The sequence below is a fragment of the Herpetosiphonaceae bacterium genome (assembly GCA_036374795.1).
GTDB lineage: Bacteria > Chloroflexota > Chloroflexia > Chloroflexales > Kallotenuaceae > LB3-1.
Genome location: DASUTC010000024.1, coordinates 1 through 55,782, shown reverse-complemented (window position 1 = coordinate 55,782; position 55,782 = coordinate 1). Strand labels below are relative to the sequence as shown.

The 55,782-nt window shown below is 64.1% G+C and carries 54 protein-coding genes and 1 riboswitch (1 of these 55 only partly in view); of the genes, 35 read left to right on the top strand and 19 right to left on the bottom strand.

From position 1 onward, the window contains the following. Positions 1-281, bottom strand: partial view of a nucleotidyltransferase gene (locus tag VFZ66_01320; protein ID HEX6287795.1) — the 5' end (the start) only. 526 nt of this gene lie to the left of the window's left edge; 281 of the gene's 807 nt are visible here — the first part of the coding sequence; the start codon lies at positions 279-281; its stop codon lies beyond the left edge, outside the window. A 214-nt stretch (positions 282-495) separates the two neighbouring features. Between VFZ66_01320 and VFZ66_01315 the strand changes: the two genes are divergently transcribed. Continuing rightward, a complete protein-coding gene (locus tag VFZ66_01315) occupies positions 496-1,263 on the top strand; it encodes a metallophosphoesterase (GenBank protein ID HEX6287794.1) in 768 nt (255 codons plus the stop codon). A gap of 134 nt (positions 1,264-1,397) precedes the next feature. After that, on the top strand, positions 1,398-1,823 hold the full coding sequence (locus VFZ66_01310; protein ID HEX6287793.1) for a hypothetical protein: 426 nt from the start codon (positions 1,398-1,400) through the stop codon (positions 1,821-1,823). Between the two features lie 124 nt (positions 1,824-1,947). Here VFZ66_01310 and VFZ66_01305 read toward each other — a convergent pair whose 3' ends face one another. Further along, complete coding sequence (locus VFZ66_01305) at positions 1,948-2,448, bottom strand: SRPBCC family protein (protein ID HEX6287792.1); 501 nt, start codon at positions 2,446-2,448, stop codon at positions 1,948-1,950. Between the two features lie 200 nt (positions 2,449-2,648). On the opposite strand from VFZ66_01305, the gene fni reads away from it, so the two are divergent. Both fni and recF read left to right on the top strand, forming a co-directional pair. Then, positions 2,649-3,683: a type 2 isopentenyl-diphosphate Delta-isomerase gene (gene fni, locus VFZ66_01300; protein HEX6287791.1), complete on the top strand. Its 1,035-nt coding sequence runs from the start codon at positions 2,649-2,651 to the stop codon at positions 3,681-3,683. Positions 3,684-3,688: 5 nt separating this feature from the next. Then, positions 3,689-4,879 (top strand): DNA replication/repair protein RecF, encoded by a 1,191-nt coding sequence (recF, locus tag VFZ66_01295; protein HEX6287790.1) that lies wholly within the window; start codon positions 3,689-3,691, stop codon positions 4,877-4,879. Between the two features lie 252 nt (positions 4,880-5,131). On the opposite strand, the gene VFZ66_01290 is transcribed toward recF, so the two are convergent. Then, positions 5,132-5,782, bottom strand: coding sequence for a 50S ribosomal protein L25 (locus VFZ66_01290; GenBank protein HEX6287789.1), 651 nt, complete (start codon positions 5,780-5,782; stop codon positions 5,132-5,134). Positions 5,783-5,927: 145 nt separating this feature from the next. Here VFZ66_01290 and VFZ66_01285 point away from each other — a divergent pair, with 145 nt between their 5' ends. The 3 genes from VFZ66_01285 to VFZ66_01275 all read left to right on the top strand — a co-directional run bounded on the left by VFZ66_01285 (position 5,928) and on the right by VFZ66_01275 (position 10,755). Then, on the top strand, positions 5,928-6,869 hold the full coding sequence (locus VFZ66_01285; GenBank protein HEX6287788.1) for a GNAT family N-acetyltransferase: 942 nt from the start codon (positions 5,928-5,930) through the stop codon (positions 6,867-6,869). Positions 6,870-7,328: 459 nt separating this feature from the next. Continuing rightward, complete coding sequence (locus tag VFZ66_01280) at positions 7,329-10,295, top strand: response regulator (GenBank protein HEX6287787.1); 2,967 nt, start codon at positions 7,329-7,331, stop codon at positions 10,293-10,295. A gap of 55 nt (positions 10,296-10,350) precedes the next feature. Next, the gene (locus VFZ66_01275; protein ID HEX6287786.1) at positions 10,351-10,755 is read left to right on the top strand and encodes a response regulator; all 405 of its coding nucleotides are present in this window, start codon (positions 10,351-10,353) and stop codon (positions 10,753-10,755) included. Positions 10,756-10,878: 123 nt separating this feature from the next. Here the strand turns inward: VFZ66_01275 and VFZ66_01270 are convergent, their stop codons facing one another. Then, entirely contained in the window at positions 10,879-11,697 is an 819-nt protein-coding gene (locus tag VFZ66_01270; protein ID HEX6287785.1) for an STAS domain-containing protein, read from the bottom strand. A gap of 287 nt (positions 11,698-11,984) precedes the next feature. Here VFZ66_01270 and VFZ66_01265 point away from each other — a divergent pair, with 287 nt between their 5' ends. The 5 genes from VFZ66_01265 to VFZ66_01245 all read left to right on the top strand — a co-directional run bounded on the left by VFZ66_01265 (position 11,985) and on the right by VFZ66_01245 (position 16,154). Then, a complete protein-coding gene (locus VFZ66_01265) occupies positions 11,985-12,794 on the top strand; it encodes a GNAT family N-acetyltransferase (GenBank protein ID HEX6287784.1) in 810 nt (269 codons plus the stop codon). Beyond that, the gene (locus VFZ66_01260; GenBank protein ID HEX6287783.1) at positions 12,791-13,393 is read left to right on the top strand and encodes an arsinothricin resistance N-acetyltransferase ArsN1 family B; all 603 of its coding nucleotides are present in this window, start codon (positions 12,791-12,793) and stop codon (positions 13,391-13,393) included. The genes VFZ66_01265 and VFZ66_01260 overlap by 4 nt, the downstream gene beginning before the upstream one ends. A 264-nt stretch (positions 13,394-13,657) precedes the next feature. Further along, complete coding sequence (locus VFZ66_01255; GenBank protein HEX6287782.1) at positions 13,658-14,665, top strand: SDR family oxidoreductase; 1,008 nt, start codon at positions 13,658-13,660, stop codon at positions 14,663-14,665. Next, positions 14,658-14,876 (top strand): SPW repeat protein, encoded by a 219-nt coding sequence (locus tag VFZ66_01250; GenBank protein HEX6287781.1) that lies wholly within the window; start codon positions 14,658-14,660, stop codon positions 14,874-14,876. Before VFZ66_01255 ends, VFZ66_01250 begins: the two co-directional genes overlap by 8 nt. Positions 14,877-15,005: 129 nt before the next feature. Then, the gene (locus VFZ66_01245) at positions 15,006-16,154 is read left to right on the top strand and encodes an AI-2E family transporter (protein ID HEX6287780.1); all 1,149 of its coding nucleotides are present in this window, start codon (positions 15,006-15,008) and stop codon (positions 16,152-16,154) included. Between the two features lie 211 nt (positions 16,155-16,365). Here VFZ66_01245 and VFZ66_01240 read toward each other — a convergent pair whose 3' ends face one another. The 3 genes from VFZ66_01240 to VFZ66_01230 all read right to left on the bottom strand — a co-directional run bounded on the left by VFZ66_01240 (position 16,366) and on the right by VFZ66_01230 (position 19,836). After that, entirely contained in the window at positions 16,366-17,895 is a 1,530-nt protein-coding gene (locus VFZ66_01240; protein HEX6287779.1) for a DUF790 family protein, read from the bottom strand. A gap of 80 nt (positions 17,896-17,975) precedes the next feature. After that, complete coding sequence (locus VFZ66_01235; protein ID HEX6287778.1) at positions 17,976-19,319, bottom strand: DEAD/DEAH box helicase; 1,344 nt, start codon at positions 19,317-19,319, stop codon at positions 17,976-17,978. Then, positions 19,294-19,836 carry a helix-hairpin-helix domain-containing protein gene (locus VFZ66_01230; protein HEX6287777.1) on the bottom strand — a complete coding sequence of 181 codons (543 nt, stop codon included), beginning with the start codon at positions 19,834-19,836 and terminating at the stop codon, positions 19,294-19,296. Before VFZ66_01230 ends, VFZ66_01235 begins: the two co-directional genes overlap by 26 nt. 240 nt (positions 19,837-20,076) lie before the next feature. Between VFZ66_01230 and VFZ66_01225 the strand changes: the two genes are divergently transcribed. From VFZ66_01225 to VFZ66_01205, 5 genes are all read left to right on the top strand, one after another. Beyond that, positions 20,077-20,322 carry a hypothetical protein gene (locus VFZ66_01225; GenBank protein ID HEX6287776.1) on the top strand — a complete coding sequence of 82 codons (246 nt, stop codon included), beginning with the start codon at positions 20,077-20,079 and terminating at the stop codon, positions 20,320-20,322. A gap of 55 nt (positions 20,323-20,377) precedes the next feature. After that, positions 20,378-20,821 carry a CBS domain-containing protein gene (locus VFZ66_01220; GenBank protein ID HEX6287775.1) on the top strand — a complete coding sequence of 148 codons (444 nt, stop codon included), beginning with the start codon at positions 20,378-20,380 and terminating at the stop codon, positions 20,819-20,821. A 93-nt stretch (positions 20,822-20,914) separates the two neighbouring features. Next, complete coding sequence (locus VFZ66_01215) at positions 20,915-21,466, top strand: inorganic diphosphatase (GenBank protein ID HEX6287774.1); 552 nt, start codon at positions 20,915-20,917, stop codon at positions 21,464-21,466. Between the two features lies 1 nt (position 21,467). Next, positions 21,468-21,923, top strand: a complete 456-nt coding sequence (locus VFZ66_01210) for an NUDIX hydrolase (GenBank protein HEX6287773.1) — start codon at positions 21,468-21,470, stop codon at positions 21,921-21,923. A 152-nt stretch (positions 21,924-22,075) separates the two neighbouring features. Next, complete coding sequence (locus VFZ66_01205; protein ID HEX6287772.1) at positions 22,076-22,573, top strand: DUF2243 domain-containing protein; 498 nt, start codon at positions 22,076-22,078, stop codon at positions 22,571-22,573. A gap of 70 nt (positions 22,574-22,643) precedes the next feature. On the opposite strand, the gene VFZ66_01200 is transcribed toward VFZ66_01205, so the two are convergent. Further along, the gene (locus VFZ66_01200) at positions 22,644-22,979 is read right to left on the bottom strand and encodes a hypothetical protein (protein ID HEX6287771.1); all 336 of its coding nucleotides are present in this window, start codon (positions 22,977-22,979) and stop codon (positions 22,644-22,646) included. 475 nt (positions 22,980-23,454) lie between these two features. Between VFZ66_01200 and VFZ66_01195 the strand changes: the two genes are divergently transcribed. Beyond that, positions 23,455-24,348, top strand: a complete 894-nt coding sequence (locus VFZ66_01195; GenBank protein ID HEX6287770.1) for a hypothetical protein — start codon at positions 23,455-23,457, stop codon at positions 24,346-24,348. Positions 24,349-24,385: 37 nt separating this feature from the next. On the opposite strand, the gene VFZ66_01190 is transcribed toward VFZ66_01195, so the two are convergent. Then, entirely contained in the window at positions 24,386-25,363 is a 978-nt protein-coding gene (locus VFZ66_01190; protein HEX6287769.1) for an intradiol ring-cleavage dioxygenase, read from the bottom strand. A 467-nt stretch (positions 25,364-25,830) separates the two neighbouring features. Here VFZ66_01190 and ruvB point away from each other — a divergent pair, with 467 nt between their 5' ends. Continuing rightward, the gene (gene ruvB / locus VFZ66_01185) at positions 25,831-26,868 is read left to right on the top strand and encodes a Holliday junction branch migration DNA helicase RuvB (GenBank protein ID HEX6287768.1); all 1,038 of its coding nucleotides are present in this window, start codon (positions 25,831-25,833) and stop codon (positions 26,866-26,868) included. A 38-nt stretch (positions 26,869-26,906) separates the two neighbouring features. Here the strand turns inward: ruvB and VFZ66_01180 are convergent, their stop codons facing one another. Then, positions 26,907-27,143, bottom strand: coding sequence for a hypothetical protein (locus VFZ66_01180; protein HEX6287767.1), 237 nt, complete (start codon positions 27,141-27,143; stop codon positions 26,907-26,909). 106 nt (positions 27,144-27,249) lie between these two features. Between VFZ66_01180 and thrC the strand changes: the two genes are divergently transcribed. Continuing rightward, the gene (gene thrC / locus VFZ66_01175; protein HEX6287766.1) at positions 27,250-28,293 is read left to right on the top strand and encodes a threonine synthase; all 1,044 of its coding nucleotides are present in this window, start codon (positions 27,250-27,252) and stop codon (positions 28,291-28,293) included. A 7-nt stretch (positions 28,294-28,300) separates the two neighbouring features. On the opposite strand, the gene VFZ66_01170 is transcribed toward thrC, so the two are convergent. Then, complete coding sequence (locus VFZ66_01170; protein ID HEX6287765.1) at positions 28,301-29,527, bottom strand: citrate synthase family protein; 1,227 nt, start codon at positions 29,525-29,527, stop codon at positions 28,301-28,303. Positions 29,528-29,676: 149 nt separating this feature from the next. Between VFZ66_01170 and VFZ66_01165 the strand changes: the two genes are divergently transcribed. Continuing rightward, positions 29,677-30,822, top strand: coding sequence for a citrate synthase/methylcitrate synthase (locus VFZ66_01165; protein ID HEX6287764.1), 1,146 nt, complete (start codon positions 29,677-29,679; stop codon positions 30,820-30,822). Positions 30,823-30,925: 103 nt separating this feature from the next. Here VFZ66_01165 and VFZ66_01160 read toward each other — a convergent pair whose 3' ends face one another. Continuing rightward, positions 30,926-31,252, bottom strand: coding sequence for an FKBP-type peptidyl-prolyl cis-trans isomerase (locus VFZ66_01160; protein HEX6287763.1), 327 nt, complete (start codon positions 31,250-31,252; stop codon positions 30,926-30,928). A gap of 148 nt (positions 31,253-31,400) precedes the next feature. Further along, a riboswitch (SAM riboswitch) is annotated at positions 31,401-31,508 on the top strand. A gap of 141 nt (positions 31,509-31,649) precedes the next feature. Here VFZ66_01160 and VFZ66_01155 point away from each other — a divergent pair. The 4 genes from VFZ66_01155 (at position 31,650) to asd (ending at position 36,873) form a co-directional block, all read left to right on the top strand. Further along, positions 31,650-32,933: an O-acetylhomoserine aminocarboxypropyltransferase/cysteine synthase gene (locus VFZ66_01155; GenBank protein ID HEX6287762.1), complete on the top strand. Its 1,284-nt coding sequence runs from the start codon at positions 31,650-31,652 to the stop codon at positions 32,931-32,933. 92 nt (positions 32,934-33,025) lie between these two features. Then, positions 33,026-34,171, top strand: coding sequence for a homoserine O-acetyltransferase (locus VFZ66_01150; GenBank protein HEX6287761.1), 1,146 nt, complete (start codon positions 33,026-33,028; stop codon positions 34,169-34,171). Positions 34,172-34,302: 131 nt separating this feature from the next. After that, complete coding sequence (locus VFZ66_01145; GenBank protein ID HEX6287760.1) at positions 34,303-35,730, top strand: aspartate kinase; 1,428 nt, start codon at positions 34,303-34,305, stop codon at positions 35,728-35,730. A 78-nt stretch (positions 35,731-35,808) separates the two neighbouring features. Beyond that, positions 35,809-36,873 carry an aspartate-semialdehyde dehydrogenase gene (gene asd, locus VFZ66_01140; protein HEX6287759.1) on the top strand — a complete coding sequence of 355 codons (1,065 nt, stop codon included), beginning with the start codon at positions 35,809-35,811 and terminating at the stop codon, positions 36,871-36,873. A 222-nt stretch (positions 36,874-37,095) separates the two neighbouring features. Here the strand turns inward: asd and VFZ66_01135 are convergent, their stop codons facing one another. After that, complete coding sequence (locus VFZ66_01135) at positions 37,096-37,698, bottom strand: zinc ribbon domain-containing protein (GenBank protein ID HEX6287758.1); 603 nt, start codon at positions 37,696-37,698, stop codon at positions 37,096-37,098. Between the two features lie 195 nt (positions 37,699-37,893). On the opposite strand from VFZ66_01135, the gene VFZ66_01130 reads away from it, so the two are divergent. The 6 genes from VFZ66_01130 (at position 37,894) to VFZ66_01105 (ending at position 43,302) form a co-directional block, all read left to right on the top strand. Continuing rightward, entirely contained in the window at positions 37,894-38,568 is a 675-nt protein-coding gene (locus VFZ66_01130) for a metal-dependent transcriptional regulator (GenBank protein ID HEX6287757.1), read from the top strand. 81 nt (positions 38,569-38,649) lie between these two features. Further along, complete coding sequence (locus VFZ66_01125) at positions 38,650-39,624, top strand: zinc ABC transporter substrate-binding protein (protein HEX6287756.1); 975 nt, start codon at positions 38,650-38,652, stop codon at positions 39,622-39,624. An 11-nt stretch (positions 39,625-39,635) separates the two neighbouring features. Then, positions 39,636-40,448 carry a metal ABC transporter ATP-binding protein gene (locus VFZ66_01120; GenBank protein HEX6287755.1) on the top strand — a complete coding sequence of 271 codons (813 nt, stop codon included), beginning with the start codon at positions 39,636-39,638 and terminating at the stop codon, positions 40,446-40,448. Continuing rightward, a complete protein-coding gene (locus tag VFZ66_01115; GenBank protein ID HEX6287754.1) occupies positions 40,445-41,383 on the top strand; it encodes an iron chelate uptake ABC transporter family permease subunit in 939 nt (312 codons plus the stop codon). The genes VFZ66_01120 and VFZ66_01115 overlap by 4 nt, the downstream gene beginning before the upstream one ends. Next, entirely contained in the window at positions 41,380-42,486 is a 1,107-nt protein-coding gene (locus VFZ66_01110; GenBank protein ID HEX6287753.1) for a metal ABC transporter permease, read from the top strand. Before VFZ66_01115 ends, VFZ66_01110 begins: the two co-directional genes overlap by 4 nt. 222 nt (positions 42,487-42,708) lie before the next feature. Next, positions 42,709-43,302 carry an isoprenylcysteine carboxylmethyltransferase family protein gene (locus VFZ66_01105; protein ID HEX6287752.1) on the top strand — a complete coding sequence of 198 codons (594 nt, stop codon included), beginning with the start codon at positions 42,709-42,711 and terminating at the stop codon, positions 43,300-43,302. An 18-nt stretch (positions 43,303-43,320) separates the two neighbouring features. Here VFZ66_01105 and VFZ66_01100 read toward each other — a convergent pair whose 3' ends face one another. Continuing rightward, positions 43,321-44,460, bottom strand: a complete 1,140-nt coding sequence (locus VFZ66_01100) for a pyridoxal phosphate-dependent aminotransferase (GenBank protein HEX6287751.1) — start codon at positions 44,458-44,460, stop codon at positions 43,321-43,323. A 463-nt stretch (positions 44,461-44,923) separates the two neighbouring features. Here VFZ66_01100 and VFZ66_01095 point away from each other — a divergent pair, with 463 nt between their 5' ends. The 3 genes from VFZ66_01095 (at position 44,924) to VFZ66_01085 (ending at position 48,189) form a co-directional block, all read left to right on the top strand. Beyond that, positions 44,924-46,246, top strand: coding sequence for a glycosyl hydrolase family 18 protein (locus tag VFZ66_01095; protein ID HEX6287750.1), 1,323 nt, complete (start codon positions 44,924-44,926; stop codon positions 46,244-46,246). A gap of 121 nt (positions 46,247-46,367) precedes the next feature. After that, entirely contained in the window at positions 46,368-47,351 is a 984-nt protein-coding gene (locus VFZ66_01090) for a hypothetical protein (protein HEX6287749.1), read from the top strand. Between the two features lie 136 nt (positions 47,352-47,487). Beyond that, positions 47,488-48,189, top strand: a complete 702-nt coding sequence (locus VFZ66_01085; GenBank protein ID HEX6287748.1) for an adenylate kinase — start codon at positions 47,488-47,490, stop codon at positions 48,187-48,189. Between the two features lie 65 nt (positions 48,190-48,254). On the opposite strand, the gene VFZ66_01080 is transcribed toward VFZ66_01085, so the two are convergent. Continuing rightward, complete coding sequence (locus VFZ66_01080; protein HEX6287747.1) at positions 48,255-48,398, bottom strand: hypothetical protein; 144 nt, start codon at positions 48,396-48,398, stop codon at positions 48,255-48,257. A 295-nt stretch (positions 48,399-48,693) separates the two neighbouring features. On the opposite strand from VFZ66_01080, the gene VFZ66_01075 reads away from it, so the two are divergent. Then, positions 48,694-49,458 (top strand): hypothetical protein, encoded by a 765-nt coding sequence (locus tag VFZ66_01075; protein ID HEX6287746.1) that lies wholly within the window; start codon positions 48,694-48,696, stop codon positions 49,456-49,458. 34 nt (positions 49,459-49,492) lie between these two features. Here VFZ66_01075 and VFZ66_01070 read toward each other — a convergent pair whose 3' ends face one another. The 4 genes from VFZ66_01070 to VFZ66_01055 form a co-directional block, all read right to left on the bottom strand. Then, positions 49,493-52,054: a UvrD-helicase domain-containing protein gene (locus tag VFZ66_01070; GenBank protein HEX6287745.1), complete on the bottom strand. Its 2,562-nt coding sequence runs from the start codon at positions 52,052-52,054 to the stop codon at positions 49,493-49,495. Between the two features lie 260 nt (positions 52,055-52,314). Next, the gene (locus tag VFZ66_01065; GenBank protein HEX6287744.1) at positions 52,315-53,157 is read right to left on the bottom strand and encodes an STAS domain-containing protein; all 843 of its coding nucleotides are present in this window, start codon (positions 53,155-53,157) and stop codon (positions 52,315-52,317) included. 330 nt (positions 53,158-53,487) lie between these two features. After that, positions 53,488-54,426, bottom strand: coding sequence for an ABC transporter permease (locus VFZ66_01060; GenBank protein HEX6287743.1), 939 nt, complete (start codon positions 54,424-54,426; stop codon positions 53,488-53,490). Continuing rightward, positions 54,423-55,355: an ABC transporter permease subunit gene (locus VFZ66_01055; GenBank protein ID HEX6287742.1), complete on the bottom strand. Its 933-nt coding sequence runs from the start codon at positions 55,353-55,355 to the stop codon at positions 54,423-54,425. The genes VFZ66_01060 and VFZ66_01055 overlap by 4 nt, the downstream gene beginning before the upstream one ends. Positions 55,356-55,782: the final 427 nt, after the last annotated feature.

Sequence of the window (55,782 nt, the reverse complement as noted above, 5' to 3'; positions counted from 1 at the left end):
ACAAAATCGTCGCCGCAGTAGGCTTTGGCAAGCCAGTGCGGAAACGTTAATTCGGTCTGGTAGCCCGCTGCGGCAAGCACCGCCAACACCTGCTCGCAATCCTGCTCGCGCACGAACAGATCCAGATCTTTGGTGTGACGCGCAATGCCCGTGTAGCGCTCAAAGGCATACGCACCGCCGACGATGAACGGGATCTGCGAATCGCGCAAAATGTTCAGGGTATGCTCGTAAAACTTCCGGGTTTCCGGGTCGAGCTGGCGGGCAATCAAGTTAGGCTGCATAACGTACTCCCTGGACGCTTCCGACCTCACGCATGTCCTCGGCGACATGACCGGTCCGAAGGCATCATCGCCTTGTTCATCGACGCTCTGCGGAAACCTGCGGCCCGCAGGGGCACCGTACAACGGCAAAAGCCGTGCCATCGGGGTATGCAACTTGCTCACCGCCTGAGCTAGAGCGCTGAGCCGGAAGGCTCGATTGAGACAGGAGGAATTGATGGCGAAGGCCAGAGAAGTGGTGCGGCTGGCGGCAGTGGGCGATATGCATTGTAGTAAAACGTCGCAGGGCACCCTGCATCCGCTCTTCGCGCAGGTTGCCGAGCACGCCGACATCCTGATTCTGTGCGGCGATCTCACCGACTATGGCCTGCCCGAAGAGGCGCATATCCTGGTACAGGAGCTAAAGGCCGTCAAGCTGCCGATCGTCGCTGTGCTGGGCAACCATGACTATGAATCGGACAAGCACGAAGAGGTGCGCGAGATCCTCTGTGATGCCGGAGTGACGATGCTCGACGGCGATACCTGTGAGATCCACGGCGTCGGGTTCGCGGGCGTCAAGGGCTTTGCGGGCGGATTTGGACGCGGCACGCTGGGCCACTGGGGCGAGCAGGCGATCAAGAGCTTTGTGCAGGAGGCGCTCGACGAGACGCTGAAGCTTGAGTCGGCGCTGGCGCGGCTGCGGACGGAGCAGCGCATCGGCGTGCTGCACTACGCGCCGATCCAGGCCACCGTCGAGGGCGAGCCGCCTGAAATCTTCCCGTTCCTGGGCACCAGCCGCCTTGAAGAGCCGTTCATGCGCTATCCCGTGCAGGCGATCTTCCACGGCCACGCGCACAACGGCTACCCTGAGGGCAAGACTTCGGGCGGCATTCCGGTGTACAACGTATCGCTGTCGCTGCTCAAAAAGCACTATCCAAAAAAGCCCGCCTTCCGCGTCTTCGAGGTTCCGGTCGGGCAGCCGATCGAGCAGCAGGTCGAGGTGTAGCGGCGACCCAAGCCGATCGGGTCGAGGTATATATCCTGCTCGGTACTCAAGCAGGGATCGCGGTCGGCGTGGCATAGCATCCAGGCCCGCGATCGGACACCTGGAGCGTAGCAGCAAAACGGGAGGAAGAAGCTATGACCGAGAAAGGCTTTCATGCTGGCGAGCAGCATCCAGAAGAGTGGCGACAAGATCTCAGCCCAGAGGCAAACGCAGGTCTGAACTATGGTCAGGCCGGGCCGCACGCCGAGCGCGGCGCGCCCACGGCGTACGATATTCCAGAGCTGCACCGCGCGCTGGACGGCTTCAGCGACGACGAGCTGAAGCGCGTTCCGGTCTTGCCGCAGGGCGCGCGCCTTGAGCAGGGCGCGGTCTATATCGACCTGCAAAAGCCGGATCGAGAGGAGTTCAAGGCGCTGGGCAATATGGAGGCCGGGCCTGGCAACTGGTTCGTGCCCAAGAGCGCCGTAGATTATGTCGTCTGGAACAAGCTGATCGGTGTGACGAATCCTGAGCGGCTGAATCAGGCCGACGAAGACGGGCCGGAAATTCCCCGACAGTGACTCCCGGCGCAAGAATCGAGCGGAGCGAGCATGCAGCATGCTCGCTCCGCTTGTGTAGCATGAGAAAGGGAAGGCTTGGGGTGTCCCAAAAACCCCGGCCTATCGGCAGCCAGAGCCGTGCCGCTCAAAGACTCGCCTGGTTCTCCGGCAGATCCGCAGCCACGGCGGCGCGACGCTTGCTTGCAACATACGCCGCGAGCTGGCCCAGCTCCGTACGATAGATCCGCCGCATCACCAGCGGCGTCACCAGCTTCTCGATCGCGCCGCCAATGCCCGGAGCCGACTCCCAATCGGTGGCGATCTGCACACGCGCATAGTCGGCGTCGCCCACCGGAGTAACGGTGAAGGTCGTCGTCAGATCCGTCTCAATGTCGGTTTCGACCAATACATGCCCCGGATCGGGCTCGCTGACGACCATGCGGTAGCCACGCTCGACGCCCAGCGCGCGGGTCTGGACGCGGAAGACGGTTCCAGCGCCCTGGCCGCCCTGCTCCACCGTCAGCGCTGGAAAATATTGCTTCGGCAAAATCTGCGGATGCCCATGATGATAGTCGGATAAGATCGCGTAGATCTCGGCTGGTCGCGCCGCGATCACCGTTGCGTATTCTGCGTGTAGACGTGCCATATGATCCTCCTGTGCGCCGCTGCCCGGCACACTGTGCTTATCGGGGTATGCCGCTCAGTATGGCAGAGAGTCGCCGTTCGCGCATCGGACCTTCGGCGGTTCGCGCGGCGATGCCGACGGCCACAACGCGCACGGCCTCAACTATGTTATGATTAATAGCGTTCTGATCGACAGAATGTTGCAACCGGGTGGAATAACCGTTGAGCGAAGATACCACAGAAGCGCGGAAGCTTGACCATCTCCGCATCGTGCTGGGCGAAGATGTGAACGCCAAAGGCATCACGTCGGGCTGGGCGCGCTACCGCTTTAGGCACTGCGCCTTACCGGAGCTGGACCTGCGCGAGATCGACACGAGCGTTGTTTTTCTGGGCAAGCGCCTGCAAGCGCCGCTGCTGATCTCCTCCATGACCGGCGGCGCGCGCGAGGCCGAGCGGATCAATCTGCTGCTGGCGGAGGCGGCGGAGGCGCTGGGCGTGGCGCTGGGCGTCGGATCGCAGCGCGCGGCGGTAGATAATCCCACGCTGGCGCGCACCTATCAGGTGCGCAAGGTCGCGCCGACGACCGTGCTCCTGGCAAACCTGGGCGCGGTCCAGCTCAACTACGGCTACGGCATCGTGGAGTGTCGCCGGGCGGTCGAGATGATCGAGGCCGACGCGCTGATTCTGCATCTCAACGCGCTGCAAGAGGCGGTCCAGCCGGAGGGCAATACCAACTTCAAGGGGCTGCTGCACAAGATCGAGCGCGTGTGCCGCGAGCTTGACGTGCCGGTGATCGTCAAAGAGGTCGGCAACGGCATCGGCGCGGAGGTTGCCCGCAGGCTGGTCGATGTCGGCGTGGCGGCGATCGACGTGGCGGGCGCTGGCGGCACCTCGTGGAGCGAAGTCGAGCGCTTCCGTCATACCCAGGAGCGTGGCCGCGACGTGGCCGCGCTCTTTGCGGGCTGGGGCATTCCAACCACCGAGGCGCTCAAAGAAGTGCGCGCGGCGCTGCCCGACACGCCGCTGATCGGATCGGGCGGCGTGCGCAGCGGGCTGGATGTAGCCAAAGCCATCGCGCTGGGCGCGGATCTCGCTGGCTCGGCAGCGCCCCATCTCTTTCGGGCATCCGAGTCGCGCGGCGTCGAGGCGATCGTCGAGGGGCTGCGCAGCTTCCAAGAAGAATTGCGAATTACGATGTTCTGCACCGGATCAGCCGATCTGCGGGCGCTGCGCGCCACGCCGCTGGAATACAGTTAGTGCCGATGTACGTTTCCCACCTGAGCCTGCGCAACTTTCGCAACTACCGCGAGCTGGAGCTGCCGCTTCAGCCGGGCACCACGCTTTTCTACGGCCCCAACGCCGCTGGAAAGACCACGCTGCTCGAAGCGCTGTACTACCTGGCGACCACGCGCTCGCCGCGCACGTCGGCGGATCGCGAGCTGATCAACTGGGATACCGCCGCCGACCTGGGGATCGCGCCGTTCACGCGGCTGGTGACAAACGTCGTGCGCCAAGCCAGCAGCGGCAAAGAAGAGCGCCTGCTGATCGAGCTGGTGGTGCAGCGCAAGCAGGATGCGGCGGGCAACCTGGCACCGGCCACGCAGAAGACGATCCGCGTGAATAAAACCGCCCGCCGCGCGCTCGATCTGGTCGGCCAACTGCGCGTGGTGCTCTTCACACCGCTCGACATCGAGCTCCTCACAGGCCCGCCCGCCGATCGGCGGCGCTGGCTCGACGTGATGCTCTCACAGCTCGATGGACGCTATGTGCGCGCGCTGGCCGAGTATAACAAAGCCGTGCTCCAGCGCAACGCGCTGCTGCGCTCCTGGCGCGAACATCGTCAGCGACGGCTCAGCCTCGACGAGGCGCGACGACAGCTTCAGTTCTGGGATAAGCAGCTTGCCGCGAACGGCGCGTACATCATCGCCGAGCGCCAACTGGCGATGCAGCAGATCGCCGGGCTGGGCGCGCCGATCCATCAGGAGATCGCCGGAGTGCCGCAGCAGCTCAGGATTAGCTACGTTGGCTCGATCGACGGCCCCGACGACCGCGCCGGGCTGCAACAGTCGTTCCTGGCGAGTCTCGATCGCGGCCTGCGCGAAGAGCTTGATCGCGGGCAGACATTGATCGGCCCGCACCGCGACGACGTGGTATGCAGCCTGGACGAGGTCGACATTGGCGTCTATGGCTCGCGGGGCCAGCAGCGCAGCCTGACGCTGGCGCTGAAGCTGGCCGAGGCCGAGCTGATGCGCACTCGCACCGGCGACGCGCCCGTGCTGCTGCTGGACGATATTCTCTCCGAGCTTGACGCCGCGCGGCGGGCACATTTGCTCCAGTTCATCGATCGGCCCGGCCAGCAAACGCTGATGACCGCCGCCGATCTGGCCGACTTCGATCCATCGTTTCTGACGCAGATCAGCCGGGTGCGCGTCGAGCATGGCCGCGTGCTGTAATGCGCCGATAGGCCGGGGGTGTGGGGCGTCCCCCACGAATTCTTTCCCCTCGCCTATGGCAATCGGAGAGGGGGTGGCGGGGTGCCCTTTGGGCGGCGATTGGGGTGAGGGCCTGGACGAAGAACCAAAAACCGGAAACTCGAAACTCTGAACTTGAAACTCTGAACTTGAAACTCGAAAAACCTCCTGCGGCGATCAGCGTGAGCGCTCGATCGCCGCAGGAGGCTGTGTCGTTGCCTGAGCGGTAATAGATTACTCGGACTCTTCGGGTGTCTCGGCGGCCTCTTCGCCCGCCAGCTCCGGCTCGCCCTGCTCCTCCTGCTCGGTGATCGCCTCTTCCTCGGCCTCCATGCGCGACGGCGTGATCGTCGCCAGCATCTCGTCGGGAGAGGTCAAGACCTGCACCTTATCGCCCAGGTCGAGGTCGCGCACATACAGCACCGTGTTGAAGTCGACGAGGCGGCTAATATCGACCTCGATGATGTGCGGAATATCGGCAGGAAGCGCCTTGACGTGCAGCGTCGCCATCGGCGTCGTCAGCACACCGTCGCCGCGCTCGACCAGCGGGTTCTCCCCGACGGCCACGACGGGTACGTCCGCCGCCATCTCGACGCGCAGATCGACCACGCGGAAATCGACGTGCAGGAACTCGCGCGACACTGGATGCCGCTGCACCTGGCGCACAAACGCGCTGCGCGTGCCGCTCGGCAACTGAAGATCGATCAGCGTCGTGCGCCCAGCCGTACGATAAACCAGGCCAAAGGTCTTGGCGTCGAGCTGGAAGGTTTCGGTCGGCACGCCTCTGCCGCAGATCGACGCCGGCACCAGGCCCGCCTTGCGCAATGACTTGACCTTCTTGCCGGTGATCGAGCGAGGCTCGAGCGTGAGTGTAAGCTTGTCCATCAGTCTGGCCCTCCTTAAGGCTACTGCTGTAGGATGAATAGACAACCGGCGGATTGTAGCATACGGCTGCCCGCGCCGCAACCGACAAGCGCCGCGTATGGTAAGCTGCCCAACCTCGCGTAAGAGTCGCTATCGAAGGTGTTGCATGATGTCTGCGTTTCACAGCCGTCTCTACGGCGATCCAACGGATGCAGCGCGGATCGTCGAGTTTGTACGCAGGGTCCGACCGCGCGAGCGGGTGACGGACTATCCGGGCATTGTCGATTTGCCCGATGTGCTCACGCCTGTGTCGGCTACTACACGCCTGTGGTTTGCCGCCGACGATCAGATCGTGGGCGTTGCCTTCGTCGATGCCTTTCAGACTCTCCGCTTCGAGCTTGACTGGCAGCGTATCGCGCCCGATCTTGAAGCTGCGGTGATCGCCTGGGGTGATGGCTGCATCCGCCGCGCCAGCGGAGCGAGTAGCGACTCCCTTCGGATCTACGCCGCCGCTCACGAGGCCGATGCCGCCCGGCTGCGCTTCCTGGCACGCCATGCATTCACCCGCCTGGCCGACTCGATCATCCACATGGAGCGCCCGCTCATCGATCCGCTGCCTGCGCCGCGCCTGCCGCCTGGGTTTCAGATCCGTGCCGTAGCGGGTCTGCACGAGGCTGCGGCGCTGGCTGCGCTGCACCGCGCGGCTTTCGGCACGCCGCACATGAGCGCCGCGCGGCGGCTGACGATGATGCAGGCCGCACACTACGATCCCGCGCTTGATCTCGTCGCTATCGCGCCTGACGGAACCCCTGCCGCGTATGGTATGGGCAGCGTGAGCAGTGAAGAAAACGCGCTGACGGGGCGCAATGATAGCTACGCAGACCTCTTTGCGACGCTCCCGGCCTATCGCGGAAAGGGCTTAGCCCAGGCGCTCATGCTCACTATCTTACAGAAGCTGCGCGCGCGGGGCCTTGCGACAGCAAAGTTAAGCACTGCAAGCAATAATTCGGCCATGCAACGGGTTGCGAGCAGCGCAGGATTTAAGGCCATCTCCGCAACGGTTCGGCTGCAACGCGCAATTGCTGTCGAACCACCTGCCGTAGGATAGGGCTACCAGCCGATAACAAAAATACTGCGGTGGGCTAGTCCAATCAGGCTATAGGTAAGCGCCGAGCAACCTTGTACAGTACGTAGTACTACGGTGAGCGCATAGGGCGTTGCGGTGGTTTGAGGCGCTACTCCACACGATTCATCCTGCATCGGCGTCTCATTGCTATAGCAGGTGGTGGATGCGAGCGGCGTTCGCGTTGGCGAGTACGAGCTGAATCCAAAGATCATCGATGAGCTAGACGACGGCACGCAACGACCGTCAACCGGATCAACATTCGTCTCTCTAACAACGCCCGCAACACTCGCTGCCTGTTGCGCTTCGACCTGAGAGCGGGCCTAATGGCCCGCTTCTGCTGTTGCTCGTCCAGAAGCGTCCCGATCGGCGCTGCGACCGGTCGGCAGGATACTCGCGAGATTGACGATCTCTTAACCCGGATCTGCCTGGAGCGTTTACGCCATGTTTAGAGCAGCCAATCGGCTCGGCCCGAAGCTCATTCTCACAACCCTGATCTTTTTGCTGGTGCTGGCGTCCGCAACCGCGCTGCTGGTGACACGCGGCTTTCGACAGACGCAGAACGACGCGACGCGGCGCAGCATCGAGGGCCTGGAGGCACAGGGAAGCACCGCGCTGCTCGCGCTGACCGCTCGCGAGGCGCTGCTTTCGGCATCGCTCTTTAACCACGCCGTGCCCGTCGGCAAAAGCGTTGCCGAATATTTCGTGGCGATGTTGCGGATTGGCCCTGTGCCCTGGGACTCGCAGAAGAATCTCACGCCGGGAACGGTCGGCGGCTTTTATGATAAGCGGCCTGGGCGCATCAGCGATCTCTGGATGCCGAACACGATCAAGACCATCGATGCGGAGCTTGAGCGCGGCCTGCGTGACTCAGCCGCGCTCGATGCGCTCGTGCCGACGATGCTCAAAGAATACTCCGACTTCGTCTCGATCTACCACATCAACGACACGGGCATGACCCGCTACTATCCAGTCATAGGCTTAGACGAAACCGTAGCGCAGGGCATCTCGGTCTACGATCAGCCGTTTTATGGCCCGGCAACGCCGAAGAACAACCCAGAGCGCAAGTCGATCTGGACGGCGCCCTACATCGATCCTGCCGGACAGGGCATGATTGTCTCGTCGGTGACGCCGATTTATGATGGCGACGAGTTCCGGGGCATTATCGGCGTCGATATTGTCCTGACGCGCCTGATCGAGCATCTTAACACGCTGAAACCCGCCGAGAACGGCACCGGCTACGCTTTTCTGGTCGATCAGCAAGGACAACTGATCGCCGCGCCGCCCAAGGCGATCAACGATATTTTGGGCTGGCCGATCGACGAGACGATCACCATCAGCGAGACACTCGGCTTGAATCTCAACCGCACGAAGAATGTCGAGTTCCGTGAGGTGCTGGCCTCGATGCAGAGCGGACAGAGCGGGATTACCAAGCTGACGATCGGCGGCGAGATGAGCTTCCTCTCCTACACGCCGCTGCCCGACGTCGGCTGGAGCCTGGGCATTGTCGCGCCGGTCAGCGAGGTCGTGGCCGAATCGTACAAGGTCGAGGCGGCGATCCGCAGCGGAACCGATGAAACCGTACAGTCGACGCTGCTGATCATGGTGCTCTTCTTTTCGCTCGCGCTTGGCGGCACGATCTTCTTGAGCCGCCGCCTGACCCGCCCGATAGAAGCGCTCGTCGCGGGAACCCACGCCGTCGCCGCCGGCGACCTCAATATCGTCATTCCGGTTACGTCAAGCGATGAGCTGGGATTGTTAGCCCAATCGTTCAACGCCATGACCGCCGAGCTGGCGACGAGTCGGCAGCGGTTGGAGACATGGAGCCAGACGCTTGAGCGCACCGTGGACCAGCGCACCGCCGATCTTGCCAGGGCGATGCTAGAGGCGCAGGAGGCCCGCGCCGCTGCCGAGCAGGCCAACGAGCTTAAAACGCAATTCCTGGCAAACATGTCGCACGAGCTGCGTACGCCGCTCAACTCGATCATCAACTTTACCCGGATCTTGATGGCCGGCATGCGCGGCCCCGTCAGCGAAGGCCAGGCCGACTATCTTAACCGCGTGCGTCACAGCGGAGAGCATCTGCTGGGTCTGATCAACGATATTCTCGACCTGTCGAAGATCGAAGCGGGAAAGATGGAGCTTTTCAAGGAGCCGATCAGCATCGGCGATCTGGTGCAGAGCGTGATGGCAAGCGCGGCTGGCCTGACGAAAGGCAAGCCGATCGAGCTGCGCCACGAGGTCGCGCCCTCGCTGCCGCCGATCGAGGTCGACCGCACCCGCATACGTCAGGTGCTGCTGAATCTGCTCTCCAACGCCGCTAAATTCACCGACGCCGGATCGATCAGGGTGCGCGCCGACGAGCAGGATGGACACGTCATCGTCAGCGTGAGCGATACGGGCATCGGCATAGCGTCGGAGCATCTTGAGCTCATTTTCGAGGAGTTTCGTCAGGTCGACGGCGCGAACAATCGGCTCTACGAAGGCACCGGCTTAGGGCTGGCGATCTGCCGTCGGCTGATCGAGCTGCACGGCGGTCGCATCTGGGCCGAGAGCACACCCGGCAAGGGCTCGACCTTCACGTTCATGCTGCCGCTGCGCTTTGTGCCGCGCGTCGTGACAGCACCGCACGTGCCCGCCGAAACCTCTAACCGCAGCGGCTCGTGCGTCCTGGTGATCGACGACGATCCCGCCGCGATCGAGATCGTCACGACGTACCTGGGCCGCGACGGCCACCGGGTCTGCGGCGTTACCGACAGTCGGCAGGCGCTCGAAGAGGCGCGCAGGCTCAGGCCCGCCGCGATCATTCTGGACGTGCTGATGCCGCACAAAGACGGCTGGGAAGTGCTGGCCGCGCTCAAGGCCGATCCGGCGCTGAAAGGCGTGCCCGTGGTGCTGTACTCGATCATGGAAGAGCAAAAGCTCGGCTTTTACCTCGGAGCCAGCGCGTATCTGACCAAGCCGATCGACGAGGAGCTATTGCGCAGCACGCTCGCGGAGCTGGTTGGAATCGGCTCGACGGTGCTGGTGATCGACGACGACCCGGACGTGCTTGACATCGTGAGCGAACAGCTCAAGCCGCTTGAGGGCTATACCATTCTGACCGCGAGCGGCGGACAAGCCGGGCTCGAGCAGATCGCGACGGTACATCCGGATCTGATTGTTCTTGACCTGATGATGCCGGAGGTCGATGGCTTTGCCGTGCTGGAATGCCTGGAATCCAACCCGGAGACACGCCATATCCCGGTGATCGTGCTGACGGCTAAAGATCTGACCAACCAGGAGCGCGAGCTGCTTAACCAGCGGGTGAGTAGTCTGCTCACCAAAGGGTTTACCTCCGCCGGAGAGCTGCTGGCGAAAGTCTCAGAGCTACTCGGCGCTGTTACGGAACAACCGGCCAAGCCGCGATAGTGAGCCGTCGGGGCTGGACCTGCATAGATATTGCGTTGCTAAAGGAGGATACAACATGCGTCCTGAGGAAGCTTATGTCCTGGTGATCGAAGACGATCTCGATAATCTGCTGGTTGTCAGCGATCTATTGCGCCTGGCGGGGGTGCAGCACATCAACGCTCAGGAGTCGGGCTGGCAGGGCCTCAAGCTGGCCGAGACTCTGCCACGGGTCGATCTGATCCTGCTGGACATTCAACTGCCGCACGAGGATGGCTACGCCATTTTAGGACATATCCGGGCCAATCCCAGGCTCAAAGATACGCGCGTTGTGGCCGTGACGGCGAATGTCCTGCCGCAAGATGAAGCGCGGGCGCGCACCGCAGGCTTCGATGGATTTATCGGCAAGCCGCTGTTCTTCGATCGCTTTCCGCAGCAGATTAAAGCGCTCCTCGCGGGAGAGCAGGTCTGGATGGCACGCTAGCCTGCGAGTCACGAACAAACTCGAAACTCGAAACTTGAAACTTGAAACTTGATTCTGCTTAGCCCGCTCGATCACCGTGCTCCAGGCTCAAAAGCTGCGACAGCCTGGAGCGCCCGCCCGCGCCTAGGCTGTCGCCTGAATCGCCATGCCGCGCCCCGCCAGCGCATACTCAAGCCCGGATTGCAGATTGGCGCGCGCCACCATGTCGCTAAGATCGATGCCGAGCTGGACCATCGTCTGTGCAATCTCCGGGCGAATACCGACGAGGATCACCTGCGAGCCGAGCAGACGCACCGCCTGCGCCGTTTGCAGCAGGTAGCTCGCCACGCTGGTATCGATCACGGGCACGCCCGTGACATCCAGCATCACCACACTCGCCTGATACGTCGTGATACTCTCCAGCAGATGCTCCATAATCTGTCCGGCCCGCCGCGAATCGATCGCCCCTACCAGCGGCAGCACCAGGATGCCCTCGTAGATCGGGATGATCGGCGACGAGAGCTCCTGCACGATCGCCGCCTGCGCGCGGATGACCTCTTCGTTGGCACGGACAAACGACTCGAACATAATGGCACGGGTTGCTCCGGTCGCCGTGTAGAGCTGCTCGATCGCCGCCAGTCGCTCTGCGAGATCGTCGATCTCACGATGAAACAACTGCCGCGCCACCTCCTCGACGATCGTGATCGTCCGCTGCAGCTCAGCGATGGTATAGCCTTCGCGCGCCCGGTGATAGCTCATCGTGGTCCAGAACTCACCAAAATAGTGCGGCACCGGCTCCGCCAGATCCTGCGCTAGCGCATCAAGCCCTGTCACCACACGTGGCCGGAGTTCCGCAGGCGTTAGGGACGCATACATGCCCCCGGCCTCTTTGATTACGCGCTCTGTGGTTTCCGCAACCACTTCCTCAAAATGCTCTCGGTAGAGGGAGACGAACCGTGCCATGATTACTTCCTTCCGCATACGGGACACGTAGAGACGGGCCATTGTAGCACCGCAGGACAATCATGAGAACAAGCATAGCTGCGCCTGGGCCAAAAGGGAAGGGCCAAGGGAGCTATCTTGGTTGAACCAGATGCATCCTGCGATGGTACTTACAACACGTGTGAGGCGGCATGTATCGCCGGCGGCACATTGCCGGGGTACCATGCCCAAAGGGCGTCCCTTGGGCGGATTGGGGTGCGGGCCTCGACGCGAAACGTTGAACTCGAAACAAGGAGCATCCACAAGCTATGGACATCGATCGCATGCGTGAGCTGTACGACCGAGATCAGCGCCAGGACCTGGCGATCCCCGGCATGCGGCGCGAGGTCGTCGGCACGATCGTTCGACATGTCAATCTCGCAGGCGGCGAGGGCATGATCATCTACTCTCGCCTGGCCGCCGAGCACGTCGCGGCGGCGATTGACGAGCAGACGGGCTACTTTGCGGCGATCGGGCAAGACTTTGAATGGAAGGTCTACCGCCACGATACGCCGCCCGATCTGAAAGATCGCCTGGGCGCGCATGGCTTCGAGATCGGCGCGGACGAGGCGATCCTGGTGCTCGATCTGGCGACCGCGCCGGATCTGCTCGCGCAGACGCCCCCACCGACAATCCGGCGCATTACCGATCCTGCCGGGGTCCCCGATGCGATCAGCGTGCAGAACGTCGTCTGGCAGGAAGATTTCGGCTGGCTGGAGCAGCGCCTGACGACCAACCTGCGCGAGCGGCCCGATTATCTTTCGATCTATGTCGTCTATGAGGACGATACACCGGTCGCCTCGGCCTGGATCAACTTTCCGCAGCAGAGCCAGTTCGCCAGTCTGTGGGGCGGCTCGACGCTGCCTGAGTATCGCAAGCGCGGCATCTACACCGGCTTGCTGGCGGCCCGCGCTCAGGAGGCGCGACAGCGCGGCAGGCGCTTTCTGACCGTCGATGCCAGCCCGATGAGCCGACCGATCCTGCTGACGCTCGGCTTTCAGCTCATCAGCTACGCCTATCCCTGCGTGTGGCACGTCGATCGCTCAGACCGGCGCGACGACAGAGGCGTGCTACCATGAAACCTGCGATCCGATTGGCGACGCCGGAAGACGCCGAGCAAATGCTGGCGATCTACGCCCCGCTGGTCGCCACCACCAGCATCTCGTTCGAGTTGGAGCCGCCGACGATCGACCAGATGCGGCAGCGCATCCGCGAGACGCTTGAGCGGTGGCCCTGGGTTAGCTGCGAAGATCAGGAAGCGATCGTCGGCTATGCGTACGCCGGGCAGCATCGCAGACGAGCGGCCTACCAGTGGTCGGTCGATGTCTCGGTGTACGTCCACGAGCGCGCGCGGCGGATGGGCATCGGGCAGGCGCTCTACACCTCGCTCTTTAACATCCTGGTGCTCCAGGGCTTCTACAACGCCTACGCCGGGATTGCGCTGCCCAACCGGGCCAGCGTGCGGCTGCACGAGTCGCTGGGCTTCAAGCCTGTGGGCGTGTACCACGGCGTGGGCTACAAGCTCGGCGCGTGGCACGACGTGGGCTGGTGGCAGCGAACGTTGCAGCCGCGACGACCCGATCCGCAGCCGCCGTGTTCGCTGGACGCAGCGCGGGCCGATCCGGCGTGGGCGGCGGTGCTGGCCTCAGGCGTGGCGCTGCTGCGCTTCGAGCTGTGAGTCCACGTCTTAGGTTTCAAGTTCCAGGCCCTCACCCCGCGTCGCTGCGCTCAGCACCCCTGCCCCACGCTCAGGCGGCCTCCGCCTTCGCAGCCTGCGGCACAGGAGCGGGGGAAGTTTGGTGCTTCCCCTTTGTTCTCCGTCAGGCGTGGCCTATTTCGTGATGAATACATGGCAGATGCGATCAGCAGATGCCAGCCTGCGCGTCGGCGGTGCTCCGTGCGGCGGCAGGCATGGCCCAGGAGCCAAAAGGAGCGAGGATCGATGAGCAACGCAGGAAAACCCGAAGTCGTCGTGATCACCGGAGCGTCGGCGGGCGTGGGCCGCGCCACGGCGCGCGCGTTTGCCAGGCGTGGCGCGCACATCGGGCTGCTGGCGCGCGGACGGGATGGTTTAGAGGGCGCGCGGCGGGATGTGGAGGCGCTGGGCGGCAAGGCGCTGGTGCTGCCTACCGATGTCGCCGACTCGGATCAGGTCGAGGCGGCGGCGGCCAGGGTTGAAAAAGCGTTCGGCCCGATCGACATCTGGGTCAACAACGCGATGACCTCGGTCTTCTCGCCGGTCAAAGAGACGACTCCGGCGGAGTTCAGGCGCGTCACCGACGTGACCTATCTGGGCTATGTCTATGGCACGCTGGCGGCGCTCAAACGCATGCTGCCCCGCGACCAGGGCGCGATCGTGCAGGTTGGGTCGGCGCTGGCCTACCGGGGCATTCCGCTCCAGGCCGCGTACTGCGGAGCGAAGCACGCGATCCAGGGCTTTTGCGACTCGCTGCGGGCTGAGCTGATCCACGACGGCAGCAACGTGCGCCTGACGATGGTGCAGATGCCAGCGCTCAACACGCCGCAGTTCGATTGGGTCAAGTCGCGCCTGCCCAACCGGGCGCAGCCGGTCCCGCCGATCTTCCAGCCCGAAGTCGCCGCCGAAGCAATCGTCTGGGCCGCGCATCACGATCGCCGCGAGGTCTACGTGGGCCTTTCCTCGGTGATCGCGATCGTCGGCAACAAGATCGCGCCGGGCCTGGGAGACTGGTATCTCGGCAGGAGCGGCTATAAGTCGCAGCAGACCGACGAGCCGCGCGATCCGGAGGCCATGCATAACCTGTGGGAGCCGGTGCCGGGCGATCACGGCGCGCACGGGCGCTTCGACGATCGGGCCAAGCAGAGTAGCTGGCAGCTCTGGGCGACAACCCACCGGAGCTGGCTGGCGCTGGCTGGCGCTGGTGTCGCCAGCGCGGCGGTCGCGGCGCTCTTTGGGAGGGGCGATGAGTAAGGATCGATCGATGGGCGAGCCAGACCGATCGCTGATCGGCGTCTGGCTGCTGGTCGCGCCGTGGGTGCTCGCCTACGACTCGCTGGCGGCGATGCTCACCAGCCTGGTCGTCGGCGCGATCATGGCGCTGCTGGCGGCGGCGCGCGGCAGGCTCACCCCGCAACCTGGCGGCGGATGGCGGGCGGTCTGGACCGGCGATCCCCGGCGGTAGGCGCGCGACGGCAAATCGGAGTTCCAAGTTTCGAGTGTCGAGTTCCAAGTTTCGAGTGTCGAGTTCTCCTTGGTTCTCGGTTCTTGGTGCCTGGTTCTCGTTTTGTTCTTTGTTCTCGCGAGGTACACGATGCCTGACACACACCGAACATCGCGCAGCCAGCGTGACGGAGTGCGGGAAGTTGAGCAGCACCAGCCGTTCGACCCGTTCACCCGTCGCGCGCTGATTGCGGTGGCGATTGGCCTCGCGGCGCTCGCGCTCGTCGCCTTTGTCTGGTACACCAGCCACATGCTGCTGCTGGCCTTTGGCGGCATTCTGCTGGCGGTCTTTCTGCGCACGCTGAGCGACTGGCTGAGTGCCAAAACCACGCTCTCGGAGGGCTGGTCGCTGGCAGTGGTTGGCGTGGCGCTGCTGCTGCTGCTGGGTCTGGGCGGCAGGCTGATCGCTCCCCGGATCGGCGAGCAGTTCACGCAACTGACGCAGCAGCTTCCTCAGGCCTGGCAGCAGTTCCGAGAGACGATCGAGCAGTATAGCTGGGGCCGACAGCTTCTAGAGCAGGCGCAGCAGCCCGATCAGGTGGCATCGGGAACGTCGGGCATCTTCGCACAGGTCGGGCGCGTCTTCTCCGGCACCTTTGACACGATCGCCAACATCGTGATCATCCTGTTCATCGGCGTGTACCTCGCGGCCAACCCACAGCTCTACACCAGGGGCATTATCCGGCTGGTGCCGCAGCACAAGCGGCCACGTGCCCGCGAAGTCCTGCATGTGATGGGCTACACGCTGCGCTGGTGGCTGCTTGGCCGCGCGATAGCGATGGTGGCGATCGGCATGATGGTGACAATCGGCCTGTCGCTGCTCGGCATTCCGCTGGCGCTGCCGCTTGGCATCATCGCGGCGCTGCTCGACTTCGTGCCGAATATCGGGCCGATCATCGCGGCGCTGCCAGCCGTGCTGCTGGGCCTGACCCAGGCGCCGATCCAGGCGCTCTATGTCGTGCTGCTCTACCTGGCGATCCAGATGGTCGAGGGCTACCTGCTGACGCCGCTGGTGGAGCAGGAAACCGTGGAGCTGCCGCCCGCGCTGACGATCGGCGCGCAAGTGTTGCTGAGCGTGCTGCTGGGACCGCTCGGCCTGGTCTTTGCGACGCCGCTGGCGGCAATGGCGCTGGTGCTCGTGAAGATGTTGTATATCGAAGATACGCTCGGCGATACGATCGACGTGCGGGGCGAGCAGGAGGCGCATGAGCAGGAGCAGGCGATGGCTGAGAGTGCATGAGCCGCACCGCTCGACCAGGCGCTAGCTGAGATCGAAGCTGAGCGTACGCAGCGGAAAGCCGGCTAAGCGCGGCCTGGCAGATCATTTCTGGCTATCCTGCTAAGCAGAGTCATGATCCTCGACCCGCTACACGCCTCCTACAGATCCCCAACAACGACAACGACACCGGCGCTTGCCGATGTCGTCACCTCGCTCGTCATCTCAGCGTGGGCTACGCCGCCTGACGCATCGTGCCCGACTGAAGCAGCGCGCGAATATCCTGAACCGTCTCGTTCGAGCAGAGGCCGATTCCCGGCAGATAGCTGGCCCGATCGGTGCGCCAGCCTCGGACCGCGCCGCCAACATCCGCGACCGCGCAGCTCAGGATCTCAGCCAGCCGCGACTCGTCGACAAAGCCTTCCGTCTCCAGAATACGCTCCAGCCGCTGCCATTTGCTCTCGCCAAGCTGCGCCAGGGCTGTGGGCGAGGGCAGCGCCCGCGCCAGCATCCGCGCCGACGGCTCGCCGACATGCGGCACCACGATCGTCGGCAGCGCCGCGAGCTGTTTCGCCCACTCCGCCTCCGTCGCCACCACGATCAGCGACCGCCCGTTGAGCGCCCGCAGCGGCTTAACCAGCGCATCAACGACCGCGCGGCTATCGGCCAGCACCAGGTAGGCGCGCTGCTGCCCGCGCATGATCAGAAAGTCGGGCACGATCACGCCCGCGTCCGTGATCAGCGGCTCCGGATCGCGCCGGAGCCGCCAGCCGCCGGTTTCGCCGCGCAGATACGCTTTGTTCCAGGCGTTCAGGAGCCTGGCTGCGCCCTGGGCCTCCCACGCCTCATCGCCTCGCCCGACGCGCTGCGCCTGCACGCCCAGGATCGCCAGCGCGGGCTTGTTGAGCGCGTAGCTATAGACCGAACCGGCGAGATGCACCGTCGCCTCGCCCTCGACCGGCGCGTCGGGATGGGCCGCCAGCAGCCGCAGCAGCGCCCGCACCACGCGCCGACCATGACGGCTGTAGCCGCCAAGGGCATCGCGCTTCCCGATCCACTCGATTGTCACCGTTCCCGCAAAAAGGCCGCCCGCGCCGTGCTCGATCGCATAGCGCAGGCCGTAGCGCTTCGAGATATTGTGGACCGTCCGCACGATCGTCCAGATCGGGCCGTCGAGCGTCAGGCGCAGCGCCGAGGTAGCGCGCAGCGCCGTCTCGATCGAGTGGTAGTTGTAGAGCGCCACGATGTCGCGGGCCGCTGGCGCTCCCGCGACCTTGGTCAGAATCGCGTTCTCTGCGGCGTCGAGCGTCAGCAGCGTCTCAAAGGTCCGCCGATCGATCGGCAGGTCGGCACACAGCGCTTCGAGCACCGTCGCCCGCCCGACCAGCGGCAGGAAGCCGTTGTGATGCGCGTTGACGTAGCGATAAAGATACTGCCGCACCGCCGCCGGTCGATCCAGGCCCAGCGAGCGCAGCACATGGCAGGTTTCATCGTCGAGCACCTCGCCGAAGTCGGGCTGGTGCCAGACGTAGGTCCGTCCGAGACAGGCGACGATGCCGCGTGCCAGCTTGGGATCGCCAAAAAATTCCAGCAGCGTCTCGGCCTGCATCTCTTTGCGCGGACGCCCGACCATGCGCTCGTAGTAGTCGATGGCATAGCTGATCGCCGCCAGAAAGCGATCGTCGCGTAGCTGATGCGGATAGAGCGCGCGTCTGTCGCCGACTTTGCGGCTGGTTTTTTTGAAGTCTGCGGTGGAAAATGACATGCATGCCTCTGGACAAACAAAGAACAGAGAACAAAGCAGGCTGAGATTCTTTGTTTCGTTGTTCGTTGTTCTCTGTTCTACTAATTCGGTCTACGCCTGCGCGCGGTATTGACCTCGCTGGTCTTGCGGGTGATCACCTCGTAGAGCACGGCGGTCGTCGCCTTGGGGCGGATCACCCGTCCGAGGCGCTGGATATACTCGCGGGTCGTGCTGGAGCCGCTGACGACGATTGCGACATTTGCGTCGGGCACGTCCACGCCCTCGTTGAGCACGCGGCCCGTCACCAGCTTGGAGTAGCTGCCGTCGCGAAAGCCCTCAAGGATCGCCTTGCGCTCGTCGGCGGCGGTCTTATAGGTGATCGCGGGCAGCGCCAGCCGGTGCGAGATCGTATCGACCAGCGCGTTGTACTCCGAAAAGACGATCACCTTGTCGTCGCGATGCTCGCCCAGCAGCCGCTCGACCTCGTGGAGCTTGGCCTCGGCATTGAGCGCGATCATGCGGGCCTGATGGTGTGCTTGCAGCGCCCGCCGCGCCTGCGGATCAGTCGCCGAGCGGCGGATCAGCTCGCCGAAGAAATCGCCGCCTTTGGCAAGCATATGCCGCTTGGAGCTGAGAAACCACTTCCACTCGCCCATCAGCGCCTCGTAGCGCAGCGACTCTTCATCGCTCAGCGAGACGAAGACGCGCTTTTCGACGTACTGCGCGATATGGCCCTCGGCGCTGAGATCGGCGGGCGCGCGCCGATAGACCAGCGGGCCGAGCAGCGCGCCCAGCGCGCTGTGCTCGCCGTCGGCGCGATCGGGCGTGGCCGTCAGGCCCAGGCGGTAGGGCGCGTTCGAGCGCGTGGCGATCGTCGCGTAGCTGGGCGAGGGCAGATGATGCGCCTCGTCGCAGATCAGCAGGCCGATGTCGTTGAGCGGCGCGTTGGGCATCGCCGCCGAGGCATAGGTAATCACCGTGATCGAACGCCACTCTTTGCGCCCGTCGCCCACGATGCCGACGCTGCGCCGGGGCAGGCTCAGCCGCTCCACCACCGCATCGCGCCACTGGTAGAGCAGCTCGATCGTCGGCACCACGATCAGCGTCCGCAGCTTGAGCCGGGCCAGCGCCATCAGCGCCACCACCGTCTTACCCGCGCCGGTCGGCAGCACGACAACGCCGCGCCCATCGTGGCGCAGCCAGCTTTCGATCGCCTCGGCCTGGTAGGGACGCGGCTCGAACTGAAGCCTGGGCCGGTAGCCACCGGCCAGCGCATCCTCCTCGACGCACGGCTCGTCGGCCTCTTCGCTCAGGAGCGTCGCGCCGAGCAGTGCGTCGGGATCGTCCTCTTCCAGCGCGTATCCATCGGCCAGCAGATCGTCGAGCATCGTCTGCTCGACCTCCATCGGCACGATAAACTTACGCCGCGTTTTTGCGCTCGGCATTCCAGAAGCTCTCCTGTACGTAGATCACATTGCCGTCGCGCACAAAGGGCGTATCCACCTCAGGCGCGGTTTCGGTCTTCAGCTCGTCCACGATCAGCCGCGCGCGCTTCGGCCCGATGCCCCACACCCGCTGCAGCCCGACCGTCGCCGCGCGCTGGATCAGCTCTTCGGCGTCCTCGGCCTTGAGATCGTTGGTGATCCGCTCGGCCAGCTTCGGCCCGATACCGGGAACGTGCAGCAGGCGCTGCTGCGCCGTGGGCAGCTCGCCAACCAGCTCCTCGTACACGTCGCAGGTGCCGTCGAGCGCCAGCCCGGTGATCGTTTTGGTGAGCCGCTCGCCCAGGAAGGGCACGCCAAGCGGCTGCTGATTGCGGGCACGCTCGGCGAGCGAGTGGCGCACACGCAGGATATTGCGGGCGGCGCGGCGGTAGGCGCGGATGCGGTAGGGATTCCCATGCTGCGCGATCAGCAGCGAGGATATGTTGAACAGTATCGCGGCAATTTCACGGTTTGTCATAGCTCTTCCCTTTTGTACATACTCGTTTGCCCATCGTCTGGTAGAAACGGAAAATCGCACACTTTAGAACGGATGTTTGTATTATACCACAAATGCCTCCGATGGCAACAACTGTAAAAGATTTCAGGGCAGATCCGCTCTGTGGTACAGCGTTTGCTACCACCGTAAGGACATACCAAAAAGTTGGAGCGCGTGGCTTATCGAGGTACACGAGCCAGCTTATGTAAGGAGGAATACCTGATGCGTAATATGCGTGGAGCGTTATGGGCACTTGGTCTGGCGGGCGCGGCGTATGCCTGGAAAAATCGCAACCAGCTAAGCCAGCAGTTCAACTCGATGACCGGCAACCGCTTCGGACGCCATCCGTCGCAGAGCTTCAGCCCGCAGGAACTGCCCGACACCAGCCGCAGCGAGCAGCGCGACTTCGATACCTATAGCAAGCCCTCGTCGTTCAACGAGCGCGAGCTGGGCGGCACGTCGCTATAGCTCGGCATGCTGCACCTGACAGGCCGCCAAGCGTAGTAGGAGGAGTACAACCACGATGCGTATTGCCGATATTATGACCAAGGATGTACAAACTGTTAGGCCAGACACCGATCTCGTCACGGTTGCCAAATATATGAAAGATCTGGATGTCGGCGTGATTCCTGTTGCCGAAGGCGATCAACTTGTCGGGCTGATCACGGATCGCGATATTGTGATCCGCGCGATTGCCAGCGGCGCGCAGCTTCAGCAGGCCAGGGTGCGCGAGCACATGACGCCCAACCCAACATGCGTCTCGTCGGACGATGATGTCACGCGCGCCGCCGAGATCATGGCGCGCGAGCAAATTCGACGCCTACCGGTCGTAGATGGTGGTAAACTTGTGGGGATCATTTCGATCGGCGATGTGGCGGTCGATACCAACAAGGACAAGCTGATTGGTCAGGCATTGGAGCAAATTTCCGAGCCAGCCAAGCCACGCTCATCTGAGGTAGGCCGGTAGCACATTGTCGCAAGAGAAGCGGGGAGCAGGCGACACTGTCGCAGGTGGCCGGCGGGGATTGCTCCCGCCGGTCGATGTTTGGAAACGAACGGTATGGCACTAAACTTATGGCATGACCTCGACCCCGGACCACAGGTGCCTGAGGTATTGAACGTGATCGTCGAAATTCCGCGTGGCTCTCGTAACAAGTACGAGTACCACAAGCAGACCGGCGCGATCAAGCTGGATCGTGTGCTGTTTTCGCCTGTGTTCTATCCCGGCGACTACGGCTTTATTCCGCAGACCTACTACGACGACGGCGATCCGCTGGATGTGCTGGTGATGACCAATGCGCCGACCTTTCCCGGCTGCGTGGTCGAGGCGCGTCCGATCGGGATCTTCCACCTCCGCGACCGTGGCGAGCCGGACGATAAGATCCTGGCGGTGCTGCACTACGATCCGTTCTTTGCAGACATCAAAGACTACACCGAGCTGCCCGCCCACTTTCTCAAAGAGGTGACACACTTCTTCTCGGTCTACAAAGATCTTGAGGGTGTGCGCACCGAGGCGCTTGGATGGGAAGGCCCCGAAGTTGCTAAAGAGCGGGTGAAGTACGCGATCGATCATTATTGGGATATGCGTGCAGGACGTTTAGGGAGAACGTAACGTGGCTCGGCGCGCTCCACGGACTGAAACTAGCCAGGTAGCACACTCTGCTGGCGGCGTCATCTACCGCTACGATGGCGAAACCGTCCATGTCGCGCTGATCGCGACCAGCGGTGGATCGCGCTGGGGCCTGCCCAAAGGTCATGTCTTTGACGGTGAAACTCCCGAAGCCGCCGCGCAGCGCGAGATCGAGGAGGAGACTGGGCTGACCGGCGAGGTGATCCAGGCGCTCGAAACGATTGAGTACTGGTTCCGCGCCGGTCGGACGCGCATTCACAAGTTCGTCGATCTCTACCTGCTGCGCTATCGCCGGGGTGAGGTCGTGCCGCAGGAGGCGGAGGTCGACGACGCGCGCTGGTTTCCGCTGGACGAGGCGATCACGACCGCATCGTTTCCGCGCGAGCAGGCGGTGCTGGAGCGTGTGCGCGAGATGTGGCGGCGCGGCGAGCTGTCTTAGAGTCGGGGACGCCCCCAAACCCCGGCTATCATCGCACCCGACAGGAGGAGCACGCGCGTGCTCCTCTTTTTCGTCGGCGCGACGCAAGCATGATCGACGGCCTGGATCGTGCTCGTTTCGCCCGCCGGGATAGCAGATGAACGGCAGGGACTATGGCTATTCAGGCATCGAGCGAGAGCCGACCGCTGATTGTTTCCGGCATTGTGCTGGGGCTTGGCCTGGGCGGATTCATCGACGGCATTCTGTTGCACCAGATCTTGCAGTGGCATCATCTGCTGACGGTGCCGTACCCGCCCACCAGCGTGGGCAACCTTGAGCTAAACACGCTCTGGGATGGGCTATTCCACGCGCTGACCTACGTGCTCACGCTGGCGGGGCTGCTTTTGCTCTGGCGAGCGCTGCGCCGCACGGATGTCTGCTGGTCGACACGGATCTTGCTCGGCTGTCTGCTGGCCGGGTGGGGCATCTTCAATCTCGTCGAAGGCGTCATCGATCACCTGCTGCTGGAGATTCATCACGTTCGCGACGACCTGCCTCCTGGTCCGGCGCAGCTCACCTGGGATCTTGGCTTCCTCGTCTTCGGCGCGCTGCTCCTGGTGAGCGGCTGGCTGCTGATTCGCGCAGGGCAGCGCGCGACTCGGCGCTCGTGATTGAACGGATAGCGTGTCTTCCTATCGACCAGCCGCACACATCGCGCAGCCGCTCCGTCTCGGCTATGGATTAGCACGCCAGGTAGGTATAGTCACTGGCAGTGGCCCCAATGTTATCACTGACGACAACGACGAGCGCATATGATTGACCGGGATAGCAGTTTGAAGGATAGACAAGAATCGTATTGCCGCTGATGGAGGTGCGCCAGGGGCCGTACCAGCGCCACTCATAGCCGTACCTGCCGGTTCCGCCGCTCGGATAAGCCGTGCAATAGTGGCTGACATAATCTCGGCTGCACCACAGCGAAACACTCAGGGTCGTATCGGTCCCTGCGCTGGCCGAGGTGGGGCTGACCGCCGCAAGGGCGATGACGGTCGTCAAGAGGATACTGAGCAATCGTTTCATCGGGTAAAACCTCCCAGGTGTGATTGTTTGGTGCCAGGGGGGGCGTTCCGCAAACCCAACCGATCGTGACTGAGCCGACAAGCTGCCGCAGCAGCGCATCATTCCTGTAGACGAGCCACCTCCTGTATGCCAAACGCGACACGCGGGCCATGTCACGTGACGAGGCAACGTATAATGGATTTAACACAAGTGGACGTACCTTCTACACGCCCGCACCGACCAGAATCGAAGGATAACCTGACCGACGCATCGAGTCAATCGGCTTTTTGAGCGCACAGCTTTACCGCGCATGGTAGCCAGGCAACGAGAGCCGTGAGCGCTGGTGGGCTGCATGTCGATCAGCGGATCACGGGCTGCGCCGATCGGCGGCAGAAGCCGAATCGATCGCATGATTCAACGTTCACCCTTGCCACAGCCGCGATGTCAACCTTGCTTCCGATCTTAGGCGGCGGATGGGTGCTATGGAGGGGCGGCGATGCGAATATTGGAACCAAAACCGAAGCGCACGAGCGGGCTAGCGTCTACACATGTGCGGCGCGCCGCCTCTGCGGCAGATCATGAGCAGCGCGCGACCAGGCTCTTGGGACGCGCACGAGGCAGCCAGAGTCAGGGGCAGGCACTCCCCGCCGAGCAGCACGCGCTCGCAGCCGACGCTGCTGCCAGCAGAGCAGCCCACGCTGTCCACGATTTCAGCCGAGTAGCGGTCTACGCCGAGGCGCGACGAGATAGTCGATCACCTGTCCAACCTGGCTTGAACATCAGCGGCGGTGCATCCACGGGCTTAATCCAGCGGTCAACCGGGACCACCGACTATCCCGTGTTGAACAAGCAGATCATTGTCACCAATGCCGACGGGCCGCACTTTCACTCATGTTCCCACCAGCCCCAATTCGAGTGGCGCGTCAACTTTTCTCCGCCAACCGGGCAGACGGGCTGGATCGTCCAGCGCGTCGAGAGCACCTACGACGTGCATAACTGCGACGGCACGGTCGGGAAGTGCGATGGAACGCCGAATGTTCCCGCCGATCCCAACTTCCCGCCGACGCCGCTGTACTGGGAGGCGTGGCGGATCGCGGGCGTTGGCCTCGATCCAGACCCCTCAGGCGGCCATGATACCTGGCGACGCACGTTCGAGGTCCCAACCTGCGGGTCATGGTCGATTGACGGCACGCTCTATTATGCCGATGCGCTGCCCGCCGATTTCGTGGCGAACAATCCTGCCGTGCCCTCGGCGGGTATTGTACCGGCGACGACAACCGATCCGACCCGCAAGGTGCTGGGCAATGCGATTGGCCGCCGCCGCATCGCGGGCGAGTGGAGCTGCTGCGATCCGAATGCGAGCAATCACTACCATCGTCGCACAAAGTAACCATGCAAGAGGTATCCACGAATCGACGGCTCGACGATCATATACTATCAAGACACAGGCTCGACGAACGCACTCCTGTTCGTCGAGCCCGCACTTGAGCCGATCCGCAGGCCTGCTTACGGCGTCGTGGTTGCACTCCCGGTCGGGCGAGGTCCGGGCGGTCTGCCAGGTCCTCCCGGTGCGCCGCTATGTTGCCCGGTGCCAACCGTCGACAGATCGATCCCGATCGGGAAGGTTGCCGCGTAGCCGTTCGCTGATTGCGTGGTGGTGAGCAGGAGCAGATCCTGGTAGATATTGTCGGTGCTGTTGAGCGTGTCGGGCGTAGTGCCCTTGTGTACGGAGCCTGGGTGAAGACTTGCTGCGAGAGCGTGTCGTCAAAGAAGAGCTGTGAGGTAAATACTTTATCCTCGCTCGGCGATACCTTAAAATGGATGTGGACCGCGCGGCCCGCATACCAGCCGGGATAGATCGTGGTAAACGTGGCGACACCATTCGCATCCGTGACTTGCGCACCGCGCAGCCAGGTTTGGCCCTCGGTATTAAAGCCGGGATCGGACACTCCCGAATACGATCCGGCGGCGTCGCAGTGCCAGATCTCGACGGTAGCCCCTTCAAGCGGCGTGCAGTTCGTGCCGTCCACCTGCACGACATTGAACGTCAGGACAAGCGGTGTGCCTTCTTTCTGCTCGCGGATGTCGGAGCGTATCAGGTTCACATCCACGTAGTATGGCCCCTCGGTTACTTCGGGCCGGACCACACAGTTCGGCACCGCTACCTGGGTGTTGGCCGCTTCCGCAGTTGCCACCTCCGCCTGCTGCGTCGCGCTTGCGGCGGGGTCGCTGCCGATTGCCGCCGCTGTCTGCGCCTCTGCGTTCAGCGTCGGCGCGGCCTGATCCGTGGAGCTGGTTCCTGTCGGTCCGCAGCCGACCAGAAAGGCTGCGCCAGCCGCGCCCATCAGCGTGAGCACCTCGCGCCGACTGAGAATCCGGCCAATTTGACGATCATCGTTGTCCATGCCCGCTACCTCCTACCAAAATGTGTACACCAGTCCAGTCATCGCACTCGTTGGCGTAGCACCTGATCCGCGTCCGATCATCAGGAGCTACTGGTCAAAGCGGATGGCGTGCCGCGCATGCGTGCACCTGCCATACCTTGTGCCCCAAGGATACCGACAAGCTATGAAGATCATGTTCAGAAGCTGTGAGGAGCATGTGTGGATTGCCCGCAGCCCTTCCAGAGGTCGTCTCCTCGCAACACCGGCAGCACGCATCATTGCTGCTGTGCTCGGTACTGCGTTCGCACCTCTGATGCTGAACCATACTGAGGCAATCGTTCGTACGGCAATAAAGGATCACATCCAGGGGATGATCCCGTGCGTGGTCATACGAGCAGAGCTTGTGGAATTAGCGCAAAGATTATCGGCATCGCGCGCGCATTCGCTCAGATGTTCGCGTGGTATAATGCCGACGAGGAGCACAGCACATGGATGACGAGCGCCTGGTTAGCCCCAAAAGCCGCGAAGAAGACAGCGTTGCCGAAAAAAGCTTGCGTCCCAAGCGCCTGGGCGAGTACATCGGACAGGAAAAGGTTGTCGATAATCTTAAGATCAGCATTGCCGCCGCCAAAGGACGCAGCGAGCCGCTCGATCATATCCTGTTCTACGGCCCGCCTGGACTGGGCAAGACCACTTTATGTCAAATTCTTGGCAACGAGATGGGCGTCAACGTGCGCATCACCTCCGGCCCGGCGATCGAGCGCGCTGGCGACCTGGCGGCGATTCTGACCAACCTCAAAAAAGACGACATCCTGTTCATCGACGAGGTTCACCGGCTGAACCGTGCCGTCGAAGAGGTGCTCTACCCGGCGATGGAAGACTTCGCGCTCGACATCGTGGTTGGCAAAGGGCCGAGCGCGCGCTCGCTGCGGCTCAAGCTGCCGAAGTTTACCGTCGTTGGCGCGACCACGCGGGTGGCGCTGCTGACGTCGCCGTTGCGCGATCGATTCGGCGCGGTCCATCGCCTTGAGTTTTACTCGGTCGAAGCGATGGAGCAGATCATCCGCCGCACCGCGCAGATCCTGGGCACGCAGATCGACGGCGACGCCGCGAACGAGCTGGCACGTCGGGCACGAGGCACGCCGCGTATCGCCAACCGTATCCTTAAGCGCGTGCGCGACTTCGCGCAAGTGACCGCAGGCAACCACATCACGCTGGACGTAGCGCGCACCGCGCTGGAGCAGCTCGAAGTCGACGAGCTGGGCCTCGATCCCAACGACCGTCGCGTGCTCCACGCGATCATCGACCTGTTCGGCGGCGGGCCGGTTGGCCTCTCAACGCTCGCTGCGGCCACCGCCGAAGAGGTCGACGCGATCGAGGATGTCTACGAGCCGTACCTGCTGCAACTGGGCTTTATCCAGCGCACGCCGCGCGGACGGATCGCCACGCGCCGCGCCTACGAGCACCTGGGCCTGACGTATCCTGAGCGCATCACGCCGGAGGATCTGCAAAGCAGCCTGTGGTGAGCTGGCCGCTTGTCGCTCCACGCTTTCTGGCGGATCGATCACCGCACGCCGCGCGAAGCCCGCACGCAGAGCCACGCGCCGCCCAGCAGCTCCAGCGCGCCGATCGTGCGCAGCAGGCCGGGGTGGGCGGCCAGCCACTCGGCTAGCGAGCGCCACCACTGCCAGGGCAGCGCATCGCGCCACAAGTACATGTGGCCCTGTGGCGCAACGATCGTAGTCACGCCGTCGCCAACCGTCACCTGACCGATCAATTCCAAGGTTCGTCTCCACCACATAACAATCTCCTTCGTGAGCTACGCGCAGCAAAAGCCGCGCCGCGCTGTGCTACAATGCGCTCCTACCCACCGCACGCGACGCTGCGTTGATTCCAAGGAGTATCGTATGTCGCTGCTAGAGCGCTACCGTGATCTGCTGCCGATCACTGATGCAACCCCAATGCTCTCACTGGCCGAAGGTCATACACCGCTGATCGCCGCGCCGCGTCTGGCCCAGGAGCTAGGTGTCAGGGATCTGCTGCTGAAATTTGAGGGGATGAATCCGACCGGCTCGTTCAAAGACCGGGGGATGGTCATGGCGATTGCCAAAGCTGTGGAGGCGGGCGCGCGCAGCGTGGTCTGCGCCTCGACCGGCAATACCTCTGCCAGCGCCGCCGCCTACGCCGCACGCGCCGGACTAGAGGCGGTCGTCGTGGTGCCGTCGGGCAAGATCGCGCTTGGCAAGCTGGCGCAGGCGCTCATGTACGGCGCGAAGCTGGTGGCGATCGAGGGCAACTTCGACGCCGCGCTCAATATCGTCCGCGCGATGGCCGAAACCTATCCGATCACGCTGGTCAACTCGGTCAATCCGTTCCGCATCGAGGGCCAGACCACCGCCGCCTATGAGATCGTGGACACGCTCGGCGGCCCGCCCGACGCGCTATGCCTGCCGGTCGGCAACGCGGGCAACATCTCGGCGTACTGGCTTGGCTTCAAGCGCTACCACGAGCGCGGCAAGATCGCCCGGCTGCCCAAGATGCTCGGCTTCCAGGCCGAGGGCGCGAGTCCGATCGTCCACGATCGTCCATTCGAGACGCCCAAGACGGTCGCCACCGCGATCAATATCGGCAATCCCGCAAGCTGGCGCACGGCCATCGCGGCTCGCGATGAGTCGGGCGGCCTGATCGACTGTGTGAGCGACGACGAGATTCTTGCCGCGTGGCGCGATCTGGCGCGCTGCGAGGGCGTCTTCTGCGAGCCCGCGTCGGCGGCAGGCGTGGCCGGGCTACGCAAGCTGGTGCGGCAGGGCCGCGCCGATCGGGATGCGCGCTATGTGGCGGTGCTGACCGGCCACGGCCTCAAAGATCCGGGGCTGGCCGTCGAGCAGTTCGCCGCGCCGCGCCCGGTCGCAGCCACGCTCCCCGCGATCGAGCAGGCGCTCGGCTGGTGAACCTGCGCTACTCGCTCGGCGGCGCGCCGATGTAGCGTGCCCGTGGACGGATCATGCGGTCGAGCTGATCCTGCTCGATCGCGTGGCCGATCCAGCCGATCGTGCGGCCAAGCGCAAAGAGCATCAGCGCGCTGCCCGCTGGCAATCCCAGCGCTGCCGCCAGCGTCGCCAGCCCAAAGTCGATCGTGGGATGCTCGCCGATCAGCGATTGGACCTGCGCGACCATCGCTTGGCTAAGTGCCACGGCGGGTGAGTCGGGGTAGGCGGCGGTCGTGAGCCGAAGCAGCGCCGCGCCGCGCGGATCGCCGTCGGGGTAGAGCGGATGCCCGAAGCCGGGGATCTGCTCGCCGCGCTTGAGCCGCTGCGCCAGTGCCAGCCGCACGCCAGCGGGAATGCCCGCCTCGCGCAGCAGCGCCTCGACCCGCGCGCTGTGGCCGCCATGTTTCACGCCTTGCAGCGCCGACAATCCGGCGATCACCACCGCGTAGGGCGTCGAGCCAGCCGAGGCCACACAGCGCGCCGTGAACGCCGACACATTCAGCTCATGATCGGCGCACAAGATCAGCGCGGCGTCGAGCAATGCCACCGCGCGCGGATCGTCGGGAGCCAGGCTGCGCTGCAAGCTCTGCGCGATTCCTGCCGAGAGCGTCTGCTCGCGCGCGGCGATGGCGGTCAGCAGCCGCAGGATACGCCCGCCGGTCTGCATCACCGCAGCCGGACGCAGGTCGTAGGCGGCCAGATCATCGGCGGCGGCCAGCGGCAGTAGCACCTGAAACGCCTCAACCGCAGGTACGTCGGATAGCTGTTTGGTGATCGCCGCGCACCGTGACGAGAGCGCGGCTCCGGTCATATCTGGCGCCGACGACGAAGCGGCTGGTAGCTCGCCGCTCCAGATCAGCGCCGCGACCTGCTCGACGGTATGCGTCGTCGCCAGCTTGATCGCGTCGTAACCACGGTAGAACAGCCGACCATCGGCGATCAGCGTGAGCGCCGACTCCATCACGGGCGTGCCCCAGTGCAGCGCGCTCTCGGCCACCTTGCCGGGATTGCGCTGCTGCTCTTTGCGCTGCTTGAGCTTCTGCACATCTTCCAGCCGATAGCGCCGCGTCCGAGTATCGCCACCAGTCGCCTCCGATCGAATCAATCCCCGGCTCACATACGCATACAGCGTGGCGAGACTGATCCCTAGCTCGTCCGCCGCCTGCCGCGCCGTTAGATAGCGCTCTTTCGCCATGCCGCTCCCCAAACGATGTTTAGCCCGATGACTTTATACATATCATACAATGTATTGATTTATCAATCAATATTGACAACATATATGCATGTGTCTATACTCGCTCCTAAAGGACAACCTTTGAACAGCGAATAGCCAGGAGCAAGCGTATGGCAATAGATACACCAGTCAAATCGGGTTTGGAGGGCGTGATCGCGGCGCAGACCCGGCTGAGCAGCGTCGACGGGCAGGCGGGCGAGCTAATCATCGCGGGCTTTGCGGTAGAAGCGCTGGCGGGGCAGGCCGAGTTTGAAGAAACGATCCATCTGCTGTGGTACGACGCGCTGCCGACCGCCCGGCAGTTGACCGCGCTGCGGGAGAGGCTTGCCGAACGCCGGGCGCTGCCGCAGGCCACGCTCGATCTGCTGCGCACTGCGGCGGCACAGCAGGCTCCGACGATGGACGTGCTGCGTATGGCGACCAGCACGCTTAGCCTGCACGCGCCCGGCGCTGCCAGCGACGATCCGCAGCACGACGCGCTCACCCTGGTTGCGTGCTTCCCGACGATCGTCGCGGCCTACTGGCGGCTGCGGCGCAACCAGGAGCCGATCGCGCCGCGCGCCGATCTGAGCCACGCCGCCAACTACCTGTACATGCTGTCGGGCGAGGAGCCGAGCGCCGAGCGCGTGCGCGGCCTCGAAACTTATCTGAACACGGTCGTCGACCACGGGCTGAACGCCTCGACGTTCACCGCCAGAGTGATCGTCTCCACACAGTCGGATATGATCTCGGCGATCACCGGCGCGATTGGCGCGCTAAAAGGGCCGCTCCACGGCGGCGCTCCCGGCCCTGCGCTGGATATGGTCTTCGAGATCGGGGCGGCGGAGCGGGCGGAGGCGTATCTGCGGGCCAAGCTGGAGCGCGGCGAGCGGCTGATGGGCTTCGGGCATCGGGTCTACAAAGTGCGCGATCCGCGCGCCGATGTGCTCTCGGCTGCGGCGGAGCGGCTGTACCGCACCGACGGCGATACACGGCTGTACGATCTGGCGCGGCATGTCGAGCAGACGGCGCTTGCGCTGCTGAACGAGTACAAGCCGGGCCGCAGATTGCAGACCAATGTCGAGTTCTACACAGCGCTGCTGCTCTATGGCCTGGACCTGCCGACCGAGATGTTCACGCCGACGTTCGCGATCAGCCGCGTGGCAGGCTGGACCGCCCACTGCTTCGAGCAGATCGCGCTCAACCGCATTATCCGGCCCCAGTCGGTCTATAGCAGCGAGAAAGATCGGCGCTGGGTAGCGCTTGAGAAGCGCTAGGCAGCATCGATCAATCACATACCATCGCGTACAACACCCTCTCGCAGCATGGTGCGGGAGGGTGCCGATTCGCGCGACTCGGTAGCTGCTTCCAGCGGTGCTCTCATCCAGCCGCCTTTACGCCAAGCAGTTCCAGATCAAAGACGAGCACCGCCTGAGGTGGGATCAGCCCCGGTACGCCCGTCGCGCCATACGCCAGATACGGGCTGATCCGGATGCGCCGCCGCCCACCGACGCGCATGCTTGCGATGCCATAGACCAGGCCAGGGATCACGTCGCGGCGATGCAGACGAAAGGAGCAGGTCACGCGGGTTTGAAACAGATCGCCTTGCTGCACATACCCATCGTAGCGCACCGTAACCCAGTCGCCGCGCGCTGCAATCTGCCCTTCACCGCCGCGTAGATCTTCACTATCAACGCCGTTTGGCATAAATCTGCTCCATCAATGCCTGATAGTGTACACCACCGAGATCAGCGTGGACAACGGCATCATAGCGCTGTTTGTTAACTAGCTTGACAACTAACTTAAGATACGCTATAGTCACTCACAACAAGTGAATACGCGCATAAACGCAAAACTCTTATCCAGAGGGGTGGAGGGACCGGCCCGAAGAAGCCCCGGCAACCGTTCTAGCGCTGCTAGGCACTGGTGCCAATTCCGGCAGAAGCATTCTGGAAGATGAGAGGACGCGCCAGTGCGGCTGCACCTACGGTGAACCTGCTGCTCTGTACACGTACCCTCATCGCACACGATGAGGTTTTTTTTATGCCCCTCATCTGGTGATGAATCTTACGGCAAGCCTACAACCATTGCAGGGAGAACGATCATGGCAGACCAGCAGTTCAACGGCTTCGACACACTGGCGTTACACGGCGGGCAGGTGGCCGATCCGACGACCGGCGCGCGCGCAGTGCCGATCTATCAGACGACCTCCTATGTCTTCCGCGACACCGATCATGCTCAGGCGCTCTTCGCGCTGCAAGAGGTCGGCAATATCTATACACGGATCATGAACCCCACGTCCGACGTGCTGGAGCAGCGGATCGCGCTGCTGGAGGGCGGCGTCGGCGCGCTGGCCGTCTCGTCGGGGCAGGCCGCCGAGACGCTGGCGATCCTGAACATTGCCGAACAGGGCGATAACATCCTGTCGGCGACCAGCCTGTACGGCGGCACGTACAACCTGTTCCACTACACGCTGCCCAAATACGGCATCGATGTAAAGTTTCACGATCCCGACGATCCCGAAGCGTTCATCGCGCAGATCGACGATCGCACCAAGGCGGTCTTCCTCGAATCGGTGGGCAACCCGCGCCTGAACGTGCCCGATCTTGAGGCGATCACCAGGCTCGCGCACGAAAAAGGCGTGCCCGTGATCGTCGATAACACCGTGCCGACGCCGTACCTGCTGCGTCCGTTCGACTGGGGCGTCGACATCGTGGTCCACTCGGCCACCAAGTTCATCGGCGGTCACGGCACCAGCATCGGCGGCCTGATCGTGGACAGCGGCAAGTTCGACTGGGCCGGCAGCGGACGCTTCGCCAACTTCACCACGCCCGATCCGAGCTACCACAACCTGAAGTTTGCCGACCTGGGCGCTCCGGCGTTCATCCTCAAGGCGCGCGTGCAACTGCTGCGCGACTTCGGCCCGGCGCTGTCGCCCTTCAACGCCTTCCTGTTCTTGCAGGGCATCGAGACGCTGAGCCTGCGCCTGGATCGCCACTGCCAGAACGCGCTGGGCGTGGCGCGCTTCCTGAGCGAGCACTCTAAGGTTGCGTGGGTCAACTATCCCGGCCTGCCGTCGCACGAGTCGTACCAGCTCGCGCAGAAATACCTGCCCAGGGGCCAGGGCGCGCTGCTCGGCTTCGGCATCAAGGGCGGGCGCTCGGCTGGCCGCAAGTTCATCGACAGCCTCCAGCTCTTCTCGCATCTCGCCAACATCGGCGACGCGAAATCGCTGGCGATCCACCCCGCGTCGACCACCCACTCGCAGCTCACGCCCGACGAGCAGGTAACGACCGGCGTGACCGATGATTTCGTGCGGCTGTCGGTTGGCCTCGAAACGCTGGATGATCTGCTGGCGGATCTGGACAACGCCTTGAGCAAGGTGTAGCGCGGCTCGGAATTCGGTAGTGCCCGACAACACATCGAGCGTCAGGCTGCCAGGAGATTGAAGAACAGGCAGCCTGGCGCATAAAGCGAAGTATGTTAGCAACATTAAGCCTTGAGCTTGAAACATTGAACTCAGACGTTGGAATTGTCCAAACTCAATATGCCACGTGGCAAGAGCCGCTCCGCCTCCGAAATGGGGCGGAGCTTGGCCCGTTTACGCTGGCCTACGAAACCTACGGCACGCTCAACGCCGCGCGCGACAACGTGATCCTGGTGATGCACGCGCTCTCCGGCGACGCGCACGCCGCCGGGCGGCACCATCCCGGCGATCGCAAGCCTGGATGGTGGAACGAGATGATCGGGCCGGGCCGCGCCTTCGACACCTCGCGCTACTTCGTGCTCTGCGCCAACGTGATCGGCGGCTGCAAAGGCTCGACCGGTCCCAGCTCGATCAATCCCGCGACCGGACGGCCCTACGGCACGGATTTTCCGGTCGTGACGATCCCCGATATGGTCGCCGCGCAGCTTCGGCTGCTCGACCGGCTCGGCATCGAGCGGGTACACGCGGCGGTCGGCGGCTCGATGGGCGGCATGCAAGTGCTTGAGCTGGCGATCAACCATCCTGAGCGCGTCGCTCTGGCCGTGGCGCTGGCGACGGCAGCCAAGCACGGGCCGCAGCAGATCGCGTTCAACCATATCGGACGGCAGGCGATCATGCGCGATCCGCAGTGGCGCGGCGGTCACTACTACGACGGACCGATACCCGAAAACGGCCTGGCGACGGCGCGGATGGTCGGGCATATGACCTATCTCAGCGCCGAGCGCTTGCAGTGGCGCTTCGGACGCGACCTCCAGGCGCTGCCGGAGCTGAGCTACAGCTTCGAGTCGGAGTTTGCCGTCGAGAGCTACCTCAACTACCAGGGCAACTCCTTCGTCGATCGCTTCGACGCGAACTCGTACCTATACATCACCAAGGCGCTGGATTACTTCGACGCCTGCGCGGGCTATGCGTCGCTGGTCGAGGCCTTCGAGCACGCCCGCGCGCGATTTCTGATCGCCTCGTTCTCGTCGGACTGGCTGTACCCGCCCCAGGATTCGGAAACGCTCGTGGCGGCGGCGCGCATGGCTGGCCGCGACGTGGAGTATATCGCGCTCGACTCGGTGCTGGGCCACGACGCATTTTTGCTTGAGTACCAGCGGCTAACGCCGGTTATCGCAGACGCCATTGCTTCGGTATAATGCACAGGCGACAACGGCGTCTTTCATCTGCTTCGTTAGAGCTACATGCGTCCACGGCTGCACGTGCTGTAGCGACGATGCAACGGACACACCTTTGCTACCTCGTGTAGTGATTCAGATGAGGGACATGCATGGCGTTACATGTGTATAAGTTCGGAGGAACCTCAGTCGGCAGCGTCGCCGCGCTCGAATCTGTGATCCGCATCATTCAGACGGCAGCGCACGATCATCAGGTGGCGATCGTCGTATCTGCTATGAGCGGCGTAACCGATGCGCTGCTGCGCGGCGCGCATACCGCCGCCGCTGGCGATAGCGTGACGCACAACGAGATCGCCAGCGAGCTACACCTGCGCCACATGACCACCGCGCAGAAGCTGATCCCAGACGAGGACGAGCAGCAGGCCCTAGCTGCCGAGGCCGAGCGGCTGCTCAGCGAGTTTACCACGCTCTGTCACGGCATCAATGTGCTGGGCGAGCTTACGCCGCGCGCGCTGGATACGATCTCGGCGCTCGGCGAGCGGCTCAACGCGCCGCTGGTCGCCGCCGCGCTGCGGATTCGCGGCCTGGACGCGGCGGCGGTCGACGCGGCCACGCTGATCGTCACCGACGATCGCTTCGGCGATGCCTCGCCGCTCTTCGAGCCGACGGAGGCGCAGGTCGCGGCGCGGCTCCGTCCGCTGCTGGAAGCGGGCAAAGTGCCAGTGATCACCGGCTTCCTGGGCGCGACCAGCGCGGGCATTACCACCACGCTGGGGCGCGGCGGCAGCGACTACAGCGCGTCGATCATCGGGGCGGCGCTGGGCGCGGATGCGGTTGTGTTCTACAAAGAGGTCGACGGCGTGCTGACCGCCGATCCCCGGATCGTGCCCGAAGCGCGGGTCGTGCATCGCATCGCCTACGACGAGATCGGCGAGCTGGCCTACTTCGGCGCGAAAGTGCTGCATCCCAAGACGATCCAGCCGCTCGTCGAGCGCAACATTCCCGTGCATTTCAAAAACACCTTCAACCCGGCCCATCCCGGCACCGTCGTGATGCGCCGGGGCGAGTCCGGCAACGGCAAGATCAAGGCGGTCACGGCGATCCGCAACCTCAGCATGATCACCGTGGCCGGTCGCGGTATGCTGGGCGTGCCCGGCATCGCGGCGCGCACGTTTACCACCGTTGCGCGGCTGCACGCCAGCGTGCTGATGATCTCGCAGGCGTCGTCGGAGCAGAGCATCTGCTTTGTGATCCCGTCGAAGTACGCCGACAGCATCCGCGCGGCGCTTGAGACTGAGCTAGCCAGCGAGATCGCCCGCCACGACATAGACGGCGTGTTCGTGCAGGATCAGGCAGTGATCGTCACGGTCGTCGGCGCGGGCATTCGCACCACGCCCGGCATCGCGGGGCGGATCTTCGTCGCGCTGGGCGATAGCGCGATCAACATCCACGCTATCGCGCTCGGCTCGTCAGAATGCTCGATCAGCCTGGTCGTCGACGCCAACGACGCGGATGCTGCCGTCAGGGCAATCCATCCGCTCACGACGACTACTGCGACTCATACCATGCAACTGGTCTGAGATCAGCGGTCGAACACACGCTTGTGCAACCCCGCTGGCAGCAGCGGGGTTTTCGTATCGCAAAAGAAAGGAACGACCATGCCTCCAGCAACGAAACTGCCCGTCGCAATCCTGGGCGCAACCGGCGCGGTCGGACAGCGTTTCGTCCAACTGCTCGCCGACCATCCCTGGTTCGAGATCGCCGCGCTCACCGGCTCGGATCGCTCGATCGGCAAGCCCTACGGCGAGGTCGCGCGCTGGATCTTGAACGACGCCGTGCCCGAAGCCATCGCCGATATGATCGTCCAGCCGACCGATGAGGTCGCCGATGTGCCGATCGCGTTTTCGGCCCTGCCCGCCGAGAATGCCCTTGAGAGCGAGCCGCAGTGGGCCGCAGGCGGCGCGATGGTCTGCTCCAACGCCTCGGCGTTTCGGATGGACCCGCTGGTGCCGCTGCTGATCCCGGAGGTCAATCCCGGCCACATCGGCATGATCGAGCGGCAGCGGCGCGAGCGCAACTGGCGCGGCGCGATCGTCACCAATCCCAACTGCTCGACGATCACGATCGTGATGGCGCTCAAGCCGCTGCACGATGCGTTTGGCGTGCGGCGCTGCCTCGTCACCACGCTGCAAGCGATCTCAGGCGCGGGCTATCCCGGCGTGTCGGCGCTCGACATTCTCGACAATCTGATCCCGAATATCGCCAGCGGCGGCGAGGAGGCCAAGATCGAAAGCGAGCCGCTCAAGCTGCTGGGCACGCTCGAAGCGGGCACGTTCCAGAATGCCGACATTCGGATCAGCGCGCAGGTCACGCGCGTGCCGGTGATCGACGGACACACCGCCACAGTCGCGGTCGAGCTGGACGCGAAGGTAACGCCCGGCGAGGCGATTGCCAGCCTGAGCGAGTTTCGCGCGCCGCCGATCGTGCGCGATCTGCCGTCCGCGCCGGAGTGCCCGATCGTCGTGCGACCTGAGGCCGATCGACCACAGCCGCGCCGCGACCGCGATCTGTACGGCGGCATGGGCACCACCGTCGGTCGCGTCCGGCCCTGCAACCTGCTGGATCTCAAGTTCGTAGCGCTATCGCACAACACGATCCGGGGCGCGGCGGGCGGCGCGATTCTCAACGCCGAGCTGCTGGTAGCCGAGGGATTCGCGGGGTAGCGCGCCGTGAGGCGGAGGAGAATCAAGAACCAAGAACCAAGAACCGAGAACGGGCACCCTCTGGGCACACCGAGAACCAAATCACCCCCTCTCCTGTCGCCGCTCAGGCGGGCTTCCGCCTGAGCGCGGGGAAGGGCGGGTGCCATGCCGGGTGCCCTCCGGGCATGGCACCCGGCCCGGGGTGAGGGCCTACCCACGGCGGTGCCCTGCCCTGATCATTCGTCAAGCCTCGCCGCGCAGATTCAGGCCGCAGCGATTGCAGAAATTCGCGCCCGGCGGATTGGAATACCCGCACTTCGGGCAGGTTGGAGCAGCATCGAGCCGCGCGCCGCAGGCCGAGCAGCGCTCCGCGCCCTGTGGATTCGCCACGCCGCACTCGGCACAGGCTACCGTCGGCAGGCGCTGCGTTTTGCCCGTCGCAGCGCCGAAGCTGCTCGCATAGCGGTCGATCGATTGCCAGACGCGGCCCGGCAACGTCTGCGGAATATCGCCGTCGCCGCCGAAGAACTGGCCGAGCGGAAAGCCAAAGAAAAACGGCAGCAATCCCACCAGGCCGCCGACGAAGATCTGCACGTTCTGCTCTTTGTACCATTTCTGCTGGCCCATCGTCACCTGCACGCCATCCGTGAGCGGCTCGATCGTCAGCGTTAGCGCCTGGCGCGGCTCATCGTCGAACCAGCCCGCGTCGCGCTGCCCGATCTGCACGACGACGTAATCCTCCGCCCCGAACGCCTGCGCGATCGTCGGCTCGCGATCCCACTCGTCGAGTAGCGCCTGAGCCAGACCTTCGGGCCGGACCTCGCCGTGATACACTCGTTGCTCCATATCGCCTCCTGTGGCGACGCCGCTCTCCGCGCAGTGCCACCGTATCATGCTGTCGGTACGGAGCGGGCATTCAGCAAGGCGTATGCCGAAGGGCATCACTCTTGCTCAACAAACCTCAGCTATCAGTTGCCAACCCCCCTTGACAACCCATCTCGCCCTGTGCTATTTTAAGCATACCTAAAAAAGGAATTGGGAGTGCCGTTAGAAAAGTTTAGCAAAAACGTACAGGATTACGTCAAAACGATCTACGCGCTGCAAAACCGGCAGCGTCCGGTTTCCAACAGCGCGCTCAAAGCGCAGCTCAACATCTCAGCGCCCGCCGTCAGCGAGATGATCCAGACGCTGGTCAAGCTGAATCTGGTGCATTACGAGCCGTACCAGGGCGTTGAGCTAACAGCGGCGGGCGAGCGTGTGGCGCTTGAGGTTATTCGGCACCACCGGCTGCTGGAGCTGTACCTGTACGAGGCGCTGGGCGTGCCCTGGGATGAGGTTCACGCCGAGGCGGAGCAGCTTGAGCACGCGCTCTCGTCAAATCTGGCGGAGCGCATCGCGGAGCGGCTGGGTCAGCCGCAGTTCGATCCGCACGGCGCGCCCATTCCAGCCCGCGATCTGTCGCTGCCGGAGCAGCACGGCGGGCCGCTGCTCTCAGCGCCGCTCAAGATGCCGCTGCGCATCGTCGAGGTAGACGACGCCTCGCCTGAGCTACTGCGCTACCTGGCGACGCTGGGCCTCGTGCCGGGCCAGCAGGTGATCCTGCGCGAGCGCGCGCCCTTCGACGGGCCGCTGTACGTCCAGGTTGGCGAGCAGACCCACGCGATCGGGCAGCAGACCGCCTCGGCGATCCGCGTGGACGAAATATCGACCGGATAGCGTCGATTTTTCTTTAGCTATGAGAATTAAGTGATCTTAAATATAATTTTTTGCCCACACGAATCGGCAAGCGAGAACAGTATGACCTTTATCCGACCAATCGTATGTGTGCTGCGGATCGGGCTGGCGGCGCTGGCAGCGCTGCTGGTGCTGACGGGATGCGGCACGCCGATCGCCACGGCGGGCGGCGCTGGGATCGACTTCAGCGCGCGCACGATCCGCATCGTCACGACCACCGGCCATGTCGCGGATGTGGTGCGCAATGTCGGCGGGCAGCGCGTGACCGTCACCGCGCTGATGGGTCCGGGCGTCGATCCACACCTCTACAAGGCCAGCGCAGGCGACGTTATGACGATCCAGAATGCCGATGCCGTTTTCTACAGCGGCCTGCATCTGGAAGGCCGCATGATCGAGATCTTCGAGCGGCTGGCACGCACCAAGCCGACCTACGCCGTCACCGACGGCATACCGGCGGAGAAACTGCGCACGCCACCTGAGTTCGAGGGCAGCTACGATCCGCACGTCTGGTTCGACCCGACGCTGTGGAGCTACACCGCCGACACGGTCGCGCAGCGCTTGAGCGAGCTTGATCCTAAGAGCGCGCAGCTCTACCGCGACAACGCGGCGCGCTACAAACAAGAGCTGGCCCGGCTCGACGCCTATGCTCAGGAGCGGCTCGGCACGATCCCGCCGGAATCCCGCGTGCTGATCACCGCGCACGATGCGTTCGGCTACTTCGGCGTGCGCTACGGCCTGGAAGTGCGCGGGCTGCAAGGCATCAGCACCGCCAGCGAGGCGGGCGCGGCGGACGTACAGACGCTCGCCGAGTTTATCGCCAGCCGCAAGATTCGCGCAATCTTCATCGAGTCGAGCGTGCCCCAGGCGACGATCGAGGCGGTCCAGGCGGCGGTTCGGTCACGCGGTCATCAGGTCGCGATCGGCGGGCAGCTCTTCTCGGATGCGCTTGGCGAGGCGGGCACGCCCGAAGGCACCTACAACGGCATGTTCCGCGCCAACGTGGACACAATCAGCAAGGCGCTCGCGCCTCAACCCTAGGATACAGAGCTATGGAGACAGACACCCCTCAAACGCCCGCCGTCGAGATCAACGATTTGACGGTTGCGTACCGTGAGGCGCCCGTGCTGTGGGACATCGACCTGAGCATTCCACGCGGGACGCTGACCGCGATCATCGGGCCGAACGGCGCGGGCAAGTCCACGCTGATGAAAGCGATGCTGAACCTGGTGCCGACCGCAGCGGGCACGATCCTGATCGGCGGGCAGCCCTACAACCCGCAGCGGCGCATCGTTGGCTACGTGCCGCAGCGCGGCAGCGTCGATTGGGACTTTCCGACGGATGCCCTGGATGTCGTGACGATGGGCCTCTACGGTCGGCTCGGCTGGCTGCGACGGCCCGGACGGCGGGAGCGCGAGGTCGCGCTGCGCTGCCTCGAAAAAGTCGGCCTGGCCGATCTCGCCCATCGCCAGATCAGCCAGCTTTCGGGCGGACAGCAGCAGCGCGTCTTTCTGGCCCGCGCCCTGGCCCAGGACGCGCAGATCTACTTCATGGACGAGCCATTCGTCGGCGTGGACGCCACCACCGAGCGGGCGATCGTCACGCTACTGCGCGAGCTGCGCGACACAGGCAAAACCGTCGTGGTCGTCCACCACGATCTGGAGAGCGCGCCTGAGTACTTCGACTGGCTGGCGCTGTTGAACGTGCGGCTGATCGCCAGCGGGCCGTTCAAGACAACATTCACGCCCGACAACCTGCAACGGACCTACGGCGGTCGGATCGCGCTGCTGGAGCAGATCGGACAGGGACGCGCCAGCCAACTGGAAGCCGAGCCGGTCGAGCCGGGACAAGGAGCGGCGCAATGAACCTGCTCTACGATCTCTTCTTCGACTACACGCTGCGCAACATCGCGCTCGGCGCGGCGATCCTGGGCGTGGTCGGCGGTATCCTGGGCTCGTTCGCGCTGCTGCGGAACCAGGCGCTGCTGGGCGACGCGCTCTCGCACGCGGCGCTGCCCGGTATCTGCCTGGCCTACATCGCTACAGGCACCAAAGCACCGCTGATCCTGCTGGTCGGCGCGGGCATCGCGGGCTGGCTCGGCACGCTGCTGATCCTGCGGATCGTCAGCGAGACGCGCATCAGCGAGGATGCCGCGCTGGGCATCGTGCTGACCGTCTTCTTCGGCTTCGGGATCATGCTGCTGACGTTCATCCAGCACAGCGGCAGCGCCAGTCAGTCGGGCCTCGACAAATACCTCTTCGGCCAGGCCGCAACGCTGGTGCAGGAGCAGGTGATCACCATGGCGGCGCTTGGCAGCGTCGCGCTGACTCTGGTGGCGCTGCTCTTCAAAGAGTTCAAGCTGCTGACCTTCGATCCGGCCTTCGCGGCGACACTGGGCTATCCCGTCAAGCGGCTGAGCGTGCTGCTGACATCGCTGATCGTCGTGGCGGTCTTGATCGGGCTGCAAACGGTAGGCGTGGTGCTGATGGCCGCGATGCTGATCGCTCCCGCTGCTGCGGCGCGGCAGTGGACCGAGCGCCTGGGCATGATGCTGGTGCTGGCAGCGCTCTTCGGCGCGCTGGCGGGCGTGAGCGGCGCGCTGATCAGCGTCAGCGACAGCAAGCTACCGACCGGGCCGATGGTGATCTTGAGCGCGACGGCGATTGTGATCGTCTCGCTGCTCTTCGGCAGGGCGCGCGGTCTGGTCTGGGAAGCTCTGCGCAACCGGCGCAACCGGCGGGCGCTCGTCTCGTCCGAGGCGCGGCGGGCGGCGTTCACACAGCGAGGAGGCCAGCGATGAATCCGATCCTGGTTGTGCTGCTCACCGGCATCTTCACGGCGACCGCCTGCGCGCTGATCGGCACGTTCCTGCTGCTGCGGCGGATGGCGATGATGGCCGACGCGATCAGCCACGCGATCCTGCCCGGTCTGGTGGCGGGCTACTTCATCGCGCGCGGGCCGAACCTGTGGATCGGCGCGCTCGGCGCGGCGGGCGCGGGCGTTCTGACCGTCGTGCTGGTGGAGATCCTGCTGCGCAGCGGACGAGTCAAGCGTGACGCGGCGATCGGCCTGGTCTTTCCGGCGCTCTTCGCGCTGGGCACGTTCCTGGTATCGAAGTTCTTTGCCAACGTCCACCTCGACACCGACGCGATCCTCTACGGCGAGATCGCGCTCGCGCCCTTCGATCTGCTGATCATCAGCGGCTATAGCGTCGGGCCGCAGCCGCTCTACGTGCTGGGCGGTCTGACGATCATCAATCTGGCGTTTGTCCTGCTCTTCTACAAAGAGCTCAAGCTCGCGACGTTCGACGCGGCGTTTGCGGCGACGATCGGCTTCTCGCCCGTGGTGCTGCACTACGCGCTGATGACCATGGTTTCGCTGACCACGGTGGGCGCGTTTACCGCCGTCGGCGCGATCCTGGTGGTGGCGTTCCTGATCGTGCCGCCCGCGACGGCCTACCTGCTGACGGATCGGCTGCCCATGCTGATCGTGCTGTCGGTGCTGATCGGCATCGTCGCGGCGGTCATGGGCTACGCCCTGGCGATGGTGCTGGACGCCTCGATCGCGGGCGCGATGGCGACGGTTGCCGGGATCTGCTTTGCGCTGGCGCTGCTCTTCGCGCCGCATCACGGGCTGCTCGCCAAGGCCCTGCGCCGCGTGCGGCAGCGTCGTCAGTTCGCCACCGAGGTGCTCGTCGTTCACCTGGCGCATCACGAGGGCACGCCGCAGCAGGCGCAGGAAAGCTCGCTGGGACACCTTCAGGCCGATCTGCGCTGGACGGCGGAGTTTGCCGCCGAGGTGGTGCAACGCGCGGCACAGGGCGGGCTGGTGCGACGCGAAAACGGACATCTTGAGCTAACATCGGACGGGCGCATGCTAGCGCAGCGGGTGATTGCACGGTAGAGAAGAACCGAGACGCCGGGTGCCCATGCCGGGCGCCCATGCCCAAAGGGCACCCGCATGGCACCCGCATGGCACGCGGAACAGAGAACAAAGGGGAGAGCCAAGAACGAAGAACAACAAGCTCCATCTTCCCCCTCGCCTGGGCAGCGAGAGAAGGGGTGGCGCGGCAGCGCCGGGGGTGCGGGCCTGAACTTGGAACTCCCGAAACAAGGAGCACAGGCTATGTCGAACGAAGCAGTGCTGCGGGCCATACTCGCCGCGCAAATCGTCGTGATGCTGCTGATTCGGAGCTACTACCGCGCCGCCGCGCGCTCAGCCGAGCCGGTCAGCTACAAAGAAAGCACGCGCCAGATGATCGCGCAGGCCGTGCTGGGACTGGGCGGCATGATCACAGTTCTGGTGTATCTGCTCCGCCCATCGTGGATGGAATGGTCCGCCCTGCCGCTGCCGATCTGGGTGCGCTGGCTTGGCGCGGCGCTCGGAGCCGTCGCGCTGCCGCTGCTGGTGTGGGTCCAGCACGCGCTCGGACAGAATTTTTCTACCGTTCTGCATGTCCGCCAGGGGCACACGCTGATCACCAGCGGGCCGTATCGCACCGTGCGCCACCCGATGTACTCGGTGCTGTTTTTGCTGGCGCTCGGCCTGACGCTGCTCTCAGCCGACTGGGCGATCGGCCTCTTCTGGCTCGGCGGTGTCGCTGCGGTTGTCGCGGCGCGCCTGCGGCACGAGGAAGCCGTGATGCTCGAAACGTTCGGAGAGCGATACCGGGCCTATATGCAGCGAAGCAATCGTTTCCTACCGAAGCTGGTCCGCTAAGCCGCCGCTCGCCGCCGCTCACGCCTTAAGCGCGGCGAGCAGCACATCCAGCCCGCGAGCGAGCTGCTGCGTCTCCGTCAGGCACGACAGCATGATGTGCGCGCCGCGCTCGTAGCCGTAGAAATAGCCGGGATGGACCAGCACGCCATGCCGCAGACAGTGCAGCACCAGCTCCTCCTCATCGTCCCAGCCCAGCACCTCAGGAAAGAGATAGTAGCCGCCGTCGGGCGGCTGCACGCGCAGCAGCGGGCTGGTCGACAGCCGCGCCAGCGCCAGATCAAGGTTATGCCGCACCCGCTCGCGCATCTGGGCCACAAACGGCATGCCCTGTGCGAACAGCGTCGGGAGCATATGCTGCGTCAGCATATTGCTGCCCAGGAAGGTATCGTTGAGCAATTCGAGCCGATCGGCATAGTGCCGCGCCGCAGCGTTAAGCGCGATCCAGCCCAGCTTCAGATCGGGCAGCGCAAAGAGCTTCGAGATGCCGTTGAGATGAAAGACCGGCAGATCGGGATGGAGCGTGCCGATCGGCGGCGCGCTGGCGGCGCGGTAGGTAAACTCGGCAAAGACCTCGTCGCAGATCAGGGGCAGGCCCAGCGTCGTCAGCGCGGGCAGCGGCTCCGCGACGATCGCCCCCGTTGGATTATGCGGCGAGACGATCAGCACCGCGCGCGTGCGCCCATCAACCTGCGCGTGCAGGCTGGCCGGGTCGATGCGCCAGCCGCGCGCCTCGTCGATCGCGTAGGGCCGCAGCTCGATGTGGTGGATCTCGGCCAGAAACTCGAAGAGCGGATAGGTGACGACCGGCGCGAGCACGTTATCGCCCGGCGCGGTCAGCAGCGCAAACAGCAGCGAGTAGGCCTCGCTGGTGCTGGCGGTGATAAACACATCGTCGGGGCTGATCGCGAGCGGCGATGAGCGCCGCGCATAGTAGCCGCAGATGGCATCAAGGGCGGCAGGCAGGCCACGGGGATGCGGATCGTAGCGTCGGTGGCCCCAGTAGGCGGACGCGGCGGCCTCAAGGATATGGGACGGAAACAGCAAGCCCTGATGTGTCGGGTTGCTGCTGGTGAGATCGATGTATTGGCCCTGTAAGGCGCTGCGCACTTGCTCGATTCGGTTGGGGGAAAGATCGCTATCGGCAAAAAAGCCTGTCATGCTACACCCTAGATGCCAAATGTCGTATCAATCGTATAGAACATGTGGAGCCTGACATACGTGTCCCGAAGCGCGCCGCACAACAAGGAGTTGACGCTCTGTGTTCAACAGCCCGGCGAATCGCGACCATCGTCTGTTCAAGCACAAAGATTTCACGGATTCCCATCAGTATAGCAGCTATTTGCTCGATCAATGATGGAAGTTCTTTAGCAAACATGACGATTTTTCAGCAGAGCGGCTGCCGGGCGCGCGTCTTCGACCGCAGCGGTGGCAGCGCGGGGAGCGATGATCGATCATTGTAGCATCGGCGTGGACGAAATGCGCGCACGCTGAGATTCAGAGCGGAGCAAGACGCGAAAAACGGTCGGACGCGGCACTAGGATTAAGTGGCGGCCCTATTCATGACCGTTGGTGCCGCTGAGACTTGACGGGCGATTCGCGCTATGGTAGCCTGCGCCGCGTTATGGTGCAACGCTTACGGATCGCGTCTGAGAGCGGCCTACGCCGCCTGAGTATCCTGCCACGTCCAGTGATCGTGGTCGGCTATCTGCTGCTGTTCGTGCTCTGGACGCTCCTGGTCAGCGATACGATCCAGATCTGGCAGCAGCGCCAGGTGGTGATCGAGCGCCGCCGCCTTGAGGCCGCGTTCTTCCCGCCCACATCCACGCCGCTCCCGCCCACATCCACGCCCACGGCGCAGCCGACTGTTGCCGCTGCGGCGCAGCCAGCGCCCGCCGCGCCCACGCCGCGCCCGATCTCGGTGGTCCATCCCAAGACCGGGCGATCGATCGCCGCGTGGCTGCCGACCTCGTTCGACGCCGAGCGGGCACGCGCCTCGTTCGACGCCAACAAAGACATCCTTGACGAGGTCAGCCCCTTCTGGTACACCACCAACATCGCCAACGGCGCGCTGATCCCCGACATCGGCGCGCGCGACCGGCAGCTGGTCGAGGCCGCGCACGCCGCCGATGTGCTCGTCACGCCGACGATCCATAACGTGATGGCTCCCGAAGCGATCGTCCCGCTGCTGCGCGACCCGGCGCGGCGCAAGCAGCACATCGACGCGATCATGCACGAGGTCCGCATCTACGGCTACGACGGCATCGACATCGATTACGAGTCGCTGCCGGCCAGCAGCCGCGAGGCGTACAGCACCTTTATGCAGGAGCTATCGGCGGCGCTGCGGGCCGAGGGCAAGCTGCTGACCGTGGCGGTCCATGCCAAGACGGACGACGGCGGCGGGCTGGGTGGTTTTCAGGACTGGAAGCTGCTCGGCGAGATCTGCGATCGGGTGCGGATCATGACCTACGACTTTCACTGGCGCGGCGGCGGTCCCGGCCCGATCGCGCCCATGAGCTGGGTCGCAGCCGTCGGCGAGTACGCGCGCTCGGTGGTGCCGCCGGAGAAGATCCAGATCGGCATTCCGTTCTACGGCTACAACTGGGGCGAGGGCGAGGACGCCGTTGCGCAGACCTGGACGGATATTCAGCGGCTGATCGACATCTACCAGCCGGATGTGAATCTCGCCGCCCGCGACAGCAGCGGCCCGATCGAGGAGTCGTGGTTTACCTATCGGCGCAACGGGCAGCGCCGCACGGTCTGGTTTGCCGATCACCGCTCGCTGCAAGCCAAGCTGAACCTCGTCGAGCAGCTCGATCTGGCGGGCATCGCGATCTGGCGGCTCGGCAACGAAGATCCGCAAAATTGGGAAGTCGTACGCAAACAGTTGGTCGAGAATCCATCGGTGGTGCAGCGCGTCGTCAACACCTATCTCCCCGATCATTGAGGCACCTGGAGAGGAACAAAGGAACAAAGAACGGGCGCCCTCTGGGCACACAAAGGGACGGGGCTAGAACTTGAAACTTGAAACTTGAAACTTGAAACGTTGAACTCGACGGTAAGAACGTATGTCTGAGCGCGGCGTCAAAATTTTTAGCCAGCAGGCCGAGCAGCTTTATACGCGCGGCGTCGCTGCGGCGCGTGGCGGGCAGAAAACACTGGCCGCCTCGCTGTTACGGCAGGCCGTCAAGCTCGATCCGCAGCACGAGCAAGCCTGGCTGTGGCTGAGCGGCGTGCTGGACGATCCCGGCGATGTCGCCTTCTGTCTGCGCGCGGTGCTCGGCGTCAATCCGGCAAACGAGCGTGCCCAGAAGGGCCTGGCCTGGATCGAGCGGCAGGCGCAGCAGGCGGGCGCGCCACCGCCCGCGCCCAGCAGAACGCTGCTGCTCACCACCACCCCGCCCGACAACTGGTGGTCGGCGTGGCGCGCCCGGCAATCGACCTGGCTCTGGACGCTGCGGGCGCTGCTGCTGATCCCGATCGTGCTGATCGGCGCGACGCTCGGCGTGCGCGTGGTGATCCAGGCACAGCCGCTGCCGTCGTTTATCGAGGCGCGCGAGGCAGTGGTGCCGACCGCGACGGCGCTGGCGATCAAAAAGACGGCAGTTCCAACCGCTGTCGTCGCCGCGCAGCCCACCGATCCGGCGACGGTACGCGCCTACTTCGACACGATCAGCGCCGAGCGGCAGGTGTTGCAGGAGGCGACGACCGCCTATCGTAGCACGACCGACGGCGGACGCACGACGGTCGAGCGCGCAACCGCGACCAAGCAGCTCCGCGACCGGGTGCAGCAGAGCCGCGAGAAGCTGACCGCCGTTGTCGCGCCGACGGAGATCTCCGACACTCATCGCCTGTATCTGGATGGACTGGCGATGGAACAGGAGGCGCTTGATAAGATGCTGGAGTTTTACAGCAGCTACGATGTCACGCTGGCAAATCGCGCTGCCCTGCGGCTACAGGAGGCGCGCAGCCAGATCGCCACGGCTACGGCCAGCTGGGACGCCTTCGCCAGGCAGCATCACCTGACGAGCGCCTCGGCGGGCCTTCAGTAGACTTTGTCAAAAATTGGTCTAAAAAAGGGCTAGACGAAACGCATAATTTGCGTTATCATGCGTAGTACTCTACCGGCAGTCGTTGGAGACTGCCGATTTTGTTACTATGGACATGACTGAGAAGAAAGGACTGGCAATGGCGCCCGTTAACATCATTCTCCTCGGCCCCCCAGGTGTAGGTAAGAGTACCCAGGCGGCGCTTCTGGGCAAACGCTATCCGCTCGTCACACTCTCAACCGGCAATATACTCCGCGCGGAAGTCGCAGCCGAAACGCCACTGGGCTTGCAGGCCAAAGCCGCGATCGAGAGCGGCCAGCTTGTCGGCGACGACGTCATTATCGCGCTGGTCCGCAGCCGTCTCGAAGCGCTGCCTAAGGATCACGGCTTTCTGCTCGACGGCTTTCCACGCACTGCCGCGCAGGCCGCTGCCCTCGACGACATACTGCATGAGCTGCATCGTCCGCTGACGGTGGTGGTACAGCCGATTCTGGAGCACGACGAGGTTGTGCAGCGCATGTCGAGCCGCCGCGAGTGCCGCTCGTGCAACGCGCCGTACACCGTAACACCCGACAAGCCGCTCACGAACTGCCCCGCGTGTAACGGCGAGCTGTTCCAGCGCCCCGACGATACCCCCGCCGTGATTTTGAAGCGCCTTACAGTCTATGAAGAGCAGACCGCGCCCCTCGCCGCGTACTATCAGCAGGTGGGCCTGCTCGCGCCGGTCGATGGGCATGGCAGCCCGCAGGAGGTTGCCGCCCGGCTGATCTCGGCGATCGAGCTGTACCGACCGCACCGCCGCAGCGAGCCAGCCAAGCAGATCCGCGCCATCAGCGCCTAACGAATGTCCACAAAATAAAATAGGGTGAGCATGATGCTCACCCTGCAACCGATCTGTCTGCGATGCTATGGTGCGGTGGTGGCAGTAGCCATCGTGCCGCCGGGACTGGCCTCTGTACCGGTACCCGTGCCGCCTGTCTCTCCGCAGGCCGTCAGCGCGCCGAGCGCCAATGCCGCCAGTAAGCTCAACGAGATCAGTCTCCGTCTCATGCACTACTCCTTTCGTACGCGCCTCCTTGGGCATCGTACACACGCGCGACCTATAGCATCCCACGTGCCAGGAGTACTTCTCATACCCCGCCCTCTGCCGCCGCCTGCCCCTGCTCGTCCACCGCGCTCTGTAAGCCCGAAACGGCGATTCCGCCCATAGCCGACGCATGAGGCGGCTGCCGACAGACTCTCTTTGATCGCACTCGGATCGACGATCTCGCTCCTGGCGGTGCAACCAGCACGGCGTGCGTATCGTCTATCATAGCGCACGATCGAGCTAGTGTACCAGGAGTCTATGACAGCCACACTTCACACCGACGATGTTTTCGCGCCCGTGGACCGCGACCTCTACCTTGAGCGGATCGCGGGCGGCAACGAAACCGAGGTTTATCGCACCGACGACCAGCGCTATGTCGTGAAGCTCAAGCACGAGCTGGGCGGCAGCCGCACCGAGGCGCTGGACTGTGCCAAAACGATGCGCGCGGCGGCAGAGCAGTTCGCGGCGTGTATCGGCGAGGAGCACAGCATTCCAAGCTACTATCTGCTCGCCCGCGACAGCAGCGAGCGCGTGCAGGTGCTGGTGATTCAGCCGTTCGTCGCGCACGCCCACCCGCTCTACGACGTCGACTACCGCACGCTCAACGCCGACGAGCGCGACCGGGTCGCGGCGCAGCTTCGCGCGATCATTCGGCGGGCGCTCAGCTTCTACCGAGGCACGCGCAGCATGCCCGACGTGTACGGTCGCACGAGCACCAGCGCCGCCGAGCGGAAGCGGCTGCGCTCGCCGTGGAAGATCCCGGAGCGGCTGTGGAGCTTTATGGTGCAGCGCAACCTGCTGCGGTCGCACAACCTGCTGCTCACCAACGCGCCCGAATGCCGCGTGGTGCTGGTCGATTATGACTTCGTACGGCGCAGCAGGCTCTACCGCTGGGTGTACTACACCGTGCGGCGGGCGCTCTTCTGGCGCGATCAGGTCTTGATCTGGCGCATGCGGCGCGGTGCAAAGGTGCCGAGGGCAGATTCGTTACCAGCCATCAGGGCAAGGCATATCAGGGCATGATCCATCACGCCCTGAGCAAGGCACCGCTGTGCCCCTACGATTTCACAGGCTCCAGCTTTGCGAATCCGGCAAGCAGCCGCTTGACACCCTGCCCGACGAACGCCACCGTCACCTCTTCGTCGTCGCCCTGCACCTTCGACGAGACGACGATCCCCTCGCCGAACTGCGCATGTCGCACCTTCTGGCCGGGCTGGAACTTGGCGTCTGCGGCGGGCTTGAGCGGCGTCGTATTCTTCTTGGCGGTGCTGCCCCAGGCCGTCGCCGCGCGCGTCTTGCCGCCGCCTGAGGATGCTCTCGCGGCGAACGACGATCGTCCGGTAAACATCGAGCTTTGCCCAAAGCCGGTCCGCTCGCGGTCGCCTGTCTTGCGCAGCATGTCCGTGGGAATATCCGCCAGAAAGCGTGAGGGCGTGCTGATATTCTCGCGTCCGTACAGCCGCCGCTTGAAGGCATAGTACAGATACAGCCGCCGCCCGGCGCGTGTCGCCGCGACGTAGAGCAGCCGCCGCTCCTCCTCTAGCTGTTCGGGATCTTCCAGCGAGCGCGAGTGCGGCAGCAACCCCTCTTCCAGCCCGACGATAAATACGTTGGGATACTCCAGGCCCTTGGCCTGATGCATCGTGATCAGCGTCACGGCATCCTGCTCGACCGCGAGATCGTCGGTGGCGGCGACCAGCACAACTTCTTCCAGAAACGTATCGAGCTGCACCTCACGCGGGAAGTTAGCGTACTGCGCGGCGACCGTCCGCAGCTCCATCACGTTCTCCCAGCGATTCTCGCCCTCTTCGTCGCCGTGCTCGCGCAGCAGCGCATCGTGGAAGTGCGTGCGCTCCAGCACCAGATCGAGCAGCTCGACCAGCCCCAGGTCATCCCGCGCCTTGATCAGCTCGTCGGTCAGATGCAGGAAGCTGAGCAGGCCGCTGCGCGCCCGACCGCTGAAAGGCGGCTTCGTGCCCTCGCTCTCTTCGTCGAGCAACTGAAGCGCGGTATAGCTCGGCACGCCCAGATCGCCAGCCCAGGCCGCCAGCGCCGCGATCGTCTGCCGCCCGATGCCGGGCGTGGACTCGATGATCCGCTCAAGGCTGACGCTATCGAAGGGATTGGCGATCAGCCGCAGATAGGCCAGCGCATCCTTGATCTCTTTGCGCTCGTAGAAGCGCACGCCGCCGACCAGCCGGTAGCGCAGGCCGCGCGTCAAAAACGCCTCTTCCAGCGCGCGCGACTGAGCATTGGTGCGATACAGCACGGCACAGTCTTTCAGCTCAGCCTCGCCCCTGGCCCGCAGCCGCTCGATCTCATCGCAGACCAGCCGCGCTTCCTCGTCCTCGTTGTACGCCTCGCGCAGCATCACCTCCACGCCCTTATCGTTCTGCGTCCACAGGCGCTTCGCCCGCTTGCGCCGGTCGCTGGCGTTGATCAGCGACGCGGCCACATCGAGGATCGCCTGGGTGGAGCGATAGTTTTGCTCCAGCAGGATCACCTTGGCGTCGGGAAAATCGTCCTCGAACTGAAGCACATAGCGCATGTTCGCGCCGCGAAACGCATACACGCTCTGGTCCTCGTCGCCGACCGCGAAGAGATTGCGGTAGTGGCCGGAGATCTGCTTGGCGAACGCATACTGCACCGTGTTAACATCCTGGTACTCGTCGATCAGCACGTGAACGAAGCGCTTTTGATACGTCTCCAGAATCGCGGGCTTGCTGTCGAAGAGGCGCACCGTCAGGCCGAGCAGATCGTCGAAGTCGAGCGCGTTGCTGGCTTGTAGCCGCTTCTGATACGCCTCGTAGCAGCGCGCGACGATCTCATCCCAGTAGCTACGCCCGAAGCTCGCAAACTCCACCGGCCCGACCAGCTCATTTTTTGCCCGCGAGATGGCCGAGTGGACCGCGCGGGGCGCGTACTGCTTCTCGTCCAGGTTCAGCTCTTTGAGCACCTGCCGCGTCAGCCGCATCTGATCGTCGTCGTCGTAGACCGTGAAGTCGCGCCGGTAGGTGATGATACCGCGCCGGATCGCCTCGTCGCGCACGCCGGGCGGCAACTGCTGCCGGATGTCACTCCGCACCGTCACCTGCCCCTGACGGGCCAGCCCCGCGAGCAACTGCTCGACTGTCTCGCTGTCGCGGTAGACGATCGCCCGCCGCAGCCGCGCCGCCGGATCGCCGTCCGCCGCACGCGCATCGTAGATCAGCACGCTCGCCAGCGCGCCCAGCCGCGCCAGCGCATCGTGCGTGGTGGCGTCGTTTGGCGGAAATTCGACAAAAACCTGGCTCCAGCCGAGCTTTTCGATGTCCTGGCGCAGCAGGCGAATACAGACCGAGTGGAATGTTCCGACGGTCAGCCGCTTCGATAGCTCCTCGCCGATCAGCCCGCTCAGGCGCTCTTTCATCTCCTTGGCCGCTTTGTTGGTAAACGTCACCGCCAGGATCGCGTGCGGATCGACGCCGACCTCGGCGATCAGATACGCGATGCGATGAGTCAGCACGCGCGTTTTGCCTGAGCCGGGACCGGCCAGCACCAGCACCGGGCCGCCGAGCGTCTGAACGGCCCGCTGCTGCGGCTCGTTCAGCAGTTGAAGCATACGTGAAGCGCCTGTCATCGAGACTCCTTTAGAGGTACAATCTGTAGCACAATTATGCCATAAGCTGGCGCACCTGCGCAGCGGCGGATCAGGGCCGTCCAACGCAGATTTGACCAGACCGATCGACTTACCACCGCTCCCTGTGAACGATCTCATCCAGCGCTCTACGCCCGCCTGGCCGAACAGTCGGCGCGGGCTGCTCCCCAGGATAGCCAAACGAGATCGCGATCTCGACGTGCATCTCCTGGGGCACGCCGAAACGGTCGGCGCTCCGCGATCTAAGCGACCGCATGGATCGCATAGCCGCGACACGCCAGCGCATGGCGGATGCCGTCGGCGAGATCGGCGCGCATGTTCAACTGGTGAAGATCGAGGCCAAGCTGCATCACCGTCTGGGCGATGCTCGCGCTTATGCCAACCAGGATCGTCTGCGCGCCGATGAGCTTCACCGCATGCGCCAGCTTGAGCAGCTCGTGTGCTACGGCGGCATCGATCTTCGGAACGCCGGTAATGTCGAGGATCAGGATCTCCGCCTGACGCTCGACGATGCGCGTCATGGCCGAATCAATGATCTCCTGCGCGCGCCGGTCGTCGATGTGGCCCACCAGCGGCAGCAAGACGATGCCTTCGTAGATCGACACGATCGGCGTGGATAGCTCCTGAATGACCTTGCGCTGCTGCTCCAGCTCGCGCTCGCGCTCGCCGAGCTTCGCCCAGGCGTCCTGAAGCACCCGGCTATAGGTTGCGATGACCTCATTGCGATCGAGGCGGTTCCACTGCTGCACCTGCTCCATCGCGTCCACCGGCCATGCTTCCGGCGGATACAACTGACGAGCCAGCTTCCAGATATGATCCCGAAACAGATCGCTGGTGGCGACCAGCTCGATCAGCGGCGCGTGATCCGTCACACGCACCTGGCCCACCGACCGTGTGCGCTCCAGCGTGGGGCCGATATCGCCTGTCTCCATCAGCTCTTGCCAGAGCCGGGCCTTGCTGTGGATCGACGCGATCAGATCTTCGCGCGGCAGACGGGCGTACGTCGGAAGCAGCCGAATCACGTCGTGGTATAAGCCGTCGGTAAACGCATCCATATGCTCGCGCCAGAACGCGACAAAAGGCACAAAATCAAATCGATTCAGGGGAGGGTCGGACGGATGATCAGGGCTATGAGGTGGCACGGCGTTGCTCCTTCTTTCGCCATTAGATCGGGGGTTTGGAGAATCCCCAAACCTTCCCCGCTCTGACGCAGCATCGCACGAACGATTCTCCGAAAACGCGCGTTGATGCTGCATTCGGCAGCAGAAACAGATGGCAACCTGCTCAGCGCTAACGCCGTGGTCTTTCCATGATCATCGGCGTGAGACGTGCCGTATGCGCAGAGCGTGCCGGGTATAGTAGTAGATCGCGCCTGGAAGATCAAGCGCGCAGATCGCAAGCGCGAGCGCTCGATCTCACCTGCGGCGGCGCAGGCCCTCGGCCAGCAGATTAAAGCCCAGGATCGCCAGCGTAAAGGCGACCAGCGGCTCCAAGAATAGCCATAGATAGGCCCGCTGCCGCAGGCCACGCGCCAGCATGCTGCCCCACTCGGCGAAGATCGGATCGCTGGCGAGCATGCGGTCGCCGATCAGCGCGGGCTCGCCGCCGCCAAGCACGATGTTCAGAAAGGCCAGCTCGGCCAGCAGCAGCAGCGTCGCGGCGAGCGCGTAGGCGCCCTCGATCAGCAGCACATCGCGCAGATTCGGCAGCACGTGCCGGTAGAGGATCGCACCTCGGCGCAGCCCGATCGCGTAGGCCGAGTCGATGAACGGCGCGGCGCGCAGGCCATGGACCGCCGTCCGGCAGCGCACCGCCGTCTCGGCCCAGCCCGTCAGACTCAGCGCGACCATGAAAATCGCCAGACTCGTGTCGATGTCGCGGCTGCGATTCACCACCGCGATCGGCACCATCGCGAAGAAAAGACTGGGTATCGCCGACGAAGCGCCGATCAGCACATCGATCGCGCGGCTGGTTCTGCTGTACCAGGCCGCCAGCATCCCCAGCACCGCGCCGATGACCAGCCGCGCCAGGGCAGCCACAGCGCAGATCAGCAGCGTGTAGCGGCTGCCGTAGATCAGTCGGCTCAGCATATCGCGTCCCAGCCGGTCGCTGCCGAGCGGCATGCCGGGCGTGCCCGGCGGATACGGCGCGGGCGCAATCTGCCCGCCGACCATGCGCAGGATCGGTTCGAGGGGATCGTGGGGCGCGAGCAGCGGCGCGAGCAGCGCGCCCCCGACCAGCAGCGCCACCAGCAGGCCGCCGATCAGCAGCGGCGCGTTGAGCCGGAGCATCACGGCTCGCCAGCGGCGGACGATCGCGGCGGTTCGGCGGTCCAGGGGGGTGGAGTGATTCATCGGGCGGCAGCCACCTCTCGCAGGCGCGGATCGGCGTGACGCAGCAGCAGCCGACCCAGCGCATCGGTGAGCACAAAGAAGATCACGAAGAGCACCGCAGCGCTCGCGGCAACATCGCCTTCGCCGGGGCTGATGATGCCGGAGTTATTGATCTCAAGCATCTGACGGCCCAGGCCGCCCCAGCCGGAGAGGTAATCCACGATCACGAAGCCGCTGACGATCACGCGGATCATGCCCAGCGTGCTGCCGAGCAGCGGCAGGCGCAGCGCGGGCAGCACATGCCACCACCACAGCCCAAAGCCGCCCAGGCCCTTGGCGCGAGCCGCGCGAATCCACTCCTGGCGCAGCACATCCTCGTGCGCCACCTGCATCGCGCGGCCCATGTAGGCCGCGCCGCGCAGCGCCAGCGCCCCGGCGGGCAGGATGAGATGCTGATCGAGGCCGTAGCCCTGGACATAGGTCAGCCGAACGCCAGTGCGCAGCGTCAGCGTCGAGATCGCCTCCATCGACAGCAGCAGCACCGCAAACGTCGGCAGCGAGAGCAGCAGCGTGCTCAGCCCAAACAGCACGATCCGGGGAGCGCCACGGCGCACCGTCGCCAGCAGCGCGCCCCAGCCGAGGCCAAGCAGCAGGCCGCAGCCCAGGCTGACGCCCAGCAGCTCCAGCGAGCGCCGCGCCGCGACCCACAGCCGCGTATTCACCGAGCGGCGCTGCACGTTCATTCCGAAGTCGCCGCGCAGCAGGCCCCACAGATAGCCGACCACCGCGTCGAGATAGCCCTGGACGCTAGCATTATCGCCCAGAAACGCGCGCGGCATGAAGATCACCAGCGCAACGCTCGTGATGCTGATCGCCAGCGTCAGCAGCAGCAGCAGCGTCTCGGTCAGGAGCGGGCCGAGCGTGGGTTGTCGATCGTTCTGTGGCATCATCGTCTTCGTCAGGGAGCAGGAGTCGGGGGAACACGGGAATAAGCGAGAGAACAAGCGAACAAGCAAACAAGGGCGTTAAGCCGCTGTTCGTTTGTTCGTTTGTTCCTTTGTTCTTTTGTTCAGCCCTCGGTTCTTGGTTCTTGGTTCGACGAGCTTATTATACCCGCAGTTCGGCGGTTCGTCGCGCGGGGTGGGCTGCGCGGAGGACGCGCTCCCCGGCTGGTAGGGAGCGCTTTCGGGGCGGACAAGAGCAGCGTTGGAGTATTCGCGGAGCCCGGCTAGGCGATGTGCTCGCGGACCGGCATGACGTCGACGGGCACAATCTTGCGGCGGAGCAGACGCAGCGCCAGGTCGATGCCGCCTTGCAGATCGATCGTCGAGCGCAGATCCTTGATCGTCGTACACTGCGCGACGAGCGCCTGCGCCA

What these genes read in the sequence shown, in the direction of transcription:
- VFZ66_01315 (HEX6287794.1), top strand. Translation starts at nt 496, where the DNA reads ATGGCGAAGGCCAGAGAAGTGGTGCGGCTGGCGGCAGTGGGCGATATG.
- VFZ66_01310 (HEX6287793.1), top strand. Translation starts at nt 1,398, where the DNA reads ATGACCGAGAAAGGCTTTCATGCTGGCGAGCAGCATCCAGAAGAGTGG.
- VFZ66_01305 (HEX6287792.1), bottom strand. Translation starts at nt 2,448, where the DNA reads ATGGCACGTCTACACGCAGAATACGCAACGGTGATCGCGGCGCGACCA.
- recF (HEX6287790.1), top strand. Translation starts at nt 3,689, where the DNA reads ATGTACGTTTCCCACCTGAGCCTGCGCAACTTTCGCAACTACCGCGAG.
- VFZ66_01290 (HEX6287789.1), bottom strand. Translation starts at nt 5,782, where the DNA reads ATGGACAAGCTTACACTCACGCTCGAGCCTCGCTCGATCACCGGCAAG.
- VFZ66_01285 (HEX6287788.1), top strand. Translation starts at nt 5,928, where the DNA reads ATGATGTCTGCGTTTCACAGCCGTCTCTACGGCGATCCAACGGATGCA.
- VFZ66_01280 (HEX6287787.1), top strand. Translation starts at nt 7,329, where the DNA reads ATGTTTAGAGCAGCCAATCGGCTCGGCCCGAAGCTCATTCTCACAACC.
- VFZ66_01275 (HEX6287786.1), top strand. Translation starts at nt 10,351, where the DNA reads ATGCGTCCTGAGGAAGCTTATGTCCTGGTGATCGAAGACGATCTCGAT.
- VFZ66_01270 (HEX6287785.1), bottom strand. Translation starts at nt 11,697, where the DNA reads ATGGCACGGTTCGTCTCCCTCTACCGAGAGCATTTTGAGGAAGTGGTT.
- VFZ66_01265 (HEX6287784.1), top strand. Translation starts at nt 11,985, where the DNA reads ATGGACATCGATCGCATGCGTGAGCTGTACGACCGAGATCAGCGCCAG.
- VFZ66_01260 (HEX6287783.1), top strand. Translation starts at nt 12,791, where the DNA reads ATGAAACCTGCGATCCGATTGGCGACGCCGGAAGACGCCGAGCAAATG.
- VFZ66_01255 (HEX6287782.1), top strand. Translation starts at nt 13,658, where the DNA reads ATGAGCAACGCAGGAAAACCCGAAGTCGTCGTGATCACCGGAGCGTCG.
- VFZ66_01250 (HEX6287781.1), top strand. Translation starts at nt 14,658, where the DNA reads ATGAGTAAGGATCGATCGATGGGCGAGCCAGACCGATCGCTGATCGGC.
- VFZ66_01245 (HEX6287780.1), top strand. Translation starts at nt 15,006, where the DNA reads ATGCCTGACACACACCGAACATCGCGCAGCCAGCGTGACGGAGTGCGG.
- VFZ66_01240 (HEX6287779.1), bottom strand. Translation starts at nt 17,895, where the DNA reads ATGTCATTTTCCACCGCAGACTTCAAAAAAACCAGCCGCAAAGTCGGC.
- VFZ66_01235 (HEX6287778.1), bottom strand. Translation starts at nt 19,319, where the DNA reads ATGCCGAGCGCAAAAACGCGGCGTAAGTTTATCGTGCCGATGGAGGTC.
- VFZ66_01230 (HEX6287777.1), bottom strand. Translation starts at nt 19,836, where the DNA reads ATGACAAACCGTGAAATTGCCGCGATACTGTTCAACATATCCTCGCTG.
- VFZ66_01225 (HEX6287776.1), top strand. Translation starts at nt 20,077, where the DNA reads ATGCGTAATATGCGTGGAGCGTTATGGGCACTTGGTCTGGCGGGCGCG.
- VFZ66_01220 (HEX6287775.1), top strand. Translation starts at nt 20,378, where the DNA reads ATGCGTATTGCCGATATTATGACCAAGGATGTACAAACTGTTAGGCCA.
- VFZ66_01215 (HEX6287774.1), top strand. Translation starts at nt 20,915, where the DNA reads ATGGCACTAAACTTATGGCATGACCTCGACCCCGGACCACAGGTGCCT.
- VFZ66_01205 (HEX6287772.1), top strand. Translation starts at nt 22,076, where the DNA reads ATGGCTATTCAGGCATCGAGCGAGAGCCGACCGCTGATTGTTTCCGGC.
- VFZ66_01200 (HEX6287771.1), bottom strand. Translation starts at nt 22,979, where the DNA reads ATGAAACGATTGCTCAGTATCCTCTTGACGACCGTCATCGCCCTTGCG.
- VFZ66_01195 (HEX6287770.1), top strand. Translation starts at nt 23,455, where the DNA reads ATGCGAATATTGGAACCAAAACCGAAGCGCACGAGCGGGCTAGCGTCT.
- VFZ66_01190 (HEX6287769.1), bottom strand. Translation starts at nt 25,363, where the DNA reads ATGGACAACGATGATCGTCAAATTGGCCGGATTCTCAGTCGGCGCGAG.
- ruvB (HEX6287768.1), top strand. Translation starts at nt 25,831, where the DNA reads ATGGATGACGAGCGCCTGGTTAGCCCCAAAAGCCGCGAAGAAGACAGC.
- VFZ66_01180 (HEX6287767.1), bottom strand. Translation starts at nt 27,143, where the DNA reads ATGTGGTGGAGACGAACCTTGGAATTGATCGGTCAGGTGACGGTTGGC.
- thrC (HEX6287766.1), top strand. Translation starts at nt 27,250, where the DNA reads ATGTCGCTGCTAGAGCGCTACCGTGATCTGCTGCCGATCACTGATGCA.
- VFZ66_01170 (HEX6287765.1), bottom strand. Translation starts at nt 29,527, where the DNA reads ATGGCGAAAGAGCGCTATCTAACGGCGCGGCAGGCGGCGGACGAGCTA.
- VFZ66_01165 (HEX6287764.1), top strand. Translation starts at nt 29,677, where the DNA reads ATGGCAATAGATACACCAGTCAAATCGGGTTTGGAGGGCGTGATCGCG.
- VFZ66_01160 (HEX6287763.1), bottom strand. Translation starts at nt 31,252, where the DNA reads ATGCCAAACGGCGTTGATAGTGAAGATCTACGCGGCGGTGAAGGGCAG.
- VFZ66_01155 (HEX6287762.1), top strand. Translation starts at nt 31,650, where the DNA reads ATGGCAGACCAGCAGTTCAACGGCTTCGACACACTGGCGTTACACGGC.
- VFZ66_01150 (HEX6287761.1), top strand. Translation starts at nt 33,026, where the DNA reads ATGTTAGCAACATTAAGCCTTGAGCTTGAAACATTGAACTCAGACGTT.
- VFZ66_01145 (HEX6287760.1), top strand. Translation starts at nt 34,303, where the DNA reads ATGGCGTTACATGTGTATAAGTTCGGAGGAACCTCAGTCGGCAGCGTC.
- asd (HEX6287759.1), top strand. Translation starts at nt 35,809, where the DNA reads ATGCCTCCAGCAACGAAACTGCCCGTCGCAATCCTGGGCGCAACCGGC.
- VFZ66_01135 (HEX6287758.1), bottom strand. Translation starts at nt 37,698, where the DNA reads ATGGAGCAACGAGTGTATCACGGCGAGGTCCGGCCCGAAGGTCTGGCT.
- VFZ66_01125 (HEX6287756.1), top strand. Translation starts at nt 38,650, where the DNA reads ATGACCTTTATCCGACCAATCGTATGTGTGCTGCGGATCGGGCTGGCG.
- VFZ66_01120 (HEX6287755.1), top strand. Translation starts at nt 39,636, where the DNA reads ATGGAGACAGACACCCCTCAAACGCCCGCCGTCGAGATCAACGATTTG.
- VFZ66_01115 (HEX6287754.1), top strand. Translation starts at nt 40,445, where the DNA reads ATGAACCTGCTCTACGATCTCTTCTTCGACTACACGCTGCGCAACATC.
- VFZ66_01110 (HEX6287753.1), top strand. Translation starts at nt 41,380, where the DNA reads ATGAATCCGATCCTGGTTGTGCTGCTCACCGGCATCTTCACGGCGACC.
- VFZ66_01105 (HEX6287752.1), top strand. Translation starts at nt 42,709, where the DNA reads ATGTCGAACGAAGCAGTGCTGCGGGCCATACTCGCCGCGCAAATCGTC.
- VFZ66_01100 (HEX6287751.1), bottom strand. Translation starts at nt 44,460, where the DNA reads ATGACAGGCTTTTTTGCCGATAGCGATCTTTCCCCCAACCGAATCGAG.
- VFZ66_01095 (HEX6287750.1), top strand. Translation starts at nt 44,924, where the DNA reads ATGGTGCAACGCTTACGGATCGCGTCTGAGAGCGGCCTACGCCGCCTG.
- VFZ66_01090 (HEX6287749.1), top strand. Translation starts at nt 46,368, where the DNA reads ATGTCTGAGCGCGGCGTCAAAATTTTTAGCCAGCAGGCCGAGCAGCTT.
- VFZ66_01085 (HEX6287748.1), top strand. Translation starts at nt 47,488, where the DNA reads ATGGCGCCCGTTAACATCATTCTCCTCGGCCCCCCAGGTGTAGGTAAG.
- VFZ66_01080 (HEX6287747.1), bottom strand. Translation starts at nt 48,398, where the DNA reads ATGAGACGGAGACTGATCTCGTTGAGCTTACTGGCGGCATTGGCGCTC.
- VFZ66_01075 (HEX6287746.1), top strand. Translation starts at nt 48,694, where the DNA reads ATGACAGCCACACTTCACACCGACGATGTTTTCGCGCCCGTGGACCGC.
- VFZ66_01070 (HEX6287745.1), bottom strand. Translation starts at nt 52,054, where the DNA reads ATGACAGGCGCTTCACGTATGCTTCAACTGCTGAACGAGCCGCAGCAG.
- VFZ66_01060 (HEX6287743.1), bottom strand. Translation starts at nt 54,426, where the DNA reads ATGAATCACTCCACCCCCCTGGACCGCCGAACCGCCGCGATCGTCCGC.
- VFZ66_01055 (HEX6287742.1), bottom strand. Translation starts at nt 55,355, where the DNA reads ATGATGCCACAGAACGATCGACAACCCACGCTCGGCCCGCTCCTGACC.